Source organism: Microvirga calopogonii, from assembly GCF_003347665.1.
Lineage (GTDB): Bacteria > Pseudomonadota > Alphaproteobacteria > Rhizobiales > Beijerinckiaceae > Microvirga > Microvirga calopogonii.
Genome location: NZ_QDGA01000030.1, coordinates 1 through 55,980, shown reverse-complemented (window position 1 = coordinate 55,980; position 55,980 = coordinate 1). Strand labels below are relative to the sequence as shown.

Genomic DNA, 55,980 nt, shown 5'->3' with positions numbered 1-55,980 from the left:
GCAGCACGCCCACGTTGTCGCCCGCCTGGCCCTGGTCGAGCAGCTTGCGGAACATCTCCACGCCCGTGACCGTCGTCTTCTGCGTGTCGCGCAGACCCACGATCTCCACTTCCTCGCCGACCTTGATGATGCCGCGCTCGACGCGGCCCGTCACCACCGTGCCGCGGCCCGAGATCGAGAACACGTCCTCGATCGGCATCAGGAACGGCTGGTCCACCGGACGCTCCGGCTGCGGGATGTAGCGGTCGACCTCGGCCATCAGCTCGAGCACCCGGTCGCGGCCGATCTCAGGCTGACGGTCTTCCAGAGCGCACAGGGCCGAGCCCTTCACGATCGGGATGTCGTCGCCGGGGAAGTCGTACTTCGACAAAAGCTCGCGCACCTCGAGCTCGACCAGGTCGAGCAGCTCGGCGTCGTCGACCATGTCGACCTTGTTCATGAACACCACCAGGGCCGGCACGCCGACCTGACGCGCCAGCAGGATGTGCTCGCGCGTCTGCGGCATCGGGCCGTCGGCCGACGACACCACCAGGATCGCGCCGTCCATCTGCGCCGCGCCCGTGATCATGTTCTTCACGTAGTCGGCGTGGCCGGGGCAGTCCACGTGGGCATAGTGCCGGTTCGTGGTCTCGTACTCCACGTGCGCCGTCGAGATCGTGATGCCGCGCGCCTTCTCTTCCGGCGCCTTGTCGATCTGGTCGTACGCCGTGAACGTCGCTCCGCCCGACTCCGCCAGAACCTTCGTGATCGCTGCCGTCAGAGACGTCTTGCCATGGTCCACGTGACCAATCGTCCCAATGTTGCAGTGCGGCTTGGTCCGCTCAAACTTTTCCTTCGCCATTGATCTCTACCTTGCATAGGCCAGGAACAAAAAACCCAGGGGCGTCCGATATTGCGGTTATGCTCTTTGTGCAAGAGCGAATTTCGATATTGCAGAACGTAATGCCGGATAACCCGATCCTCGAACCTGCGGGAACCGGATTGTCAGGCACCTCCCCGCCGGGCAGGTTCGGCCTGTATAAAGGCGTTGCGGCCCCAAATTACAAGCTGAGCGGTTGGGATTGCGGAAGGTGGAGCGGGTGAAGGGAATCGAACCCTCGTATTCAGCTTGGAAGGCTGCTGCTCTACCATTGAGCTACACCCGCGTGCCCTTCTGATTGGGTGGTGGGGGAAGTAGGACTCGAACCTACGAAGGCATAGCCAGCGGATTTACAGTCCGCCCCCTTTGCCGCTCGGGACATTCCCCCTTGAGACCCAACCCGAACGCAAAACGCCGAGGCTGTTCTGCGAAGCGCCCGGCGTGGCCAAGCGCTCCGTGGCGCTCTTATGGTGACCTGCATGGCCGGTGTCAACTCCAAAGCGCAACGAATTCTGACGGTCGTGAACGGGCGCTCCCTGTGCTATGGCGCTACCTTCACCAAGCGAGATCCATACAGCATGAGCGACCGTCCCTTCCAATCCCGCAAGCCCAGATTCCAGCGCCCCCACGGGAAACCCGGTCGCCGCGATGCTCACGCCCGACGTCCGAATTTCGAGATCGACACGACAATCCTCTATGGCTGGCACCCGGTCGTAGAAGCACTTCGCAACGGCAGGCGGACGATTCGCCGTCTGCTGGCGACGGAGAATTCCGCGCGCCGTCTCAGCGAGGAATTGGGCGCTCATCTCCCTGTCGAACCTGAGATCGTCCGGCCGGACGAGATCAATCGCCTCCTGGAGCCGGACGCGGTGCATCAGGGCCTCTATGCCGAGGCCGATCCCCTGCCCTCCCCGTCGGTGGATACCTTGAGCGGCAAGCGCGTCGTGCTCGCCCTCGACCAGATCACCGATCCACATAATGTGGGCGCCATCGTCCGCACGGCCGCCGCCTTCGATGTCGAGGCCATCATCACTACGGCCCGGCATAGCCCCGCCGCCACGGGCGTTCTGGCCAAATCGGCATCGGGCGGCCTCGAGCACGTTCCCTTCATGATCGTGCGCAACCTCGGCGACACGCTCAACGCCCTTGGCGAACGAGGCTTTCAGCGGATCGGGCTCGATTCGTCCGGCGACGCCAGTCTCGACGAGGTCGAGATCCAGCTCCCGGTCGTCCTCGTGCTGGGCTCGGAAGGCAAGGGATTACGTCAAAGGACGCGCGAATGCTGCGACGTGATCGGCCGGCTCGACATGCCCGGCGCCATCAAGAGCCTGAATGTCTCCAATGCCGCCGCCATCAGCCTTTACGCTGTGGTCAGAGGGGCTTCCAAAAGCACTCGCAAGTGACGGCCAAGGCGCTTGCTAAATAACTGCTGAGACTAAGGAATTGCTCTTCTTGAGCAGCTTCTTAGACGGAAGTCGCAAATACCAATTGTGAATTGTGGAAAGGTAAGTCGGCGATAGCCTTCCATTCGTTGGATTCTTGGTTGCGCAGCGCAGCCACGATGCCGCGGCCCAGGCCTGCACCGCATGGCTTGCGGCTCAGAACCCGGAAAACCGGGAATGAATGGAAGGGAACCCTATGGCAACAGCAGCTACCACGCCTCATGCGGCCGCCGCAGTGCGGCCGATGACGCGGGAGGAAAAGAAGGTCATTCTGGCCTCCTCCCTCGGCACCGTCTTCGAATGGTACGATTTCTATCTCTACGGCTCTCTCGCCACGATCATCGGCGCGCAGTTCTTCTCCGCCTTCGACGTGACGACCCGTAACGTCTTTGCCCTTCTGGCTTTCGCTGCCGGCTTCCTGGTGCGCCCGTTCGGCGCCATCGTGTTCGGCCGCATCGGCGATCTCGTCGGCCGGAAGTATACCTTCCTGGTCACCATCCTGATCATGGGCTGCTCGACCTTCCTGGTCGGCCTGCTGCCGAGCTACAACCAGATCGGCTGGGTCGCCCCCGTGGTGCTGATCGCCCTGCGCATGCTCCAGGGACTTGCACTCGGCGGCGAATACGGCGGCGCTGCGGTCTACGTGGCCGAGCACGCTCCCGTGGGCCGTCGCGGCTTCTACACAAGCTTCATCCAGATCACGGCCACCGTCGGCCTGCTCCTCTCGCTGGTCGTCATCCTCGTGCTTCGTACCTGGATGGGCGAGCAGGGCTTCCAGACCGGTGAGGGCTGGCCCATTGCCGGCTGGCGCATTCCGTTCCTGCTTTCCGTGCTTCTGCTTGCAATCTCGGTCTGGATTCGTCTCCAGATGCAGGAATCCCCGGCCTTCAAGAAGATGAAGGAAGAGGGAACGCAGTCGAAGGCTCCCCTGAAGGAGGCGTTCGGCCAGTGGAGCAATCTCAAGATGGTGCTCATCGCCCTGATCGGCCTTGCCATCGGCCAAGCGGTGGTGTGGTACACGGGCCAGTTCTACGCCCTGTTCTTCATCCAGAGCATCCTGAAGGTCGACCTGCTCTCCTCGAACGTGCTCATCGCCTGGTCGCTGCTCCTCGGCACCGCCGGCTTCGTCATCTTCGGTGCGCTGTCGGACAAGATCGGCCGCAAGCCGGTGATTCTCGGCGGCTGCCTGATCGCGGCGATCACTTACTTCCCGCTCTTCGGCGCCCTCACGAACGTCGTCAGCCCAAAGCTGGCCCAGGCGCTTGAAACCGCCAAGGTCCAGGTTGTGGCCGATCCCGCCACCTGCGGCTCGGTCTTCGATCCGGTCGGCATCCGCACCTTCACGGCGCCGTGCGACGTGGCTCGCGTGGCTCTCGCCCGCGCCGCCATCAAGTATGAACTCGTCCCGGCTGCGGCTGGTTCGCCCGTCAAGGTGACGTTCAACGGCACGGAAGCGCCGCTTGCCGCAGCGGTTCCGGCCAACATCACGGCCTTTACCGAGGCTGCTTCGGCTGCGGGCTATCCGAAGGCCGGTGACCCGAGCATTCTGAAGGTCAGCGGCTTCTTTGGGGCTCTCGGCAATACCCAGGCCCTGAAAGCCATCGGGATCCTGACGCTCTTCGTGATCTACGTCACGATGGTGTACGGTCCCATCGCGGCGGCCCTGGTGGAGTTCTTCCCCACCCGTATCCGCTATACTGCGATGTCCCTGCCCTACCACATCGCCAACGGCTGGTTCGGCGGTCTTCTGCCTCCGACGGCCTTTGCGATGGTCGCCGCCACCGGCGACATCTACTACGGCCTCTGGTACCCGATCGTGATCGCCCTGGTGACCTTCGTGGTCGGCCTGCTCTTCGTGCCGGAAACCAAGGACCGCGACATCATGACCTTCGAAGGCGTCAGTGCAAAGCGCTAGCCGTCAACGGAACTGATCTCAAGGGAAAGCCCCGCCTCGAGGCGGGGCTTTTCATTTCGGCTTCCGAAAGAGATGGATGAATCAGTAGCAAGTGGTCACGCGACGGACGATCCAGCCCTCGCCTTCCACGAAAAGGCGCTTGCGTGAAATGCTGCAGGCATTGTCGCTCGCGGAATTCGTATCGATGGAGGACGTCGTCTCCACATCCTTTGCGGCAACCGTCGCCGCTGCCTGCTTCTCCGGCTTGGCCGCCACGCCGTGACCCGCATGAGTAGCCTGAGCCTGCTCCGCGGCCATGCCGAAACCCAGCGAAATCGTCAGCACGGCGAGAACTTTGACGACAGCAAACGGCGAGCTCTTTTTCCCAACAGGAGCCCCTGAGACCTTCATAACACCAACTCCATGACCATGTTTTCCTGACAATTCCATAGTCCGGTCATAGTTTCGGTGCGCCAGGACACTAAATATTTACGTTTGTGTGGAACTTGCGTAGCGCATCACGGACTGCTACCTGAGCAACGTGACGTCGGCCGGTGTAGCACAGCGGTAGTGCAGCGGTTTTGTAAACCGAAGGTCGGGAGTTCGATCCTCTCCACCGGCACCACTCACTTCTCCTTGAGTGGCAACCTTTTCAGCGATAACAAGAACTTACGAAGCGTCCAACTCTCACACAGGACGCTCACATGGCGCTGTTAATGGCTCGACCTTGGAAAGACCCTAAGAGCGGTGTTTGGCACCTTCGGCAGCGAACACCGCAGGATCTGCTTCGCTTAAAGGGCCAGACCGTTACCCTCCCTGTGGATAACCGTTTCTAATCCGTCAGGGTCGGAGAGGTAGTCCAGGTATCACTAAGGACTAAAGACCAGCGGGAAGCCAAGGAACGCCATGCTGCGGCTGATGCTGCCTTGCGTCGTTATTGGGAGAGTCACCGCAGCAATGCCCCCACCCGCCTAAGCCATCAACAAGCAGCAGCACTAGCTGGCACCATCTACTCGGCGTTTGCGGAGACCTTTGAGCCCAATCCCGGTTCACCTGAGAGATGGGCATTCTTCCAGGACGCACATCAAAGAGCCAGAGACGGAAAGATTGGCTGGCGAGCGTCCCTCATGATTGGCAAAGAGGCCGCTCAGAACCGCTCTATGGAAGAAGTGTTTGGCCCTCTCGTCGACGGCCTCCTGGCTCGCGAGGGCTTGGTAATTGATGAGGACAGCCGAAGGCTCCTTATCAAGGCTGTTTCCCACGCCATGGACGCGGCCGCTCAGAAGCTAGAGCGTAATGCTGAATTCGATTACTCCCCTGACCCAGCAGCCTCCCGGTTCCCCAAGTGGGAACCTGCCCAGTCTAAACCCGAGCCTAAGAAATCTAGCCCTGCCCTCTCCGTCTCAGACCTATGGGAGCAATGGAAAACCTACCACGCTGATAAGAAAGCCCAGACGACCATAGAGCGGTACGAGGCAAGCCTCCGCTCCCTAGGTACGTTCACTAAGGGAAAACCAGCGGGGGATGTCACAAGCGATGATCTCTATGCTTGGGCTGTTCACAGGCGGGATGTGGAGAACATCAGCCCCAAGGTGGTCAATCAGGTTGACCTTGTGGCTGCCAGTTCGGTCTTCAAATGGGCCTCCAGCAGACAGGGCGGTAAGCTCATTCCTGCTAATCCTGTCACCAGAGACGTTCGACTGGACCTCCCCAAGATCCAGAAACAACGGGAATCCACCCTTAGGTCCCATGAGATCACGGCCATCCTCAAGGCTGCTCTCAATGTAAAGGATGACCCCAAGAACCCCACCTCGGCCTATGCAAGGCGCTGGTGTCCTTGGCTCGCTGCCTATTCAGGAGCTCGCATCCAGGAGCTTACAGGGCTGAAGGTGGAGGACATCCAAGAGGAAGGCGGCATTTGGGTTATGCACTTCCACAAAACGAAGACAGGACAACCCAGGACCGTCCCGGTCCATGAGCATCTAATCGAGATGGGCTTCATCGACTTCGTAAAGAGTCGTAAAACAGGTCCTCTCTTTTACGATCCCAAGAGAAGCACCGGGAAGGCTAAGACCCCTCAGTCAGAACAACGGGCTATTAAACTGGCGGATTGGGTCCGTACTCAGACGAAGCTGGATAAGGCCGTGGATCCCAACCATGGGTGGCGTCACACGTTCAAGACGAAGGCTCTGGCCGTTGGGATACCCGAGCGCATCAGCGATGCTATCACGGGCCACAGCACAGGGTCCGTTGCGAGGAGTTATGAGACTCCTACGGTAGATATGAAGGCACGAGCCCTCAACAGGTTTCCTCGTTATGAGACCAGCAAATACACACAGTAGTCTCAACTCTAGACCACCTACCGTATAACTAGATCTGTGTAGATCGATTCCGACAAGAGAGAGCATGTCTAGAGACCGCATTAAAGAAGAATTGGAGAACGCCCTTCGAGACCTGAGGAGTGCCTCTCATACCAACCCATCAGCACCTGAGCCCAACAGCATCCATCGGCCTCTAATTCGGCGTCATTTAAGAAGCCAACCTCTCGTCAGCTTGCTTGAAACGCTGCCAGGATATGCGCAACAAACAGATATTGTGCTCACCAGTGGCATGGGATGGACCGGTTTCTCACCTGCGATTGCAGCACCCAAGCTTTTGGAGGTCGCAGAAGAACGAGGTCCAGAAGGTGCGCTAGAATGGATTGAGCGGGTGCTGCGAACGGAGACAGCCGAGGCACTCTGGGTTGCTGCACTATCAGGTGTAACCGTCGAAGACACGTTCACATTGTGGGATGGCGTTGAAATTACGCCATTCGAGAACGTCCCTAATTCTTCATACAAAGAAGCGGTGCTACAGGAGGCCTCTATGTCGCCTTGGCATTGGGGTTTCGGGCAAGGTCTCACGGCTGCCTTAATTAAGCGCGTGACGGTGAGCCCAGTGTTACGTTTAGCATCGGAAACAGGAGATAATAAGACAAGCGCAAAATCTGAGCCCGGAGATGCCGCAACAAGAACGTGGATGCAGACCTACAGTTCTCTTACTTCAATTTGTCGTGCATTGACCCTCATAGGACCGAGCAGCCCCGCTATTGATTCCATTTGGCTTCAGTTCATAGATCCAGATCTGCAGAAAGCAACTTTGGGGGCGCGTAGTATCCCTGGCCAAGAACTGCGTCGAATGGCAGGAGACGCCTCAAGGCTTGTCACACCAGCAGACAGTAGAACTATCGAGGCTTACTTCAGCCTACAGGCTGAGGTGCGAGAGAAGGTTGACGTTTCTTTAGATCGTCTAAATCAGGCGATCCGACGCCGTACCGTAGGTGACAAGGCGATCGACACCGCTATCGCGCTCGAGGCCCTCTTAGCTAAAGAAGGAGAGAAGAGCGAAATTCTGTACCGTCTTGGTCTCAGAGCCGCCCTCATTCTAGGTGGGGATCTATCGACCCGCAGAACTAATCGCAATCTTATTAAGGCCTTTTATACTCTCCGAAGCCGAGTAGCTCACGGTGAAGCCGCACCAGCAACGATAAAGGTACCCGGTCAAGGTGCTGTTCCATCGATCGAGTTGGCTGAATCTGCCGTGAAGCTTTGTGGCGAGCTTCTAAATACTCTTATCCGACACGGCGAGTTACCCGACTTGGAAGATCTTGAGTTGCAAGGGGGCTTCGCTTGAGACCGAGCGAGGCGGGTTTGTCGTGTTATACCTACGCCCACAACCTATGAAGGGCCCACTGCCTCAAGCAGGCCCTTCACCACCTCTTTCCCCTTAGGGGTCAGCCAAGCAACCATCCTTCTGGGCTCCCTCGGGTCTCGATCCTTGGCCACTAGGCCCATCCCTGGAGTTCCCTTCCGATGTTCGTCTCCCAAAGCATCAAGGTTCCTTGAGATGCTTGAGAGGGCCACATCAGTAGCGTCAGCGAGTTCCTTCATGGTGGAGAGGGGCTTTCGCGCGATCTCCAGAAGGATCTGAACTTGCTGGATCTCGATGAACGGGTGAATTTCCCGCGCAGCAGTGAGGAACCTGCTGAACACCACAATTGCTGATTTCTGCTCCGTCATGTGATCACCCTTAGGAAGCTTGGGCATACGCCCCAGAGACTCAACTAAGTCCAGATTCGGGCGACTTCAAGATATACCTGTGGACAACTCAGATAAAATTCTCAGTATTGCAGAACACACTAAGTCGTTTGATCCTCACTGGTGGAATTTAGCAGAAATAACTCAATCTCATTTCACGACACTGACTTCGATTTATCCACCTATGAGTTTAAACTCATGGATGAGTACGTCCGTTAACCTAATTTGCAACTAATAATGACTTCATAAATCGTCTTGTTTGGCTGAGTGCAATGTGGCTGAATCTAGGCATCGCAAGAACGCGATGAGCAGCAACACACGCGGGGGCACCCACATGACCAAGCTCTATAACTTCCAAGTCCGTCTTCCCTTCGTCTTTGACGCCGACATCCAGTTGACCCGTCAGGTTCGCAAAGGGGTTCCGTTCATGGAGGCGTGGCGCTCCAATCACGACAGCGTTGAGGTTGGTTTGGGTTCCGTGTGGGCTGTCATTTCGGCCGATAAGACGCCGATGATCTCCGCTGTGGCTGCCCTAGGATGGATCACCCTTGGTGGGCTATCGGTCCAGTCCGTGGCGACGCTTCTCGCCTAGTTCCCTTTAGCCTACACAGCAGCCCTGCTCTGCGGTGGGGCTTCCTCGCTTCAGGATGCCTCTTTCCTGTCGCTCCCTGATTTCACTGGCGGCAATTTCAGGCTGGTAGGCACTCACACCCCATTCGACCAACAAGGCCCGTCAGTGACAGTCACCTCCCCAAAAGGAAAGAACCCCAAGTGGGGGAACTTGAGGCTCTCTCAGAGGACCATGAATAAGCTTGTCAGTCTGCCTGGGCTGGTGTGCGGGGAGGAAGAGCCCAGGCACAGAAACAACTCTGGGTCTCTGCATTTGGTCCCTCCCACTTCCAATAAATTTCGCCTTAGGCACAGGTGGAAACATTCACTCCTCATGCTGTTACCGACAGGATGGGGGCTGCCATGTCTGAAACCGCCAGAGCTTCGTACTATCGGGAATTGAAGCGCGAGTTGGATTTACGTGAAAGCGAGGCTCAGCTTCTTGCGGCTGCGGCGGAAAAGCTTGAGCGAGAAGGTCAAACAGCCCTAGCTGAAGCGGTCCATGACATATGGCGGCATAATGAGGTTGCGAGGCTTAGGCTTCAGTCCCAGTTAGGTGCTCTCTTCTTCTGCTGAATCATGACTGCGCCTTGGCACCTCACAAGCGGCTTTCAGATGACAAAGAGATGGTTCAGGCGACCGGCTTAGATCACCGATAGGGTGACCGCGGACAGCACCCCGAGGAGCGTGAGACCAGCGGCCATTGACACAGCCAACACGGTCGTCCTGAGGTCATCCTCTTCTTGGTCGTTCATGAGGTCTCTCCCGAAAGTTGTCTTCGTTTGGCGGATAACGCTTGCGGGAGCTAGATGATCCTTTCCGGCTTCAACCGAGACGGACCAGTATCAGCACAAAAGAAAGCGCCCTCCCGTCTCAAGGGGGCGCTCTAAGGTCCGACCCGTAGGGGCAAAGTTAGGTCGGTCTTTAAGACTTGCACAGGCAACCTGTATTGTCTGTCGGGTTTCGGACAGTTCTAAGACGGACGTGCTGGCTTGCGGCGCAATCGTCAGGCCTGACCGCTCCAGCCACACATCAAAGACCTCATTCGAAGCCTGTTGGGCCTCCTCTGCCGAATCCGCAAAGCCGAGAAGAGGCACTTTGGCGTTGTGGGGCATACCGTTCATGGTCCAGACCCACCGACCATCTCCGAAGCCGCCTGTCTTATGCTGGTAGACGAGGCAGAAGGAATGAGAGCCAAGTCCGCCTTCAAAGCTGCCGTCTCCGCGCCACGCACAGGGTCTCCACTTCAGGGGCATTAATACCTCCTCTTGGGTGGCATCGGCAGGTCTTTGAACGTGAGGCCCATAGCAGCAGCCTTGACTGCCTCTCGGCTCACCCCGAACCTCTTTGCCAGCTTTGCCCACTCCCGGTCTCCGACCATGTAGCACAGGCGAGCCTCAAGAACTTGTTCGACCGTAAGCTTTCGACTGCTGTTGCTCATACCTCGACTCACCAAGAACAAAATGAGAACATCTCATCCGATAAACTGGGATGTCGAGGGAATGATCCTGAGGCGCAAGGGAGGCTGTGGAGAGCGGGGATAGGACAGTGCACTGGATGGCGTGGCCACTGGTGGTGCACCTGGAAAAGCAAGGATGGGTGATCTTCGACCGGACCAAGAGCGCCCCTGAGGTCGCCTGATCGTATTTCCCTCCCACTAGCCAACCACCGGGGGCTGCCATGTGCGGCCCCTGCTCGTTTCTAGGTTGCCATTTGCAGCGTCACCGTCTGATCACTGGCGGCGTTTCTGGGCTGGCAGGTAGTCAGACCGCATCCGATCAACAATGCCCGTCAGTGATAGTTACTTCCTAACAGGAAATCCCATGACCGAAGAACAGTTCGAGGGCCTAGCCCAACACACCGCTGAGAGGTTCCTCCGGGACACTCAATCCTTGATCGACCAACACGGACCTGAGGAGGGGCAGCTTATCGCCAGGACAGCGCTTACCTCACTGGCTGAGATGGCTCTCAATGGCGCTTCCCTGTCGCTCCCCTCCAGCGTCCGCATGTCTGACATGGACATGAGGGCAATTGCCTATGCGGCGATGCTGGCCGTGGTCACAATGAGGGCCGAGACAGTCAGAAGGAATTGATACGGAATCCAGAAACCCCGTGTACTAGGAAAAATACAAAACTCCTCCCACTAGGAAGACCCAACCCAATTCCCCGACTAATAGGATTACAAATTAACCCCTGTACTAGGAGACCACCGATCCTCCCCCTTGATACCCCAAGGGTAAGACCACCAGGATTTAAGGGGATATAGGGGTTATATATAATATATATTTATATAATATATCTCTTATAGGATTCTCTCTGGATTCCCTAATGATGAACCTGAAGGTTCTCTCTTCAGGAGACCATTAGGTAAGACTAGAGGATGTTCTCTTAGGATGTTTCTCTAAGATGATAATCATCATTGGTCTTATCCTCTAAGAGGAACCCATAGGGTTTCCTTGAGGTGGTCTATAGGTGAGCCTGAGGGTGAGCCTGAAGAGACCCCAAAATATCTGGGAAAAATTTATGAGAGGGTATCAATAAGTACAGGGCGGAGAATTCCCCCCATGCCGCCCTCGCGTTACCCGCACGGTCCATAGGCGCACGACGACACACGCCCGATACCACACACCCAGGCCAGCACGTCCACGGAATAGCTCCCACGCAGGAAGCACACCTCAGGCGTATGGCCCTTGGTCGTGTCACCTCAGGGTGTACGCTGATGCTACTCCCCAATGTTACGCTTAGACACGTAACATCAGGGTTGACATGGGCCATATGTTACGTCAGGTTACTCAGGTCTAAAACCCTGAGGTTACACCTAATGGCTCGCATCGGTTACGCCCGTGTCTCTTCCACCTCCCAGGATCTCCAGACCCAGACAGAACGTCTCAAGGCTGAAGGCTGTGAGATAGTCCGGTCAGAGAAGGTATCCGGTGCTTCCCGTGAAGGTCGGAGTGAACTCGCCACTGTGCTTGAGTTCCTTCGTCCTAGTGATGAATTGGTCGTGGTTCGTCTCGATAGGCTTGGTCGCTCTACCCGTGACGTCCTCAACCTCGTTCATGAGTTGGACAGCAAGGGTGCGTTCCTCACGGTGCTTGAGCCTCATGTCACGACCAAAGGACCCACAGGCCGGATGGTCCTCACTGTCTTGGGAATGGTCGCTGAGATGGAGCTAGGCTTCATCAAGGATCGCCAGAAGACAGGAATCGAGAGGGCCAAGGCTGAAGGTGTTTACACTGGCGGTAAGCGTAGGATTGACCGTGAGACCGTCCTCGCCATGAAGGCAGAGGGTCAGGGACCGTCAGCCATCGCTAAGGCCCTAGGCGTCTCCCGGATGCAGATTCATCGAATCCTGACCCAGGCGTAAGCCTCTCCTCACAATCCACGAGTTTCCACGAGCGTCCTTAGGGGTGCTCTTTTCGTATTCCCTTCAGGCCCTTTGATGTTGACCGCATGAGGGACTACCTGCCGTGCCCCTGCATTGATTCATATCCCCCTAATCAACCCATGATGGCCGAGGCCACGGATGTTTCGTTCGTGATCGGCAATGGGCAGGGGCACGGTCCTTTCTCCTCAACCCAACCCAAACCCTGAAAGAACCCAAATGAAAATCACTCTCCGTCCTGTTGGACGTGGAGGGCGTTATGCTGCCCTCTTGAATGGTCGTGTCCTGGTGGAAAGCCGGACTCCCATCTTCTCTGCTGGTCGAGTCCTCTTGAGCGAGGGCGTCTCCCCGGACGAGTCCCTGATCGCCTCCCACGAGGGAAGTTCAGTCATCTCCACGACCACGACAGTGGGTAAGGCTGCTGCCCTGACGGTCGTCGAGAAGGATGGCGAGGGTCCACGCCTTGCGAAGTACCGTCCCCTATCGAACGAGACCGCTGTTTCCCTCCGCTCCCCTTCGTCACAGACGCCGTTTCTTGGCTGGGATGATGTCCCGGAAGAGGCGAGCCTCGAAAGCCTTCCTGACGCGTTCGCGGACAATCATTGCCGTGCCTCGGTCTGAGGTGGGGCGTACCTATTATTTTTAACGATTGTAGAAAACCAATGAAGCAGAAGCACTACCATGAAATCGTGAAGCGCCTTGACGAAGACGGAAAGCTCGTCGTCGGTGTTTTTCTCTCGAATGTCCAGAAAACTTGCTGGCTCTATGCCTCCGATTACGAGGCCATCACTGCGAAGTACGGCCTCTCTTCCTGGCTTCTGAACTCTGCCGGTGAAGGTAAGCCCTCATACGTCCGGTTCATGCACAATGGAAACCTCGTGATGGTCTCCCGGCTGATCCTTGATGCTCAGCCTAGGACTGCCGTGAAGTACCGGGACAAGAACCCCCTGAATCTCCGCTCGTCCAACCTCTTCCTTCATCACGGTGGAGGTGGCTGCAAGAAGCGTCCGAAGACCACCAAGGTAAAGCCCCTTGGCTCCGGTCTGCGGATTCCGGTGGTGGCCTCTGATGTGTGATCGGTCCCACCTCTCTGATCGGGCGGGGGGTCTTTTCCAGAAGCGTTCTGTGACCCGCATGGTGGACTACCGTCACTATGTCGAAGGAGAGGACGCAGAGAACTTCGTCGCCGATATCGAATCCATGTTGGCGAGACCTGACCTCCTCGAAGAGAGAGACCCCGAGAAGCTCACCTCACTGCTCCATAAGGGCATCGCTGAGGACGGGGCAGGGAACCCCTTCGTGTTCCTTTCTGGCAAGGATTGGGGTCGCTTCGTCGGCATCCGCAAACGCTTCCTCGCCAATCGCCGTGAGCGCCTCCTCGAAGATCTCCGCAGCCGTTCCAAGTCCACCAAATTCATTTTCCCGGATTTTTAAGCCATGAATGCCTTTTACAATGTCGCTACCGACAGTGAGACCACTGTAACTCCTGGCGATAACCTTCTGTCTCCTGAGGATCGATCCATCAACATTCGCCAAGGCGGCACGGTGACCTTCCAGGGAGGGGAAGCCGCATCACTGGAGACCCACAGTAGCCTCAACATGGCTGACCTCTCTGCTGGTGACCCCCTCAAGGCAAGGACCAGAACAGGGTCACTCCGCATGGGTGAACTCCAGGCCTCCGACATCATTCAGGTCGCTGGAACGGAGATGACACTCCAGAACGCTCAATCGCTTGGATTGGTCGAGCGAGACGCCCATGGACGTTGGATCGCCGTGCCCGATGGCGCTGCTAGGGTTCTTGCCAATGAGACCCCTCAGGATGCCCCTCAGGACGAGGCCCAGGCCCTGTCTAACCCTGCCATTGAGCAGGAATTGGGAAGCCTCTGCGCAGCCATCATGCCGTCAACTCAGGTAGCGATTGCACAACAGCTTATCACTGATGGGACGGTCAATCAGAACACCCTTGCTCGTGCTGCTGGTGAGGCTGCTATCGAACCCGGTGCTTTGGATGGACGCCTCTCTACGGTCATTGAAGGCTTCACGGCTCAAGCCGATAGCACCGTGAAGGGGTTGGGTGCTGATGACCCTCAGGCGTTCTATGAGTGGGCTAGAGAGAACGCCCCTGATGCCCTCCGTAAGGCCATGAACGACCACGTGATGGAGCGGACCACTCGTGGCTATGCGCCTCTCTTCAGCCGGTACGTTGAGAGCCTTGGCGATCACAGCCCGGAAGACATCCTGTCTGCTGAGTTTGGCTCAGGGATCACAGCAAGGATGGAAGGAAAGCAGGTCATCCTGAACATCCCCGGTCGTGGAACCATGAGCTACCGGGCCGCTGTCAAAGCCGGAATCATTAACGTGAAAGGGATTTAGCCGTGTGCGATCCAATGACCCTTGCGGTAGCCTCCTTCGCAGTAGGAACCGCCTCCACGGTGGCTGGATTTGCTGCCGAGAGCCAAGCCGCAGATGCTCAGAATAAGGTGGCCGAGCAGAACAGATTGAACGCTCTTGCAGCCTTCGAAGACACTCAACGGTCTATGAACGAACGTATCTCTCAGGAGCGTGAAAGTGCAGCCTTGGAGAAGTTCGACGTGGCCCTTGAGAGTCGGGCTGCTAGAGCGACGAATGACGTAGCAGCCGGTGAGGCTGGTATCTCTGGCGTGACTGTCGATGCTCTGGCTAAAGACTTCGCTAGTCGTGAAGCCCGATTTAACGACCGTGTTGATCGTCAGACAGAGTGGACCACTGCCCAACTCTCTGCCCAGAAGCGGGAACAGTCTGCACAGACTCTTGACCGGATTAACCGTGAACCACGGGCACAGAAGCCCTCGTTTATCGGTGCTGGTCTGAAGATCGCAGCCTCAGGCTTGAACGCCTATAGCCAGAGCAAGAAGCTGAATCCTTGAGACGAGGAGGCGGGGGCTTAGGCTCCCGTCTTCCCTTATGGTGCCTGACTACCACTCTTCGGGCAAACCACGTAATGCCATCCGGCCTTACAGCCAAAATCATTGAGAGCGATCCAGCCCTGAACGGCCCCTCCTAAGCCACCAGCAATGGCAAAGAGTGTGACGATGACGGCCCCTAGTTTCTGGAGGAACGAGAGTTTGAGCGTCGTGGCAAGGCGCTCCCCATCCCAGTAGAGGTTGCCCTTTGGGTCCATTGCAAGAAGACTGAGACCTTCTAGCGAGATTGTTCTGAGTGATTGATCCCAGTCAGAGGGGGGCTTCACGTTAGCCCATTTGATCCGCCTGACATGATCCCAGTCTAGTTCCTGTACTTTCGTAGTCACGGGCAGCCTTAAACCTTACTCAGCATTTGATGCTCTTGATCAGACCGAAGAACGGCATGATCACCGATAGGACCCAATCCCAACCGTCGAGACGCCGCGTGTTGCAGGTAGTTGCCATCAAGATTGTTCCGCCTGGAAACTGACCCAGGAAGAACAACACCATAAGTCCCAAGCTTCCAAGCGCCCCCAATGCGTCCGATATCCGCCCCATCATTGCCCCCTGAGATAGGAATAGGGGCGATACTATGGTCAAGCTTTCCTAGGCGCTAGTAGGTATTCACACGCATATTCAGGAAGCCAAGTCGCTTCCGCACATCCCCTAACCAGAGCCCGTTGAGGTCACCCCTCGGCGGGCTTTTTCCTTTTCTAATTCATGTTGGAGTTAGGCTTTGGCTAATTCTTATGTTCAATTTCAAGGTAACGGATCGAATAGAAACTTCTCGATCCCATTTCCTTACATCGATAAATCCCACATCGCAGTCTCCGTAGATGGAGTACCCGCGAGCTTCTCCTGGCTTTCCTCCAGTTCCATCCAGCTTTCCACGGCTCCTGCCAACGGGGCTGTCGTTGATGTTCGCCGCAAGTCCAGCCAAAACGCCCGCCTCACAGACTTCGTTGATGGCTCAACCCTGACGGAGAGCGATCTGGACCTAGCGGCTGATCAGGGATTCATGCTCAGCCAGGAAGCGCTTGATATCGCCAGTGAGGCTGTTGGCCTGGATTCCGATGGTCACAACACGGCCCGTGGACGCCGCATCAAGAACCTAGCCGACCCTGTGACTGGTCAAGATGCGGTTACGAAGAACCATCTGGAGGGGGCCATCTCGGCTATCGTCTTGGGTGGTGTCGAGGTTGTTGGGGTTAGTCTGGCAGCCTTGGGAGCGGATATCACCGGAGTCCTAGACGCCACCGAAATTATCAAGGGGGCTCTGAACTATACGCGGGTAATCAAGATCCCGACTGGGGCGACCGTGCTCATCAAAGAGTTGGATATCCCTGAGGACCGGATGATCATTGGCGAGGGCGAAACGTCCGTCCTCAAGATCAAGGGGGGCACGAGCAAGTACGGCTTGAAGATCGGCAGCAAGGTCCGCCTCCATAACTTCACCATTAATGGCAATGCGTCCAACGTGACGGATCGCAACTGCGATGGAATCTGGGCGAATGGGTTCCGAGGTGCGGACATAGACCGGGTATTCATCACGAACTGTAAGCGGAATGGCGTGCTCTTGGTGGGCAGCACTGATGATGGCTACTATACCCAGAGCCGCGTCAGGAACTGCCATATCAGCTTCTGCGGTCAGAACGGCATCCAGTATAACACCTGCAAGAACCTGAGCCTGACCGACAACGTACTGGCAGGTAATGGCGGATCGGGGATCACCGATTTCGTCTATCACGTTGTCGAATATACTGGAGACGGGGTGACCAAGATATTCGCCTATCCGTTCCACATCAAAGCCGCAACTGAGCTTCGGGTGGTGGAGCAGGACACATCAACCTATGTTGAGACGGTTCGGATACTCGATAACCAATACGTCGTGACTGGGGTGGACAATGACCAAGGCGGTACGGTGGGCTTCGTCAACGCCCCTCCAGTCGGTTATAACCTGCGTATCCAGTATCGGCCTCCGGCGTCTGGCATCGTCAATGGGCGCACGATCCTGAGCATGGCGGCGTTCCAATCGAGCAACATCACAATCGACCGGAACTTCCTCTGGTCGAATGCAGGTGCCTCGATTTATCTCCAGAACAGACCGGACTGGGATCTCGGGCAGACCTACCCTAATCCTCTGATGGGATATGAGCAGCAGATGAACCAGCCGTTCACGATGACGGCGAGCATCGTTGACAACAAGATCGTCAACGCATCCATCGGCATGATCGCTCGCGGCTGGCACCTGACCATCGGCGGCAACGTGGTCAAGAATGCCTCAAACTCTGGCTACGTCCCTCAGGGTAGGTTTCTCACCCTTTACGGGAACCGGGCATTCGATTGCGGTTCAGTAGGGTTTGATCTCGGGTTGTGCTGGAACATGACCTTTACGGGTAACACGGCTGTGAGTTGCCACCATCACGGCATCGAAATTCACGGTACGAACATAGCCAGCATCGTGGGCAACGAGGTCGTGGATTGCTGCCGTGACGAAACACTGCCAGCCAGCAGTTCGGCGGGTATCATCGTCACCAACTCACATTACTTCTCGCCCTTCTCGGCTGTGGGTGACATCGTGATCTCGGGGAACACTGTCGGGCCTAGCGCCAATCAGAAGTACGGCATCCTCGTGAATCAACCCTCGCCGGGTTACTCAGTCACGGGCGTACAGATTACGGGAAACAACTGCCACGGAGCAGGTACGATCAAGGATATCGACAGCATGGTAGTTGGTGTCACCATGGCGGGGAACAAAACCTCGGAGATGGGACGTTCTGGACAGGAGCTTACCGGAACGGATGTCAGGCTTGGTGGCTATACCCCCTCCACGGCAACAATCCGTCTCAAGTCCTCGCTGAACCCAGTCAACCACCTTGAGGTGGCGTCATCGGATACAGGAGGGCCTCTGGTGATGAGGGCGGCCGGTACTGACAGCAACATCGATATGGCATTCCTGGCCAAGAACGGCGGCGTCAACTGGCTGTTTCCAGAGGTGACGATTGGGGCAGTGACAGCCAAGGGCTTTACCTATGCCAAGGACTTCAGCGGCAACCTCATCAAAGTCATGATCGCTAACTGAAGACACTGACGCCGCTCACCATCGCAACGACCTACTGACCACCTTCAGGCGGTTGGGACGGTAGCTTCCTTATGGTGGTTGCCGTCCCGGTCACTAACTGACGTCTTTCCTGATCCAACGTCTTAGTCAGTGGATCTTAAGTGCTCCCCTGCTTTAAGCGTCTCTCTTTAAGACTGGGTATCCGGCTAAGACTTTGGCCTCAAACTATTGGATATTATGTGGTGTAATCCTACCAGCTGGGGTGCAAGAGCGAACGGCGATGAGAACCAAAGAGCTTTATGAAGAGGAGATGGAGGAGGTAGCTGACACACTCCACTTATTCATCGATACGAACGTCCTCCTCAGCTTTTATGCCACCGCGAAGGACGATCTGGAGGAGCTGAACAAAATCATCGGGCTGATCGAGGCTAAAGCCATCACGCTATACCTACCAGATCAAGTAAAGGACGAATGGCTAAGAAACCGAGAGGTTAAGCTCGCTAAATCAATCGATGATATGCAGAAAGCACCGTTGAATATACCTATTCCACGTTTCATGGTTTCTTACGAGGAGACTGCGGAGCTTCGGAAGGCACTTGCACAAGCTGAAAAGGCTCGTGCCGCAGCGATAAATAAAGCCAAAACTGAAGCAATTCATCTTGAAATCAACGCGGACTGGCTTGTTCAAGGGATCTTTGCTGTCGCTGAAATTCTCAAGACAACGCCTGAAATTCTCTCATCAGCTCAGATAAGGGAAGCAGTCGGCAATCCTCCTGGCAAGCCTGGATCGTTAGGGGACCGATTGAATTGGGAACACTTGCTAGCCAAGGTTCCTCCTGGCGTCCCGTTGCACATTGTTTCCAAGGACGGCGATTTTGGCTCTCCGTTTAGCAAGGAATCGCCGCATCAATTTCTTAAGACTGAGTGGGACGAGCGCAAAAAGGCCGCGCTATACCTCCACCCCGAGTTGCGACCCTTCCTCCAAGCTCACTTTCCTCAGTTCAAGTTCGCTAAGGACATTGCGAAGCAATATGCAGTTGATCGCCTTGTTTCGAGCAAAAGCTACAGCCAAACTCGCAAGGCAATTGCAAACCTCCTAACGTATTTGGACGTATTTACAGAGAGCGATATCAGTAGGATTATTGAAGCAGGATACAGTAACCCGCAAATCTTCGGCATTGGATACGACTTGAGAGTTCAAGATTTTTACTCCCGCCTCATATTACCAAGATTTACGAGCTTATCGGAAGAGCAGAAATTCAATTATCAGTATCATTTTGATATTGATACTCACGATGAAGATTATCAAGAAAAAGAAGATTCGTTAGAGCCTGACTATGTACAACTATACATTGACCAGATCGAGGATGAATATCTTGATGAGGCACACAATCACCGATCCCGTAGGGATGAAGAGGATGATACGCCATTTTGATTTCCTCCCTCCGATGGCAAGGAAACCGAGGGATTGTTCAACGGTCCAAGCTCTTGACAAACCCCACACGGAAGTCTCACACAAGAGCAGTCACGACGCTCCTTAAGCTCTTGTTTTGCAAAGGCTATAGCTGTCGAGAGGAGTTTTCGATCCTCTCCACCGGCACCACTCTCGCCTTTTGAGTGGCACAAACCCTTCAGCAGCAACAAACAATCGAAGTTGCCCGTCTCGGTGCGGGAGGCTCGTAGAGCATTGTCGCCGGACTGACTTGCGAAGTTTAGGAAGCCGCCAAAGTGCTTCAGTTAAAGGCGAAGCTCAGATAAACGGCGACAAGCAGGGCGAGGAAGCTCAGTCCAAGGGCAGCAATCAACGCAAGCCAAAGAGATCTCGTGTCGTCGGCATCCATAACGCGCCCCCATCGCAGCTTTCTCGGTAAACGATGTGTGGCCCCGGCTTATTCCCGCCGGGAATGAACTAAATCTCCGCCATTTGAAGTTTCACGAGCAGATCCCGGTGGGCGCGCCAGTCCCCGAGCATCTCCTGCATAGCGTGCAGTTCCGCTTTGGCGCTCGCAGTCGCCTGAGCCTCCCAGGCAAGTTCCTGAATCAACGTAACCTGATCGCGGATTCGCCGTTTCAGGTCGTTGATGTCCGTCGTAAGCCTTCCCAGTTCGTCCTGCAGATCGGGTGAAGAGCCGTATCCCCTGAGCGCCTGACCGGAAAGATCTTCTTCAAGCTTGAGCATATCCCCGGCATAGCGCGTCCGCCGCTTAGTGCCAAGTTGCCGGCTTCAGCCCACGCTAGGTGCCCACTCGAAGGCGGTTGCGCCTGAGCGGTCTAGCGCCCCCGACCTCCACCGCTTCCGCCATTGCCCGAGCCGTTGCTGCCCTTCCCGCCGGAACTTTGACCTCCCTCCGCGCCGCCGCCCGTGCTCCCGGTGCTGCCTGGATTACCGGTATCCGGACCGCCGCTCCTCGACCGACCAGGTGACCGGGTCAGCGGCTGGCAGGTTCCGCGATCTCCTGCTCGCCCTGCATGCAGTGCCGTGTCGCCGGATCCGCCTGCGCCATTGCGACATCCTGCGTCATAGCGAGCAGCGATGCAGCAAGCATCGATACGTTCAGCGCTTTCATCATTCCATTTCTCTCGTTCGCCCTTCCTACCGACGCCTGAGCGGCACGAGGGTTTTCACGCCGTCAGCGGTCATCGGTCACATTGGACGTGCATCCCTTCACACGATCGAGAGCATCGGAAACGTGAGCGGCCGGTCAGGCCAGCAATTCGTGGATTGTCCGCCGGGGTAGCCCGCCTGCCCAGGCAGAGCTTCCTGTAACGAGGCTTAAGCTGCACGCTCCATGTGGTGATGGAGGCGCGTATGAATGTGCTCTTGTTGAACGTGATGGGTTCGGCGGCTGTGGCCTCCGCCATCGTCGTGGCCATCATGGCGAACCGGCTGTCGAAGGAACTCGCCGGCTTGTAACCTGGAGATCGCCTCTCCGGTAAGGCCGAGACAAGAGAGGCTTCGTCGCCGGCGGGCATAATGCCTACCTCATGATCCAACGTACAGGCGGCGAGGATCTTACCGAATTTGCTCCTTGCCCCAGTTCTCGTGAGCAACCCGATCGGACACTTCCTGCTCGACTCGGCTCAGCCTGCGGCGTCGGCTGCTGTATACGGCCATGAAGATGCCGATCAGCAAAGGCCCGCCGATGATGACCAGGGCCCACACCCAACCGTCCGCGATATCCCAATCCATATGTCATCTCCCTGCTTAGGACCGCATACGGCAGTCCAAGCTCTCTCACGGGGGCTAACAGGAATGCCAAGTCGTTGTTCCCCGTGCGGTTGCGCATAGGCAAAGCCGCCCACGGGGATTAGACAGGCAGGGAAAACGTGAGCCTTCCCAAGTCAAAGAGATCCATGCCGATTCCTGTTTCAGACCCCGACGACCCACGGATCGAGGCCTATCGTGCCGTGCGGGAGCGCGATCTCGCCGGACGGGAGCACCGCTTCGTGGCGGAAGGAGAAGTGGTCCTAAGGGTTCTTCTGAAGCAGTCCCGCTTCAAGATCGAATCGCTCCTGCTGGCAGAAGGCCGGTTCGAAGCTCTGGGCGATGCCCTGGACCTGCTTTCTCCGGAAACTCCGGTCTACACGGCGAACCGGGTCGTGATGGATACCATCGTGGGTTTTCCGATTCACAGGGGCATCCTGGCTATCGCTCACAGGACTGCCCTGCCGCCAGTCGAGGAAATGCTCTCACGCATGCCCGAGAACGCTCTGGTGGTCGGGCTGATCGGCCTGGCGAACCATGACAATGTGGGCGGTATTTTCCGCAATGCCGCGGCCTTCGGCGCTGGAGCGGTACTGCTGGACCGGGAGACCTGCGATCCGCTTTACCGCAAGGCCATCCGCGTGTCCGTCGGTGGAGCGCTGGTGGTACCCTACACGAGGGCATTGTCCGCCGAGGCCATGGTGCAGGCCCTGCAGGCAGCCTCCTTCGACGTGATGGCTCTTTCCCCATCCGGCAAGGAGATCCTCTCGCACGTCCAGCCCTCGCGACGGACGGCCCTGCTCCTCGGGGCGGAAGGGCCTGGATTGCCGCCCGCGCTTCTTGCCCGGACCCGCACCGTCTCCATCCCCATGAGCGGTGGGTTCGATTCACTGAATGTCGCGACCACGAGCGGGATTGCCCTGCATCACCTGGCCAGCGCCGCGTCGCGCTCTGCTCTCTGACTTGTGAGAGGCGCCTCCCTTGTCTCCAACCGTAGCCGTTCTAGGCTTCCGCTCCCATGCCTGGAGACGTCCATGACACTGACACGCCGTACCGTCCTCGCCAGCACCGCCCTTGCCGCTGCTCCCCTCGCAGGTCCCACCCTAGCCCAGTCCACCTCACCGGCGCCCAACCCCGCACAGGGGTCCGGCACCCGCCAGGCGCCCGGTTTCTATCGCTACAAGGTCGGCGACATCGAGGTGACAGCCATCAATGACGGCTCTGCGCCGCGCCCTCTCGAAGGGTTCATCCGCAATGCTGAACTCCCGGCCGTTCAGCAGGCGGCCCGTGAGGCGTTTCTGCCCCAGGACACCATCCAGAACACCTTCAACGGCCTCGTTCTCAACAATGGCGGTCGGTTGACCGTCATCGATACCGGCAACGGCGACTCGGGCGCCCCGACGACAGGCCGCTGGATGGCGAACTTCCGCGCGGCCGGATTCGACCCTGCGCAGGTGAACACGGTCGTCATCAGCCATTTCCATGGCGATCATATCAACGGCTTGCGCCTGAAGGACGGCACGGCGGTCTTCCCGAATGCCGAGATCATGGTGCCGGCTGCCGAATGGGCCTTCTGGATGGACGATGCCCGCATGAACCAGGCTCCGGAAGGGGCAAGAGGCGGGTTCCAGGGCGCACGCCGCGTCTTCGGCCCCATCGCCAAAGACGTGAAGCAGTACGAAATGGACAAGGAGGTCGTGCCCGGTCTGACGAGCATCGCCGCTCCCGGTCACACTCCCGGTCATACGGCCTACATGCTGTCCTCGGGATCCGGCCGGCTGCTGATCCTGTCGGACACGGCGAACCACCCCGCGCTCTTCGTCCGCAATCCGGACTGGTCGGCCATTTTCGACATGGATGCGGACCAGGCGCGCGCCACCCGCCGCAGGATGCTCGATCTGGCGGCCACCGAGCGGGCCCAGGTCGCCTTCTATCACGCTCCCTTCCCGGCTACCGGCCATATCGCGAAGGATGGCAACGGCTTCCGGTTCGTGCCGGTGCAATGGAGTCCCGCCATTTAAGGCGCCTCTCCGGCCGTTCCCCCGACGAGCCACTCCAGGGTCGCCGCATCGGCCCCGGTCGGCTCGATGAAGAGAATGACCGGCGTCTCATAGGGGTGTCTCTCCTTGAGCGCCCGATGTACCTGATCCTTAAGACCCTTGACGGTCTTCAGGATGGCAACCGCCTCCTGTCCCCGCTCAATGCCGCCCTTCCAGGCATAGACGGATTGCATCCCCGGAAGAACGTTGATGCATGCGATTAGCCTGTCGCGGACGAGGGCTTCGCCGGCTGCGAGGGCGATGTCCACATCGGGAAAGGTCGTATAGACGAGAAGTGGGCGATCCATGCTATGCCTGTCCTCCGATCCGATGGGACGCCACGAGGGTAACTGGGCATGGCCCGCCGTTTCAACAATATCGCATTTGTCGCCAGCGACGCGCCCGACGCCCAAAGTGCGCTGAAGACCCTGCAGGGCCTCTATGCCAACGTCACGCCCGAAGAGGCCGATGTCATCGTGGCCCTCGGCGGCGACGGGTTGATGCTGCAAAGCCTTCACAGGTTCATGGGCACGTCCAAGCCCATCTATGGCATGAACAAGGGCACGGTCGGCTTCCTGATGAACGATTACCGGGAAGAAGACCTGTTCGAGCGATTGGAAGAAGCCGAGCGCAGCGTCGTGCACCCTCTCCTGATGGTGGCCTGGGACGTGCATGGGGTGGCCCATACGGCGCGGGCCATCAACGAAGTTGCCATGTTCCGGCAGACCTACCAGGCGGGCAAGCTTCGCATCAGCGTCGATTCCCACGTCCGGATCGCCGAACTCATCGCCGATGGAATCCTGGTTGCGACACCGGCCGGATCGACCGCCTACAATCTCTCCGTCGGCGGGACGATCCTGCCGCTCAATGCGCCGCTGCTGGCCTTGACGCCGATTTCCGCCTTCCGCCCCCGACGCTGGCGCGGAGCGCTCCTGCCCGACTACGCCAAGATTCAGATCGAGGTTCTGGAATCCGGAAACCGTCCTGTCAGCGCAGTGGCCGACCACACGGAATTTCGCAACGTCTCCCATGTGCATGTTTCGATGGATCGCAGCGTCGATCTGGTGATGCTTCACGATCCCGGCCACAGCCTGGATGAACGCATCCTGCGGGAACAATTCGGCTATTGATGCAGCAAAGGCATGGGCTCCAACATGCCGTTCAAAACGTTGAGGTCATGTCATGAGCGATGAGAGCAGACACCCGAGAGGCGGCCTTTACTTCGAAGATTTCGTCGTCGGCACGACCATCAGGCACCGCCTTACGCGAACGGTGACGCAGATGGACAACATGCTGTTCTCAAACATGACGCTGAACCCACAGCCGCTCCACATCGATGCGCATTTCTGTGCCACCGAGACGGAATGGGGCAAGCCGCTCATGAACTCGCTGTTCACCCTCGGCCTCCTCATCGGCATCTCGGTCAACGACACCACGGTTGGCACGACCATCGCCAATCTCGGCATGACGGACGTGAAGTTTCCCGCCCCTCTGTTCGAAGGCGACACAATCAACGCGACGACGGAGATAGTCGCCAAGCGCGAGTCGAAATCGCGCTCCGACGCGGGCATCGTCGATTTCATCCACCGGGCCTACAAGCAGGACGGCACACTCGTGGCCGAATGCCGCCGGCAGGCCTTCATGCGCAAGAGGAGCGCGTGATGCGTTCACTGCTTTTCGTGCCGGGCGACAGCCAGAAGAAGCTCGATAAAGGAATGAGTTCAGGAGCTGATGTGCTCCTGATCGACCTGGAGGATTCGGTTGCTCTTGATGCCAAGGAGGAAGCGCGGCGCATCACCGCGGCCTTTCTTGCCGAGAGGAGCAAGGAGGCCCGACGTCCCCGCCTCTTTGTACGCGTCAACGGGCTTACGACGGGCCTCATCGATGCGGATCTCGACGGTGTCATGCGGTCAGCCCCCGACGGGATCGTTCTGCCCAAGACGGTCGGCGGAGCGGACGTTGCGCATCTCGGCGCCAAGTTGGCGGTGCGGGAGGCGGAGTTCGGCTTGGAGGATGGCGCCACCCGCATCCTCGCCATCGCTACGGAGAACGCCGCCGGGGTGTTCGCCCTCGGCACCTTCGCAGGAGCGAGCCATCGTCTCATGGGCCTGACCTGGGGCGGCGAGGACCTGTCGGCCGATCTTGGCGCGGAGGTCAATCGCGGAGAGGACGGCGCCTACACCGATCCGTACCGCCTCGCCCGCTCCCTCACTCTGTTCGGTGCCGCAGCGGCGGGAATCGACGCGATCGATTCGGTCTTCACCAATTTCCGCGACATGACCGGGCTCGAAGCCGAATGCCGAACCGCCCGACGGGATGGGTTCGTCGCCAAGATGGCGATCCATCCCGCCCAGGTGCCGGTGATCAACGAGGCCTTCACGCCCTCTCCTGAAGCTGTCGCGCGGGCCGAGGCGGTCATCGAGGCCTTCAAGGCGCATCCGGGAGCGGGAGTCGTCGGCGTGAATGGCGAGATGCTCGACCGACCGCACCTCCTGCGTGCCGAGCGGCTGCTGAAGCGGGCTGGCCGGTTTGCGTAGGTCTTGCAGGGCTCACCGAGGGTTGATGACGGCAGCTGCAAGGCCGATCATGGTGACGAAAGAAGAGTCGGACGACGCGGCACCATTTTCGCCATCGGATGTGCGCCCATACATTGTGGTCCACCAACGACTCGAATTCATGATTCCAAGCAATTGGCGAGGCGTCGTCAAGTCGGTGCCTGCTCCCTGGAAGGCATCTGCGACTGGCTGCTGACGTCGCCAGGCTCCTCCCGCCGGGGCAGATGGCTTCTGCTCACCCAGCGCACGATGTCGAGCATGACGACCGATAGTGCCTCGTCGAGCGCGCGCGCGGCGTTCGGGGCGTCCACGGCGCTGGCCGGGACACTGGCGCGGAAGATGCGTCCATTGACGATGCGGCCGTTCTGATCGGCGACGATCTTCACGGAGATCTCGGCCACGGCCTCATTCTCGGGTGTCGCGATCTCGAACCGGCGCAACTCGGAGATGAGTTGGACATCGGCCACGGCGCCGCTGCTCGGGCGGGACACGCCGCGGAGCTGAGAGGCGTTCTCGAAGGTATTGATCAGGCGTGTCTGAATCAGACGCGGCAGGTTGTCGGCCCACTGCCCTCCCCCGATGAATGACACGGAGCCACTCGCATCCTTCACCAGGATCTGCTGCGTCGAGAGCGCCTGCAGAGCCGCCGGTTCATTGACCAGAAGCTGAACGCCGGCCGCTCCCCGGATCCGGGACGTCGGAGCCGAGAGATCGAAAGTCGCCGGCGCGGAACCTGACGAGCAGGCGCCGGTCAAGGCAGCCAGAACCAGCGCCGGGGCAAGGCCCCGAAGCAGGCCGGCTCGTTCAGTCTGGGGGAGTGACACTGAGGATCCACGCATGAAGGTTACTTAACGGCGTCCATTGTATTGGGGGAGATTGGGACTGCCACCGAAAATAAACTGCTGTGGATTACGTTCGATGCTACGAACCGCCCGGCTGATGTCGCCCAGCGTCTTTCGCCCTTCCACGGCGAGAGCCTCGTATTCCCTCAATCCCGACTCCGTGAACCGGTTGACGCCACCGAGGATGCCCTGAATGCCCTCGGTTCGGGTGTTGAGGTCGTTGGCGAGTTCGCGCACCGCCACGGCCGCCGAGCGGATCTCGTCGAAGGCCCCCTTGCCGGCTTCGCCGGAAGCCGAACCGAGGAACTTTTCGGCACCGGCCAGGACGCTGTCGATCTTGTCGGCTGACTTGTTGAGCTTCTCGGTGATCGAGCGCGCTTCCTGGATGGCCTTGTCGATGTCCGGGCTGCGACGGCTGAGCGTCTGGGTGAAGGTGTCCACATTGTCGACCGTACGGCCGATTTTCGCCGGATCGACAGCCTTGGTGATCGCCGCGATCTCGGCGACCGCCGAATCGAGCTTCGGCGCGGTTTCGTTCAACCGGTCGACCAGGCTCGCCGCGTCCTTGAGGGCTTCGCTCACCACCTGACGGTTTTCGCCCAGTGCGGCGGTGAAGTTGTCGACATTTTCGACGATGCGGGCAACCCGCTGGCGGTCGACGGAGCGCACCACTTCATCCACATTCGTCGCCAACGTCTCCAGCTTCTCGGCCAAAGGACCCACCTTCTCGGCCGCTTGGCCGATCTGGGCCAGGAAGCGGTCGATGCCCTCGGCATTCTCGCCCAGGGCCTGCGAGAAGCGTTCCACGTTCTGAACCGTGCGGTTGATGGAACCCTCGTTGTCGGCAATGACCCGGCCGACCCGCTCGAGCACGTCGTCGGCCCGGCGGGCGATGTTGCGCGCGGTTTCGATGAGATCCTGGAAGTCGGAACGGTCGGCGAAGATCGTCGGCATGGGCTGGCCCGGGCCGGCCACGAGCGGCGGGGCGCCCGCTTCACCGCCCGACAGGCCCACATTCGCCACGCCGGTCAGCCCCTGATACTCCAGGCGGGCGCGGGTGTCGGAACGAATCGGCGTATTGCTGTTGACCGTGGCGATGGCCACCACGCGGCGAGGATCTTCCGGCAGGAGGTCGAGGCTCGTCACCTCGCCCACCCGCAGGCCGTTGAATGATACGCTCGATCCCTGGGACAGTCCCGAGACCGAGCCGGAGAAGACGATGCGGATGTTCTGGCGCACCTGTCCCCGCTCTCCGCCGGAGAACCAGTAGACGAAGCCGAAGGCGGCTGCGATCACCGCCAGGGTGAAGAGGCCGATCAAGGCGTAGTTTGCGCGCGTTTCCATCGTTACCCTTACGCGCCGCCGGCCATGACCGCGCGTGCCCGTTTTCCATGAAAATAAGAGCGGAGCCACGGGTGATTCGATTCGAGCATCACCTCGATGGGACCCTCCGCGAGAATTTTTCCCTCTCCCAGAGCCGCTATGCGGTCGCAGACCGAATAGAGGCTGTCCAGGTCATGGGTTACCATGAATACGGTCAGGCCTAAAGTCCGCTGTAACGTCGCAATAAGGTCGTCGAACTCGCCGGCACCGATGGGATCGAGGCCCGAAGTCGGCTCATCGAGGAAAACGATCTCAGGGTCGAGGGCCAGAGCCCTTGCCAGGGCCGCGCGCTTGATCATGCCCCCGGACAGCTCCGAGGGCAGCTTGTCCGCCGCATCGGGATTGAGGCCCACCATTTCGATCTTGAGCATGGCCAGTTCGTCGAGCAGCCGGTCCGACAGGTGGAGATATTCCCGCATCGGGACCTGAATGTTCTGCTTCACGGTCAGGGCCGAGAACAACGCCCCCTGCTGGAACAGCACGCCCCAATGCCGCTCGAGCTGGCGGCGCCCCTCGGGGGACAGATCGTCGAGGTTCTGGCCCAGCACCTCGATGGTGCCGGCCCGCTTGTGCACAAGCCCCAGGATTGCCCGGGTCAGGACGGACTTGCCCTGGCCCGAACCGCCGACGAATCCTAGGATCTCCCCGCGATACACGTCGAGATCGAGGCCCTTCAGGATCGTCCTGTCTCCAAAGCCGACTTCGACCCCGCGGACGCGGATGATCACGTCGCGGTTTTCAAGGGATTCGGGGTGGCGCCGTTCGAGCATCATCTCAGTAATTTATCGCTGCGAAGAACATGGCAAAGAGACCATCGAGCACGATGACCATGAAGATGGCCTTCACCACCGAGGACGTGACGTGGCGTCCCAGGGATTCGGCGGACCCCTCAACGGCCAAGCCTTCCAGGGTGGCGATGATGCCGATGACGAGCGCCATGAACGGGGCCTTGATCATGCCGACCAGGAAGGTGTTCATCCCCACGGCGGCCCGGAGGCGGTTGAGAAAGATGTCCGGGCTGATATCGCCATAGACCCAGGTCGTGAGGCCGCCACCGACGAGCGCCGCGATGGACGCGATGAATGTCAGGAGCGGCAGGCCGATCACCAGCGCCATGATGCGCGGGACGATGAGAACTTCGATGGGATCGAGGCCCATGACTCTCAGGGCGTCGATCTCCTCCCGCATCTTCATGGAGCCGATCTCGGCCGTGAAGGCCGAACCCGAGCGGCCCGCCACCATGATGGAGGTCAACAGCACTCCCAACTCGCGCAGGACCAGAATGCCGATCAGGTCGATGACGAAGGGCGTCGCGCCGAACTTCACGAGCTGGAAGATGCCCTGCTGCGACACGATGCAACCGACGAGGAACGAGATCAGGACGATGATCGGCACGCCGCGATAGGCGATCTGCTCCAGCTGGTTGATCACCGCCGTGCCCCGGAAACGGCGGGGATGAAGGATCACGCGGATCATCGCCGAGACGAGTTCGCCCAGGAAGCCGACGCCGCCGACCATGTCCCTGCCGGCCCCGGCCACGCTTTGGCCCACATCGACGAGGAAATCGACGAACCGCGAGTGCCGCGGCTTCGGCTCCCCCTGAAAGTCACGGTAGGCGGTCTCGTCCAGGAGAATCTTCTGCTCGGGCGAGGCATTGACGAAATCCACCTCTCCCTTGGCGGAGAGTTCATGCCGGGTCCGATTGAGCGTCCAGGCGCCAAGGGTGTCGAGACGCTCGACGCCGCTCAGATCGAGAACGAGGGGAAAGCTCTCGGCCTCGGCCTCGATTTCACCGGCCAGTGCTTCGACCTTCTGGGCGTGCGGCGCCGTCCAGGGACCGGCGAGCCGGACCGTCATGGGCCTCGCGGCACGGTCGATTATGACTTCCGGCTCTCGAGCCAGGGTGCTCTGCGCCACGATCATCCCTTCGGCGTTGATTCCGCTTGGTGATAGCGTGTCATTGCGCCACAAGTCGAGACGAAGTTAAGAAGAGAAGCCAAGAGAATGAGCAAGCTCACCGTTTCCATCGACCGCTTCCCCATTGCCGGTAAATTCACGATCGCCCGCGGCTCCCGCACCGAGGCTGTCGTCGTGACGGCGACGATTTCCGAGGACGGCGCAACCGGGCATGGAGAATGCGTGCCCTACCCTCGCTACGGCGAGACGGTCGAAGGCGTGGCGGCGGCCATCGAAGCCATCCGCCCCCAGATCGAGGCAGGGCTGACCCGGGAGGCGCTTCAAACGCTTATGCCGGCGGGCGCGGCCCGCAATGCAGTCGATTGCGCCCTTTGGGATCTCGATGCCAAACGTTCCGGCATCCGCGCCCACCTGACCGCCGGGCTGACCCGCTGGCCACCTGCAACCACAGCCTACACGATCAGCCTCGATACGCCCGACGGGATGGCGCAGGCTGCGGCCAAGGCGGCGGAGCGGCCGATCCTCAAAGTGAAGTTCGGTGCCCCCGATGGGGATATCGACCGGATCAGGGCGGTACGCCGGGCCGCGCCCCAGGCGACCCTGATCGCCGATGCCAACGAGGGCTGGAACGAGGAGAACGTGGAACGGCACCTCGCCGCCTGCGCGGACGAGGGCTTCGCACTCGTGGAACAGCCCCTGCCCGCCAAGGCCGATGGATATCTGAGTCGTATCCCCCACCCTGTCCCGATCCTGGCCGACGAGAGTGTGCACGACCGCGCAAGCCTCGACAGGCTGATCGGCCTCTACGAGGTCATTAACATCAAGCTCGACAAGACCGGCGGCCTGACGGAGGCGCTGGCCTTGGCCGATGCGGCGGAGGCCAAGGGCTTCTCGCTCATGATCGGCTGCATGGTCGGCACCTCGCTTGCCATGGCGCCTGCCCTTGTGCTCGCCCCCCGCGCCCGCTTCGTGGACCTCGACGGTCCGCTCCTCCTCGCCCGGGATCGGGAGCCCGGCCTTCGCTACGAGGGCAGCATCGTCTATCCACCGGAGCCCGCCCTCTGGGGCTGAGCTTTCTGCATGTGGACGACCACCAGCATCAGCACGAACCCGATGGCTCCCAAGGGAGCCATCGCGGCAAAGACGCCCGCGCCTGTAGATCATGCCGCTGACGACGGTCGATGCTGCGGTCGTCAGGGCGGCCAGGGAGCCGTAGATCCCTTGCGCACGCCCCCTCGCACTCATGGGAGCGAGCGCCGCCAGCGCCGCCATGGTGCCGATATGGGTTGCCGCGAAGGACAAGCTGTGCATGGTCTGCAGCACGAACATGACCTCCACCCCCGGCTGCAGGGACATGATGGTGAAGCGGATGGCCGCTGCGGCCGCTCCGATCAGGATCAGGCCGACACCCGAACTCCGGCCCACATGGCGTCCGAGATAGATGAAGACCAGGATCTCGGCGATGACCCCGGCCGCCCAGAAATAGCCGATGACCGCATCGGAAAACCCGATGGAACGCCAGTAGATGCTGGCGAAGGCGTTGAGTGCCCCATGGCTCCCTTGAACCACTGCTCCCGCGATCAGCACCAGCCACAGGATTCTGGACAGTTTGGCAGAGACCTCCGCGTGCCGAGCCTCATCCTGATTTGAGCGCTCAGGACTCTCGCGCGGAACAGCGACTAGGGTCGCCGTGAGCCCGAGAAGCGGAATCAGCGTCAGGGCGACGATGACGGCATTCGGCCCGAAGGCGCCGACCAGATATCCGCCCACGATGTTGGTGATGAAGAACGCCACGGATCCAGCCCCCCTGATCCGGCCGTAGTTCAGGCCCGGATGCTTCTGAACCGCATTGGTGGAGACGAGATCGTTGCCGGGGATGACGCAGGATTGCGCGACGGCGACGAGGGCCACCAGGGCGATGATGGCCCAGGTGGAATCGACAAGCAGGAACAGGGGGAAGCCGATCAGCTGGCCGAAATGGCTTGCCAGCAGCAGCCGCCTTGCGCCGAACGATCGGTCTGCAAGGCTCAGGAGCGGCGCGGTCGCCAGGATCCGCACGATGATGGGAATGGCGACCACGAACCCGATCACGGTCGGCGACAGGGCCTTGCTTTGCAGCCAGAGCGGGAAGTACGGCAGATACATCCCATGGCTGGTGAAGCTTGCGGCCTGCAACGCACCCAGGCGGAATTCGATAGCTTTGAGCGGATGCATCGGGACTATGGTCTTCTGGACTCGAAAATCGGAACTGCACGAGCAAGAACGCGGTGCAAGACTCATCCTGAAAGCCTTACAGGGGTTGAGCTTGCAGGCACTTTGCACACATCTGTTGGAGACAGGAATCAAACCCGGCAACGATGGATCGCGACACCATGCCCGATGAAGACACCCACGTCACGTTCGGCGAGCTGGATTTCGACACCATCGAGGCCGCCGTGATGGAGACGGCCCGCGGCCGCTGGTTCCTGAAGGAATACACGAGGCGCAACCGCAATGCGGATACTCAGGCCGTGCTCGAGGCTCTTGAGCAGCTGAAGGTCCTGCCGCCGGATGCCAGAGCGGTCGAGCCCTTCAGGGCTTGCCTTGAGAAGATGGCCGCGTCGATCCGGCAGACCAAGGAAGAGGTCCGCTCCTTCCCGGCTCTGGACGCCGGCGATCCCCTGAACTCCCTTTCGGAGGCGGAGTTCCAGGAGGCAGCGGAGCAGCGCATCCGGCGCATGGTATCGACGCTCCATGACCTGGAACGCGAGATCCAGGGCATGATCGATCACACCAGGGTCGAGATCGACCGGGCGGAGGTCTCTGTGGTGTCCGGCCCTTTCGAGGGTGAGAAGGCCCAGCATCTCCACCCGCGTTCCGCCTTCCTGATGTAGGGTCGGCTATCCCCCGGAATGAGCTTTCTCGATATTGGAGAAGAATTGCCGGGCGCTTTCCTGCCAGGTGAAGGTTTCGCCATAGGCCCGGCAGCGATCCCTGGGCACGTCGAGAGCAGCAAGGGCTGCCTCCCTCAAGTCGTCCTTGAGGACGCCGCAGCCCGAGGGACCGATCACGTCGAGCGGACCCGTGACCGGAAAAGCCGCGATCGGCAGGCCGGAGGCGAGCGCCTCGATCAGCACGATCCCGAAGGTGTCGGTGAGGCTCGGAAAGACGAAGACGTCCGAGGACGCATAGACCCGGGCCAGATCCTCGCCTGTGAGGGAGCCGAGGAAACGGGCTTCCGGATATCGGCGCTCGAGCTCGGCGCGTGACGGCCCGTCGCCGACGATCACCTTTGTGCCAGGCAGATCAAGGCTTAGGAAAGCGTCCAGGTTCTTCTCGACGGCGACCCGTCCGACATAGAGGAAGACGGGAGCGGCGGCATCGAGGATCCGCTCGCCTCTCGGCCGGAACAGGACCGTGTCGACACCCCGGGTCCAGCGCATGATGTTCCGGAAGCCGCGCGCCGTCAGCTCCCGCTCCAGGGAAGGCGTGCTCACCATCATGGCGCGGGCCGCCCGGTGGAACCGCCTGAGCGCCGCATAGGACCACGTGTCGGGTATCCCGGTCCGCGCCGCCACGTATTCCGGGAAGCGCGTGTGGTAGCTCGTGGTGAAGGCGCGCATCTGGCGTAAGCAGGCGAGCCGCGTCGCCAGGCCGATGGGCCCTTCCGTGGCGATGTGGACATGGGTCGGCCGGACCTCATCGAGGATTTCGGCGAGCGCTCCGGGGCCGACCAGGGACAGGCGGATTTCCGGATAGGTCGGCATGGGGAGGGAGCGGAAGCGCTCGGGTGTGAGGAACACGACCTCCGCGCCGAAGCGCGGTGCTTCGGCGGCCATGTATTCCAGCGAACGCACCACCCCGTTGATCTGGGGACGCCACGCATCGGTTGCGATCAGCAGGCGCATCAGGCGGCCTTCTCGCTGAGCTTCACCTCGGAGAGGCTTTGATCGCGGGATGCCTCGCGTTGGACGTCCGTCCACCGGATCAGCTCGAAGGTTCCGTCGTAGTGCTCGACCACCGCGGTGCAGGACTCGACCCAGTCGCCGGTGTTCACGTAGGCCACGCCGAACTGGTCGTGCATGATCGCATGGTGGATATGGCCGCAGATCACGCCGTCGGCTTCCTGGCGCTGGGCCTCCGCGGCGAGAAGCTCCTCGAAGCGACTGATGTAGTTCACCGCGTTCTTGACCTTCAGCTTGGCCCAGGACGAAAGCGACCAGTAGGTCAGGCCGAGCCGCCGTCGCACGATGTTGAGATGGGTATTGACGAACAGGGCCGCCGCATAGGCCCCGTCCCCGAGCAGGGCGAGCCAGCGGGCGTGCCGGACCACCAGGTCGAACTGATCGCCATGGATCACGAGGTAGCGCTTGCCGTCGGCGGTTTCGTGGATTGCGTAATCCGCCAGCTCGATGCCTCCGAGGTTCACCCCGATGTAATCGCGCAGGAACTCGTCATGGTTGCCGGGAAGGTAGACGAGGCGAGCTCCTTTTCGGACCTTGCGCATGAGCTTCTGCACGACATCGTTGTGGGTCTGGGGCCAGTACCAGCCGGATTTCAGCCGCCAGCCGTCGACAATGTCGCCGACGAGATAGATCGTGTCTGCGTCGTAGGCCTTGAGGAATTCGAGCAGGGCCCCTGCCTGGCACCCTTTCGTGCCCAGGTGGAGATCGGACAGGAACAGCGTCCGTACGCGCAGAGTATCGACATCCTGAGCCATGGGCTCCTCCGGCGGGCTGGCTATCGAGAGCCAACCGGATTCGCATCTCGTCCCCATGACGGTTTTCCTGCAGTTTTATGACGCCGAGCCGCAGCCTGTCGTCGACAGTCGGTCAAAAGGTCGCTTCCAAGGTCGACCGATCTGTCATAGAGGCTCTGCTTCAGATCGAACGGAGATCATCGATGAACGGACCTGACTTCGTCGGGCTGATCGGCGTTGTCGCCTATCTGTCGGCTTATGGGCTGCTGCAGCTGGGCACCCTGAAGGTTGAGGACAGCCGCTATGCGCTCCTCAATGCCCTGGGCGCCCTCCTCATCCTCTATTCACTCCTGTTCGACTTCAATCTGGCATCCTTCGTGACCCAGTCCGCCTGGCTGATCCTGACGGCGATCGGCTACATCCGTTCCCACCTCAAGCGCTCACGGGCCGCTCAATCCTAAACCCCTGCGTCCGACGCATGGGTTGAGGCGTCGATTAGGGGTTCACGAAGGGTCTCGTCCGTGGTTGGTTGCAACCTTCAAGCGACGCCATCCGTGAAAACCCTCCTCCCGTGAAACCTCTCCTGGGGATCTCCCTCAAAGTCATCTCCGCCGTCGTCTTCACGATGATGTCGGCGACCCTCAAGACCCTGGCCGCCCGCTATCCTGTCGGAGAGATCGTCTTCTTCCGCTCGGCTTTCGCGCTGCTGCCGCTGCTCCTCTGGCTGAGATGGCAGGGCGATCTCATCAATGCGGTGAGGACGAAGAACATCGTCGGGCATTTCAAGCGCGGCTTCATCGGCACGGGCGCAATGTATCTCGGATTTGCCGCCCTCTCCTACCTGCCCCTGCATGACGCCATCGCCATCGGCTACGCCTCGCCCCTGATCGCCGTGATCCTGGCGGCGCTTCTCCTCAAGGAGACGGTGCGGGCCTATCGGTGGACCGCCGTCGGAATCGGCTTCGTCGGCGTGCTGATCATGCTGTCGCCCTATCTGAATGTCGGCACCTTCGGCGGAGACCTGAACGCGGGGCCGACGCTTGGAGCGATGCTCGCCTTCACCGGAGCCTTCTGCTCGGCCGGCGCCATGATCCAGGTCCGTCGCCTGACCGAGACGGAGAAGACCGGCGCGATCGTCTTCTATTTCTTCATCATGGCATCGGGCCTTTCGCTCTGCACCATGGTCCTGGGCTGGCGCATGCCGGATGTCCCGGACCTTGCACTGTTCATTCTTATCGGCATCCTGGGCGGGGTCGGGCAGATTCTGGTCACCCAATCCTACCGCTACGCGGATACGTCCGTGATCGCACCGTTCGAATATACGACCATGATCTGGGCGCTCCTGTTCGGCTGGTTCCTGTTCGGCGACCTGCCGACGCTCACCGTGCTGACCGGGGCGGCCATCGTGGCCGCGACGGGCCTGTTCATCGTCTGGCGCGAGCATCGGCTCGGGCTCCTGCGGACGAAAGAGCTGCAGGCTACTCCTCAGAGGCCCGGCGTCTGAGCTGAAAAGAAGCGCCGCACCCGTTCGAGCGCTTGACCCGTCCCGGCGATTACCCCACAACCGTTTTGAGGAACGAACGTTCTCTTTTACGGAACAGAGGCAGTCATGGGCGTCGAGGGCAAAGAACGGAACCGGGACCTGGAAACAGGCGCACAGGTTCTGTCCGGCAACATGGGCAAGACCATCCAGCGGTTGCGCAAGGCCTACAACCTGTCCCTGTCGGAACTGGCCGAGCAGTCCGGCGTCGCGAAGTCGATCATCAGCCAGATCGAACGCAACGAGACCAACCCCACCCTCGCCACCATCTGGCGGCTGAGCCAGGCCCTGGACGTCTCGATCGAGCGGGTTCTCGCCTCGGGCGACGAAGAGCCCTTCATCGAGAAATCCTCCAAGGCCGACACCCCGATCCTCGTCTCCGAGGACGGCAAGATGCGCCTGGCGATCATCGGCTGGCTCAAGACCATCGAGTGGCTGCAATGGTACGACGTGCAGTCCGAGCCCGGCGGCGTTCTCGATTCCGACAGCCACCAGCGCGGCTCGGTGGAATGCCTGTCCGTCCTTGAGGGAGAGTTCGAGGTCGAAGTCGGCGGCGTGACCCAGCAGGCGAAGGCCGGCGAAAGCCTGCGTTACCGCTGCGACCGTCCCCATTCGGTACGCTGCATCGGCGATGCACCCGGCCGTGCCACCATGGTGTGCATCCTCAAGGCCGCCGTGATGGATTGAAGTCCGCGCTGCGACCGGCCCTGACACGGATATGCTGTCCAGTTAAGTCAAAGAGCCAGCACCTTGGGGCCCGCAGCTTGCGCTGCGAGCCTTGTCGGTGGTCGAGGGTGGCGCGAGTGGCAGCCCGGCTCGCTACTGTGTTGGATGGAAGAGCCGGACGGCCGCTTCGCGCACGGTTCTTTTAGGCGTTTAGACTTGGCAGCCCGCAGGCACCAAGGGCCTCCGGCCACAAGCTTGCGAGGCCTGCGACCGGACCGTTCCCCACCCCACACTGGCTGACGCCTCGCGAGCGCGCCCCTCGTCAGGTGAGGATGCGTAACGATATAGCCAAGGTTGCGCCACCTGTCAAGAACAAAGTAAGAACATAACGTTCGCTTGGCCGCCTGCTCCACGTCATCACCGGCCTCGTGCCGGTGATCCCGNCAAGGTTGCGCCACCTGTCAAGAACAAAGTAAGAACATAACGTTCGCTTGGCCGCCTGCTCCACGTCATCACCGGCCTCGTGCCGGTGATCCCGATGGGTTGAGGCGCCGCGCTTCACCGTATCGGGATGGCCGGGACAAGCCCGGCCATGACAGTGAAGGTATCGAAACCGTCACAGAGCAGTTCCCTAAAAGGATGCGGAATCCGTCGCGATTGCCCCAGGTTTTCTATTCGGGCTTCTTGAACCCCTGCTTCGGCGGCAGGGACAGGAGGTATTCCGCCATGGCCCGACGGTCTGCGTCGGACAGGTGAGCCGTGTTGCCCACGACGGCGCCCATCGGGCCGCCGACCGTGTCGAAATTCGGCGTCTCGCCCGTCTTTAACAACGTCGTCAGGTCGTCCGTCGTCCATCCTCCGATGCCGGTCGGATGCGGGGTGATGTTGGGAACGATGCCCCTGCCCTCCGGGTCGGGCCCGCCGGCAAAGCGCCGATCCTCGATGATGGCACCCGCGAGGTTGCGCTGGCTGTGGCATTCAGCGCAATGCCCCGGCCCGTTCACCAGAAAGGCTCCCCGGTTCCAGCTCGCGGGCTTCGACGGATCAGGCCGGAAGACCTGACCGTCCAGGAAGGCGAGCTTCCACAGGCCGACGCCGCGGCGGATGTTGTAGGGGAAAGGCAATTCATGATCGGGCGCGCGCCCTTCGACGGGCGCGAGCGTCATGATGAAGGAGAAGAGGTCACGCAGATCCTCTCGGCTCATCCGCTGATAGCTCGTATAGGGGAAGGCCGGGTAATAGTTGCGTCCGTCGGGAGACGTGCCCTCGCGCATGGCGCGAATGAAGTCCGTGACGCTCCATGAGCCGATGCCATCCTGCTTGTGCGGCGAGATATTCGGCACATGGAACGTACCGAAGGGCGACTTCAGAGCATAGCCGCCGCCGAGCCGCAGCTTGTCGTCCTGGTTGGGCACGGCATGGCAGGAGGTGCAGCCTCCGGCATAGAACAGCGTACGGCCGTTCTCAAGGTTCACGTCCCGATCGAACGCGGCAGGTGTGACGAAATTGGCTTGGCCGTTGCCCCTGATCAGATTGTAGGCCATCGGCGAAGTCAGCCCCCAGAAGCCCAGCGCTCCGACGAGTGCCAGAACCAAAAGACCCACGAGCGCTCTACGCATCGACGCATCTCCAAATGAAACGGGCGGCCCTAGCGCATCGTGCGGACGATGCGCCAGCCAAAAGGAAGAGCATCGGATTGATCCAAAAGTGCAAATCCACTTTTGGGTCCGATGCTCTGAGGCCGCCCATTGTCAGGCTCTCGGTCTTAAGAGCTCTTCTTCCGGAACTCGTTGTGGCAGGTGCCGCAGTTCTGGAGCACCTTCGGCATCTCCGTCTTGAACGAGGCTTCATCCTTGATCGAGGCCATCGCCGTCTGGGCGTCCTGGCTTGCCTTCGCTCCCAACGATTCGAACTTGGCCTTGTTCTCCCAAACAGCCGGCAGAGCCTCGGTCTTGGGCGCATCCTTCGAGTTCTCGGGGAACAGGGCCACGAACTTCACGGGATTTTCCGCAAGCACCTTCAGGCTGGCCTGGACCTTGGCGAGGTCGAACGGCTCCTGGCCGCGCATCATGGCACCGATGGGCCGGGTCTGAGCCCCCATCTGCTTCATGAGACCCTGGCGCTGCTCGACCACATCGCTCTGTGCGATGGCGGCAGTCATCCCGAGGGCCGCGAGGCCGGCGACAAAAATCGTACGCTTCATATCTTATTTCCCTTATGGGCGCGACCGATGGCGTCCCTACGAACCACCGTCAGCGGGCCGGCATTAGCGCATATCTCGTCAAGCTTGAGCACTCTACTTTGGAACACATCTATGTGAGCGACCCGTGCTCTCCGTTCACTCCACGGGCTCGCCCGACACGACCCAATCCTTGAAGCCGCCCTTGTAGTGCTCGCGGATGTCGCGGCCGGCGGCCTGAGCGAATTCGATGGCCCGGACCGAGCGGACGCCCGCCGCACAGGAAAACACGATCCGCTTGCCTTCGGGCAAAGCGGACGGGTCGAAGGCCGAGAGTGGATGGGACACGGCGCCGGGAATGTGCCCGGCGGCGAATTCGTGCGGCTCGCGGACATCGACCAGAACGAGAGAACCTTCCCGAAGCCCCTGCTTGATGGTCTCACGGTCCAGATCGATGATTCTAGGCGCTTCACTCATGGAAATTCTCCCTGCGATGGGTCACTCATACCGGCTTCGCAGGGAGGTGTGCAATCTGGTTGCGGCTTGAAGCATCTCTGTATGCAGAACCGGCTCCAGCCTTTGCGTTCGCCGCTCAGGCGAGAGGCGGAATCCGCAGCACCCAGCCCGGCTGGATCATGTCAGGATCCTTCACCGGCGGGGAGTTAGCCTTGACGATTTCAGTATACTTCGCGCCTTTTCCCTTGCCGTAATGCTTCTCGGCGATCTCCCAGAGGGTATCTCCCTTCTGGACCGTATACATGGTCGAGGCCTGCGACGGCTGCTGGACCTGAAGGTCGCTGGTATCGACTTCGGCCACGCCGTAGGTGTTCCCGAGGGACAGGATGATCTTCTCGGCCTCCTCCTGGTTGGCGGCCTGGCCCGACAGCTTCACCTTGTCGCCTTCGACCTGGATCCCGAGCTTGCTCGCATCGAACCCGTGCCCCTGGACCTCCTGCTGCAGCTTCTCGGGAGTAGCTGCGGCGGCGCTTCCTCCGAAGATCTTGGCGCCTGCCTCCTTGATGAACTTGAACAGACCCATGTCGTCCTCCTCTTGCTCCTGCCCGGCTCACGATGGCCAAGCTGGGGGGAAGACGCGCATTTGCCGCCAGGGTTCCGGTCAGGCCAGATTCGAGAAGACATCGGCCAGCGACGGCAGCCGGTCCTTCAGCCTGAGCAGCGCGATCAGTTCGATTTGCACGATGGCCGTGTCGAATTCCTGCTCGGGATCATGCTGCAAGCGCTCCTCGAAGGCGGCGAGGATCTCGTCCTTCGAGCGGCCCTTCACGGCCATGATGAAGGGGAAGCCGAATGTCTGCCGGTAGGCATCGTTCAGTTTCAGGAAGCGATTGCGCTCCTCCTCGGTCAGGCTGTCGAGACCGGCGGAGGATTGCTCGTTGCGGGAATCGGCCGTGAGATCGGCGAGCTTCAGCCGTCCGGCGAGATCCGGGTGGGCGTTGATCAGCGCCAGCTTCTGCTCGCGCGTTCCCTCCGAGAGCGCTTGGACCATGGCGGCATGGAGCCCCTCGGCCGTATCCTGCCCGGTGGTCAGCCCGGCATCGTAGGTGCGCTCCGCGATCCAGGGCGAATGCTCGAAGATGTCGCCGAAAAGCTCGACGAACAGCACGCGGTTCATGCGGCTCGGCCTGAGGTCGGCCGGACGGTGATGCCTGATCCAGTGACGGGCGATGTCGATGCGGCGCGCCACCCAGACATGCTCATGAGACGCAACGTAATCCAGGAAGCGGGCGAGGGCCGCGGCCCGACCGGGACGGCCGACGAGACGGCAATGGAGGCCGACCGACAGCATCTTCGGCGCCGTGTCGCCTTCCGCGTAGAGCGTATCGAAACTGTCCTTCAGGTAGGCGAAGAACTGGTCGCCCGCATTGAACCCCTGCGGGGTGGCGAAGCGCATGTCGTTGGCATCGAGCGTGTAGGGCACGATCAGCTGTTGCCGGTCGCCGTGCCGTTCCCAATAGGGCAGCTCGTCCGCGTAGGAATCGGCGCTGTAGAGGAACCCGCCCTCCTCCGCCACGAGGCGGTTGGTGTGCTCCGACGTGCGGCCCGTGTACCAGCCGAGGGGCCGCTCCCCGGTGACCTCGGTATGAATGCGGATCGCCTCCTTCATGTGGGCCCGCTCCTCCTCCGCCGAGAAGTCCCGGTAGTCGATCCATTTCAGGCCATGGCTCGCGATCTCCCAATCGGCCTCCTTCATGGCCGCGACCGCCTCCGGATTGCGCATGAGGGCCGTGGCGACGCCATAGACGGTCACTGGCATGTTGCGCTGGGTGAACATCCGCCACAGGCGCCAGAAGCCCGCACGGGAGCCGTATTCGTAGATCGACTCCATGCTCATGTGCCGCTGGCCGAGCCATGCTTGAGCGCCGACGATCTCGGAGAGGAACGCCTCGGAGGCGCGGTCGCCGTGGAGGATGTTGTTCTCGCCGCCCTCTTCGTAATTGATCACGAACTGGACGCAGATCCGCGCCTGGTCCGGCCAGCGCGGATGCGGCGGGTTGCGGCCGTAGCCGACGAGGTCGCGGGGGTAGGTTGTTTCGGGCAAGATCAGCTTCCTCGATAGGTGGAGTAGCTCCAGGGCGAAACGAGGAGCGGAACGTGATAATGCCCGTCGGGCTCTGCGATGGTGAAGCGGATCGGGACGACTTCCAGGAATGGCGGATCGGCGGTCGCCGTGCCGAGCGACCTGAAATAGGCTCCGATCGAGAAGACGAGCTCGTAGGTGCCCGTGCGGAACGCGTCGCCGATCATCAAGGGCGCATCCGTGCGTCCGTCGGCATTGGTCGCGGTTCGCACGATTGAGCGGCGTTGCTCGCCCTCGATGGCGAAAAGCTCGATGGCGACGCCGCGCGCGGGCCGGCCATTGGCGGTATCCAGTACGTGGGTGGACAGGCGTCCCATGAAACCTCGCGGGTGAGAACAGCTTCCGTCGATCCTGGACATTTTTCGGCCCTGTGCCCCGGCGTCAAGCGCATCCATAAGTCTAGTTGCACAACTCATGGGCTTTCGCGACACGGATGCTGTTGAAAAGGCGATAGATCGGGCCTTTCGCAAACGGGAGCCTAGCCCTAGGCTGCGACTTCCTTATCGTTTGAAGGGACTGCATGATCGACCCGCAGATTTCCGAATGGATCAGCCAGCTCATTCGCTGGATTCATGTGATTACCGCGATCGCCTGGATCGGCTCGTCCTTCTATTTCATCCATCTGGACCTCAGCCTCAAGAAGCGCGAGGGGCTGCCGGAAGGCGTCGGCGGCGAGGCATGGCAGGTTCACGGCGGCGGGTTCTACAACATGCGCAAGTATCTCGTTGCGCCCCCCGAGCTGCCGAAGGAGCTGACCTGGTTCAAGTGGGAGAGCTATTCCACTTGGATCAGCGGCTTCTTCCTCATCGTCTGGGTTTATTATCTCCACGCCGACCTCTACACCATCGACCCGAGCGTCCGGGCCCTTGCGCCCTGGCAGGCGCCTGCCATCGGCATCGGCGGCCTCGTGGTGAGCTGGTTCGTCTATGAGGGCCTCTGCCGGTCGCCGCTGGGCAAGAACGGCAACGTCCTCGGAGTTGCGCTCTTCGTCTATATCCTGCTGGCCGCCTTCGCCTTCACCCAGGTGTTCAACGGGCGCGCGGCCTTTCTCCATACGGGCGCGATGATCGCCACCTGGATGTCGGCGAGCGTGTTCTTCATCATCATCCCGAACCAGAAGAAGGTCGTGGCCGAACTCCTGGCGGGCCGGTCGCCCGACCCGAAACTCGGCAAGGAAGCCAAGCTGCGCTCGACGCACAACAACTACCTGACGCTTCCCGTCATCTTCCTGATGCTGTCGAACCATTACCCGCTCGCATGGTCGTCGCGCTATTCGGTCGCCATCATCGGGTTGATCGTGATCGCGGGCGCCGTGATCCGGCACTTCTTCAATTCGCAGCATGCCGGCAAGGGATCGCCCTGGTGGACCTGGGCCCTGGCGGCGCTTTGCATCTGGGCGGCGATCTGGCTCTCGATCCTCGGCAAGCCGGGGAACGCCAATCTGGCGGCGGCTCCCGCGAATGCGACGCCCGCTTCCGTGACGGCCTCCTTCGATGAGGCCGTGCTCACCATCCAGTCCCGCTGCTCCATGTGCCATGCGGCCGAGCCCGTATGGGAGGGCATTACGATGCCCCCGAAGGGCGTTCGCCTCGACACGCCGGAGGAGATCGCCCGCCATGCGGAGATGATCCGCGTCCAGAGCGTGCTGACCCACGCCATGCCGCCCAACAACATCACCGAGATGACCCTCGACGAGCGCAAGGCCGTGGCAACCTGGCTTGCGGCCAAGGACACGGCCACGCGCTGAAGCATCGAGCGCAAAGTGGAAGCCGGTTTTGCGTGTAAAGATGCAAGAAAAACTTAGATCGTCCGGCACCAACAACGAAAACCATCGGAGAACCCAAGTGACCGAACTCACCCTGGAAACGGCCCAGAAGATTGCGACCGCCACCCTCAAGACCGCGCGGGAAAAAGCCTTCAAGCCGCTCTCCGTCGTCGTCTACGACGCCCGGGGCGCTCTCAAGGCGCTCCTCTCGGAAGACGGGACCAGCCTGAAGCGGGCCGAAATCGCCATGGGCAAGGCCTATGGCGCCCTGTCCCTCGGCGTCGGCTCCCGCGCCCTCCACAAGATGGCGACCGACCGCCCCTATTTCATCGCCTCCGCCACCCATGCGGTCGGCGGACAGCTCGTGCCGGTCCCGGGCGGCGTCCTGATCAAGGACGCCCAGGGCCAGATCCTCGGCTCCGTGGGTGTCTCGGGCGATACCTCGGACAACGACGAAATCGCCGCCGCCGGGGGCATCGAGGCGGCAGGACTGGTGTTCGACACCGGGGCCTGAGCCACCCGTCGAACTGCTAAACCTTTACTATCCTTGATGTTTTGCCGCTTTAAGGGATAGTACTGGACATAAACAGTTGATTGATCAACAAATAGGGCAAGGTTACTGCCCTACCGGCTCTGACCGAGATATTCAGAACACTGAAATAAACCAGAAAGGGAACCCCACCGATGTCATCATGGATCAAACGCACGGCTCTCGCCGCCGTCGCCACGGCTGCCCTCATGGGCGCCGCGTCGGCTGAAGTCGTCTACAACCGTGCCAATTCGGGCGAGCCGGAAACGCTCGACACCCACAAGACCTCGACGGTCCAGGAATCGCACATCCTGCGCGACATGCTCGAAGGACTCGTGACCTACAACGCCAAGGGCGAAGCCGTTCCCGGCCAGGCCTCGAAGTGGGAAGTCAGCGACGACGGCAAGACCTATCGCTTCACCCTTCGCGACGGCCTGAAGTGGTCGAACGGCGATCCGGTCACGGCCGAGGACTTCGTCTATTCCTATCGCCGCATCATGGATCCGGCGACCGGCGCGAAATACGCCAACATCCTTTATCCCATCAAGAATGCCGAGAAGATCAACAAGGGCCAGGGCAAGCCCGAAGAGCTGGGCGTGAAGGCGGTCGATCCCAAGACGGTCGAGATCACCCTGGAAGCCGCGACCCCCTACTTCATCGAGCTGCTGACCCATCAAACCAGCCTGCCCGTGCACAGGGCCTCCGTCGAGAAGTTCGGCAAGGACTTCGTCAAGCCGGGCAACATGGTGACGAACGGCGCCTACAAGCTGGTCGAGTTCGTGCCGAACTCCCACATCAAGCTCGCCAAGAACGAGAACTACTACGACGCCAAGAACGTCCAGATCGACACGGTCAACTACTTCCCGACCCCTGACTTCGCCGCCATGGTGCGCCGTTACGAGGCCGGCGAGCTCGACACCACCGACGACGTGCCGGCCGACCAGATGAAGTCGCTCAAGGAGCGCTTCAAGGATCAGGTGAAGCTCGGCCCGTATCTCGGCACCTGGTACATGGTCGTGAACTCCTCCAAGGCTCCGTTCAACGACGTGAAGGTGCGCCAGGCCCTGTCCATGCTGATCGACCGCGAGTTCATCGCCGAGCAGATCTGGGGACAGACCATGCAGCCGGGCTACTCGTTCATGCCCCCGGGCGTCGGCAATTACGGCGAGCCGGCCTACATGAGCTACAAGGACCAGTCCCCGATCGACCGCGAGGACGCCGCCAAGAAGCTCCTCACGGAAGCGGGCTTCGGTCCCGGCAAGCCGCTGAAGGTCGAGATCCGTTACAACACCACGGACAACAACCGGAACACGGTCATCGCCATTTCCGAGCAGTGGAAGCAGGCCGGCATCGAGACCTCCTTCATCAACACGGACGGCAAGACCCACTTCGCCCATCTGCGTGACGGCGGCGACTTCGACGTGGCCCGCTACGGCTGGATCGCCGACTACTCGGATCCGAACAACTTCCTGTTCCTGCTCAAGAGCGACAACAAGGGCTTCAACTACGGCAAGTATAACAATCCGGAGTTCGACAAGCTGCTCGACGACGCGGCCAAGGAGCTCGACCTGACGAAGCGCGCCGACATGATGAAGAAGGCCGAGGCGATCCTCATGAGGGACATGCCCTGGATCCCGATCATGTACTACGGCAAGAGCAACCTGATCTCGCCGAAGATCAAAGGCTTCGTGCAGAACACGCGTGGCGTCTATCCGTCGCGGTTCCTGTCGAAGACGCAGTAAAAATAAATCTGATAAGGGGGGCGGTCTGCGCGTCAGGCCGCCCTATTCTTTTATTGTTATGCTGTAGCATCGGGAGGAGCTTTCCATGCTCTCCTTCATCTTTCGCCGTTTCCTGTCGGCGATTCCGACCCTTTTCATCATCGTCACCATCTCGTTCTTCCTGATCCGGCTCGCCCCCGGCGGACCGTTCGATCTGGAGCGGCCTCTCGAGGCCAAGGTGATGGAAAACCTCAACCGGATCTATCAGCTCGATAAGCCGCTCTTTCAGCAATACCTGCTGTATCTGGGCGCGGTCATGCGAGGCGATTTCGGCCCTTCCTTCATCCTGCGCGACTTCTCCGTAGGTGAACTTTTCGCACGCGGCCTGCCGATCTCGATGACGCTGGGGGCCCTGGCCCTCTCCTTCGCCATCATCGTCGGCGGCACTCTCGGGTCCATCGCGGCCCTGCGCCAGAACAGCACCATCGACTATCTGGTGACGGGCATGGGGGCGCTGGGCCTCACCATCCCGAACTTCGTGGTGGCGCCGATCTTCCAGATCGTCTTCGGTCTAGCCCTTGCCTGGCTTCCGGTCGCCGGGTGGGCGAACGGGAACATCCGCAACCTCATCATGCCGGTGCTCGTCCTGTCCCTGCCGCAGATCGCGGTGGTTTCACGCATGACCCGCGCCGCGATGATCGAGAACCTGCGCTCGAACCACATCCGTACCCTGCGTTCCCTGGGCCTGCCCACCCGGGTGATCGTCGCCCATGCCCTGCGCGGCGCCGCCCTGCCGGTGGTCTCCTATCTCGGCCCGGCCGCGGCCGCCCTGCTCACCGGTTCCGTGGTGGTGGAAACCATCTTCGGCCTGCCGGGCATCGGACGCTACTTCGTCGAAGGAGCGCTCAACCGCGACTACACGCTCGTCATGGGCACGGTCGTGGTGGTCGCCGTCTTCGTTCTGCTCTTCAATCTCGTGGTCGATATTCTCTACGCCCTTATCGATCCGCGCATTCGCTACGAGTGAGATCTCCCATGGCTGAAGGCGCCGTTCTTCCCGTCGAAACCATGACGGGCCCCATCGCCGGACGATCCCTCTGGGCAGAGGCCCGTGGACGTCTCATCCGCAACCGCGCTGCGCTGACCAGCATCATCGTGCTGGGCCTGATTGCGATCGCCTGCATCTTCGGGCCGTTCTTCACGGGCCACCCCTTCGACCGGGTCTATCCCGATTACGTGAAGGTGCCGGCGAGCCTCGAGGCGTACCCGAAGGCCGACCAGATCGAGCCGAACATCGAGCGCATCGGCGCGCGCGTCCGCGCGAAGGCAGAGAACATCGCCATCGACAACGACGTCGTCCACATGACGCTGGTGAGCTCCAGCAGCCGGCCGATCGACGAGCGGCTGCTCGCCTATTTCGAGCGCTCCGACCTGTTCGGCCCCGCCCGCGTCGTGGAGAAGCAGCAGGACGGCCAGCGTCTCGTCGTCGACGTTCCCTTGAAGCGGCAGTACTTCTTCTTCGGCACCGATACGAACGGACGCGATCTTCTCACCCGCACCATGAAGGCGGGCCAGGTTTCGCTCGCCATCGGCCTGCTCGCCACCTTCGTGGCGATCCTCATCGGCGTGATCTACGGCGCGACATCCGGCTATCTCGGCGGACGGGTGGACCTCGTGATGATGCGCATCGTCGACGTTCTCTACTCGCTGCCCTTCATCTTCTTCGTGATCATGCTGGTCGTGTTCTTCGGCCGCAATTTCGTGCTGATGTTCATCGCGGTGGGCGCCGTGGAATGGCTCGACATGGCCCGTATCGTCCGGGGCCAGACCCTTTCCATCAAGCGGCAGGAATACGTGCAGGCCGCCGAGGCCCTGGGCGTCGAAACCAAGGGCATCATCCGCCGTCACGTGATCCCCAATACGCTGGGACCCGTCGTGGTCTACATGACGCTTCTCGTGCCGAAGGTGATCCTTTTGGAGAGCTTTCTTTCCTTCCTCGGCCTCGGTGTCCAGGAGCCCAACACCAGCCTGGGCGTTCTGATCTCGGAAGGCGCCAAGAACATCCAGGGCGCCACCTGGATGCTGCTCTATCCCTCCATCACGCTTGTCGCGATCCTCTTCTGCCTGAACTTCATCGGCGACGGCTTGCGCGATGCTCTCGACCCGAAGGATCGCTGAGATGAAGGACGCAACTATGGCTGAACCCGTTCTCTCCGTCCGGAACCTTCACGTCCGCTTCCGCACCGGCGACGGTATCCTCCATGCGGTGAAGGGCATCGACCTCGACATCAATCCCGGCGAAACCGTCGCCATCGTGGGCGAGTCCGGATCGGGCAAGAGCCAGACCATGATGTCCGTCATGGGACTTCTCGCCTCGAACGGCTGGGCCGAAGGCTCGGTCAAGTATCGCGGCGAGGAGCTGGTGGGCCTGTCTCCCGGCAGGCTCAACAACTACCGCGGCTCCAAGCTCACCATGATCTTCCAGGAGCCGATGACCTCTCTCGATCCGCTCTACCGGATCGGAGATCAGCTTGCTTTGCCGCTCACCACCCATGGCGGATTGAGCAAGGCAGAGGCCCGCAAGCGCGCCATCGAGCTTCTGGAGCTCGTGCGCATCCCGGACCCGGCGCGGCGCATCGATGCCTATCCGCACGAGATGTCGGGCGGCCAGCGCCAGCGCGTCATGATTGCCATGGCGCTGGCCAACAATCCGGACGTGCTGATCGCCGACGAGCCGACGACCGCTCTCGACGTGACCGTCCAGGCCCGCATCCTGGAGCTTCTGGCGGACCTGCAGAAGCGGCTCGGCATGTCCATCGTGTTCATCACCCACGATCTCGGCGTGGTGCGCCGCTTCGCCGACCGCACCTATGTGATGAAGCGTGGCGAGGTGGTCGAAAGCGGCGACACCGACGCCATCTTCGCGGCCCCGAAGCACCCCTACACGCAGATGCTGATCGATGCCGAGCCGACCGGCCGCAAGGAGCCGGTGGCATCCACCGCACCCGTGGTGCTCGACGCGCGGAACATCGCGGTTCAGTTTGCGCTGGAAAAGAGCTTCTTCGGCAAGGCGACGCACGTGCTCCGGGCCGTCGACGATGTGAGCCTGAGGGTTCGCGCGGGTGAAACGGTGGGTGTGGTGGGTGAATCCGGCTCGGGCAAGTCGACCCTCGGCCGCGCCATCCTGCGCCTTCTGCCCGCTTCCGGTCTCGTGCGGTTCGAGGACCGCAACTTGATGCCTCTCGACCGGGGCGGCATGAGGCCCCTGCGGCGCCATCTCCAGCTCGTGTTCCAGGATCCCTTCGGCTCCCTCTCGCCGCGCATGACGGCGGGCGAGATCGTGACCGAAGGCCTGCTCGTCCACGAATCCAGCATCTCGCGCAAGGAGCGCGACCGGCGGGCGGCCCAGGCCTTCGAGGAAGTGCAGCTCGATCCGGCATGGCGCAACCGCTTCCCGCACGAGTTTTCCGGCGGCCAGCGTCAGCGCATCGCCATTGCCCGTGCCATGATCCTGCATCCGAAACTCGTCGTGCTCGACGAGCCGACCTCGGCGCTGGATCGCTCCGTCCAGAAGGAAATCGTCGAGCTGCTGCGCGGGCTGCAGAAGGCCCACGGCCTCGCCTACGTCTTCATCAGCCACGATCTCGCCGTCGTGCGCGCGCTCTCGGACGAGATCATGGTCATGAAGAGCGGCAAGGTGGTGGAGCGCGGCACGGCCGAGGAGATCTTCGAGAGGCCGCATGAGGAATATACCCGCGACCTGATCGCAGCCGCCTTCCTGACCGAGCGCGACAAAGCCGAAGCGGTAACCCAGCCACTGGCTTCCTAACGCTGCTCGATAAGTCTCCTCCCTCTTCGTCATGGCCGGGCTTGTCCCGGCCATCCCGATTGGATGAGCGCCACGCCTCAATCAATCGGGATCACCGGCACAAGGCCGGTGATGACGTGAGGGGGATGGCAGCGCATTTACCGACCAGCCCCTGAGCCTGGAACCAGAACCAATGGCGCGGATTTGACTCGGCGCCATGGCAAAGCTCGCAGCCTATCGCGCCAAGCGCGACTTCACGAAAACCTCCGAGCCGGCGGGCAAGACCTCCCGGCGCCGGGGAGCCTCCTTCGTCGTCCAGAAGCACGACGCCTCCCGCCTGCATTACGACTTCCGCCTCGAACTGGACGGAGTCCTCAAGAGTTGGGCGGTGGCGAAGGGGCCGAGCCTCGTCAAAGGCGAGAAGCGCCTCGCGGTCCATGTGGAGGACCACCCGCTCGATTACGGCGACTTCGAAGGCACGATCCCGGAGGGCCAATATGGCGGCGGCACCGTTCTGCTATGGGATCGCGGGACCTGGGAGCCGGAGGGCGATCCTCACGAAGGCTACGAGAACGGCCGCCTCACGTTCAGCCTCGATGGCGAGAAGCTGCATGGAACTTGGCATCTGGTCCGCATGGCGAAGCGTCCGCGCGAGCGGCAGGAATCCTGGCTCCTGATCAAGGCCGAGGACGGATATGCCCGCAGCGAGGACGACCCGGACATTCTCGACGAGGCGCCTCTGTCGGTGAAGACGGGCCGTTCGCTGGAAGAAATTGCGCCCGGTCGCGAGGCGAAAAGTCCTGCGAAGAAGAAAGCGCCGGCGAAGAAGGCGCTATCGAGACAGGAGGACAAGACCACGAAGCGAGCCTCGTCAAAGTCCAAGGCATCCGAGGATCGTTCGACCGAAGTGGCTGGCGTGCCCCTCACCCATCCGGACCGCGTGCTGTGGGAAGACCAGGGCCTCACGAAGCAGGAACTGGCCGAGTTCTATGTCGGTGTTGAGAAATGGCTGCTGCCACATCTGGTCAATCGTCCCCTCACGCTGATCCGCTGCCCTGGAGGCGCAGAGAAAAAGTGTTTCGTCCAGCGTCATTCCTGGGCCGGCATGAGCTCCTTCATTCATACGGACATGGTGAGCGACGGGACAAGCAAGCAGGAGGTTCTGACAATCCGCGACATTCGAGGCGTCGTTGCCCTCGTTCAGTCGGGCGTGCTGGAAATGCACGTCTGGGGTGCGACCCTGGCCGACCTGGAACAGCCCGACCGGCTCATCTTCGATTTCGATCCCGGCGACGGCGTCGCATGGCCGGCAGTGATCGAAGGCGCGTTCGCCGTCCGCGAACGCCTGAAAAGCTTAAGGCTGGAAAGCTTCGTGAAGACGACTGGCGGCAAGGGCCTGCACGTGGTCGTGCCGCTCAAGCCGGAAGCACCCTGGAAGGATGCTCTCGCGTTCACACGGGACATTGCCGAGGCCATGGCTGCCGACGAGCCGGACCGCTACACGACCACCTCCGTCAAGCAGGAGCGCGAAGGCAGGATCTTCATCGATTACCTGCGCAACAATCGCGAAGCCTCCGCGATTGCCCCCTACTCGACCCGCTCGCGACCGGGCGCCCCCGTGGCGACGCCGATCGCCTGGGAGGAGCTGTCGCCGGATCTCAAGCCCAACGGGTTCACCGTCAAGAACCTGGGCAACCGTCTCGCTTCGCTGAAGCGAGACCCGTGGGCGGAGATGAGCAAGATCGACCAGGTGCTGCCTGAACGCCGCTCATCCAAGCGGACATCGCGCAGGAAATAGGGTTCAGAAGACAGGCGCCTTGATCCCCTCCACCTCCAGTGCCTTCCGGACGGAGGGCCGGGCGAGCACCCGCTCGGCCAGGGCGTTCAGGTTCGGGATGCTGCGTGGCGGGCGCGGCATCCCCCGTCCCCAGCGGATCAGCATGAAAAGGAAGAGGTCGGCGGCGGAGAAGCGCTCGCCGAGGAGCCATGTTTTGTCGCCGAGCTGACCGGAAATCACGTCGAACATGCGGTCGAGGCGCTCTCCGGCCGCCTGCTTGACGGTCGGGGCCGCAGCCTCGTCGATGACGTGCTCGTGCGGATAGAACCAGGCACGGAACTCAACCTGCGGCGTGTTCGTGAGATGGATCATCCACCGGTAGAACGCCGCCCGCTCGGCCGTTCCGACGGCCGGCGCAAGGCCCGCCTCCGGGAACTTGTCGGCAAGGTGGAGGGCGATGGCGGCCGTCTCGAACAGGACCAGGTCGCCGTCGACGAGAACGGGGATGCGTCCGCTGGGATTGAGCTTGAGATACTCGGCGCTCTTCTGGGCGTTCTGCCCGCGATCCACGAGACGCAGCTCGAACTCCGCCCCGATTTCCCGCAGCATCATGTGCGGCAGCAGGCTGGCATTGCCGGGATAGTAGTAGAGTGACAGCATCGTGGCGGCTTCTTCCATGGTGATGGGAAGATCATTGGTAGGCACTGCCGGAATGCCCGTAAAGACCACGCCGGTCACCATCCCAGCCTTCCTTTCCGGCCATTGTGCCCTATCGTCCTGGAGACGTGGAGGATCGGTCATGGCGGATCAGGAACGGACCTTGATGAACAAGCTCCGGATCGAACCCGGCGGGAAGGTTCGGCTGAAGGACTGGAACCCGCGGGACAAGTCGCTCTTCAACGACGAGGAAGAGACGAAGGCAGCGACGGCGGCTCTCGCCAAGGACATCGACATCCTGCAGGACCGGCTCTACGCGGAAGGGTCGCGCGCCCTGCTCGTGATCCTGCAAGGGACCGATACGTCGGGCAAGGACGGTACGATTCGCGGCGTGTTCAATGCGACCGGGCCGTTGGGCGTCTCGGTCCATGCCTTCGGCCCGCCCACCAGGAGCGAGCTGGAGCACGATTATCTGTGGCGCGTCCATGAGGCTGTCCCCAGGCGCGGCACCATCGGCATCTTCAACCGCTCGCATTACGAGGACGTCCTGATCGGCAAGGTCAGGAAGCTCGCGCCGGAAAAGACCATCGAGCAGCGCTACGATCAGATCAACGCGTTCGAGAAGATGCTCGCGGAGAACGGCACGACCATCCTCAAGTTCATGCTGCACATCTCGAAGGACGAGCAGAAAGAGCGGCTTCAGGAGCGTCTCGACGATCCGACGAAGCACTGGAAGTTCAACCCAGGCGACCTGGAGGACCGGCAGCACTGGGACGCGTACCAGGAAGCCTACGAGGTCATGCTTGATCGCTGTTCGACCAAGTGGGCGCCTTGGTACGTCATTCCCGCCGACCGGAAATGGGTGCGCAACGCGGCTATCGCGACCATCGTCAAGGCGACCCTCGAGGAGATGGATCCGCAATATCCGAAAGTCTCCTGGAAACCAGGAGACTTCAAGATCGAATGAGCGCAACGCGCTATTGCTGGATGCCCGGATAGGCCCAGAGGCCCGAGACGCGCATGAGATCGCGGTAGATCACCATCCGCTCGTCCTTGGAGACCTTCGCGGCCTCCTCGAGCGACGGTGCGTCGAGAGCCACGACGGGAAGGATCGGGGCGCTGAGGCCGTACTGCCGGAAAGCATCTTCGAGCAGCGTGCGAGCGCGGCGCATATGGCTGGAGCTCGTCACGAGAATGACCGCATCGGCCGTGTGGCGCTTCAGCAGGTTGGCGACGTTCAACACGTTGCCGACCGTATCCTTCGACTTGTCCTCGATCAGGATACGATCCCGGTCGATGCCCTTCTCCACGAGCCATTTGGTCATCACGTCCCCCTCGGTGACGCCGGCCTGAGGCTGACCGCCCGTGACCATGATCTGGGCCGTCGGGTTGGCGTTCGCGGCCTTCAGCGCCACGTCCAAGCGATCGAGGAGCGGCTTTTCAGCCGTGCCGTCCTTGGCGAGCGCATAGCCGAGGGCGACGATCATCACGCGGCCGGGCACGGTCGGCACGTCCACGTTCGGACGCTCGGCCATGATGGCCTCGGCCCGGGCGAAACGCTGGCGATAGGCCTCCGCCCGCTCGCGGTCGAGAGCGGCCAGAGCCTGATCCGTCAGGGCCGCCTCATCGGCCTGCCCCTCGATCCGCGCGAGCGCCGCGAGCCAGGCCTGCGCATCGAAGGAGGCCGGATTCTTCGCGAGAATGTCCTCATAGGTCGCCCGTGCGCCGGAAAGGTTCTTCTGCAGGATCTGGGACGACGCGACCGCGAAGCGGAAATCGAGACGCTCGGGCGCAAGGGTCGAGGCCTCCGCGAACGCCTTCTCCACCACGTCGTAGCGCCCGTGCAGGGTAATGCCCTTGAAGATTTCGGCTTCCGCCTTCTTCACGTCCCCGCCGGACCAGTAATACTGCATGCCCGTATCGACCAATGTCTTGATCCGGCTCGTATTGCCTTGATCGAACGCATGGGCGGTCACGGGAATGGACAATGCGAGGAGAGCGGCTGCGCCGATGGTCGTGAACTTACGCATCTTGAAGGGCTCCTTGATGTGGCGGCGCATTCAAGCTGGAGCCGACGACAAGCGGATGTCAAACCCTAGAGTTGTTTCCACTGAGGTGGAATCACCTCTCTTCTCTGCTTTGCCGCATTTTTGATGGTGAACCGGACCCACTTCCCCGAAAATGCTCCAGCCCGTCCACAGCCCATGGTGAACTTTCGGATGGTCTTGCCGAGCGAGGGTTTAAGCGCGACAATAATCCTTATGAAAAGCATTCTCGTCCCGATTGAAGACCACGGAATCGTCGAGCCCCAGCTGCGGACTGCCCTGCAGGTCGGCCGGATCTTCGACAGCTATATCGAGGGGATTGCCATCACCCCCGATTATCCGGTCGTCCTGCCGGTGGACATCGCCATCGGCGTTCCCTCCCCCATCACCCCGGAGAACCGGCTCGAAATGGCCCGCGCGTGCCGCGAGCGGTTCGAGGCTTTCATGACCGTGCAGCAGATCGAGCGCGCCTCCGCGGGCCTGCCCGGCCTGGGCTTCGGCTGGCGGCAGGACGGGCTGACGGAAGACGCGTTCCTCGGCGCCTATGGCCGGGTGTTCGACCTCATCGTGGTCGGACGGCCGGACGGCTCGAACGGTCAGACACGCCTCTCCACGGTGGAGGCCGCACTGTTCGAGACCGGGCGTCCCGTCCTCATCGCACCGCCTCAGGCTCCCCGGACCTTCGCCGAGACCGTCGTGATCGCGTGGAACCGGAGCACCGAGACGGCCCGGGCGGTGCTCGGATCGATGCCCCTTCTCAAGAAGGCCCGGCGCATCGTCGTTCTCGAACTCGAAGACTGGGGCGTGCCCGGTCCCTCGGGCGCGGAACTCGCAAAGCATCTGCGAATGCACGATATGCCGGCCGAGGCGATCACGTCGCCCGATCCTTCGAACAGGCCTGGAGAGACCATCCTGTCCGAAGCCGCTGCCATAGGCTGCGATCTTCTCGTGAAAGGTGCCTACACCCAAAGCCGCCTGAGGCAGATGTTCTTCGGCGGCGCGACCAGCCATATCCTCAGCAACACGTCCATTCCCGTTCTGATGGCTCACTGACAGGACAGAGGGCTCCCATGTTCCGAGATGTTGCCGTTGTTCTCGACGAACGCTTCCAGCACCTGTTCAAGGGATCGGCGCGTCTGGAGAAACTGGCGGAAGGCTGCCGTTGGTCGGAGGGTCCGGCCTACTTTCCGGCGGGCCGCTATGTGGTCTGGAGCGACATTCCCAACGACCGCATGATGCGCTTCGACGAGACCTCCGGCACGGTCAGCGTTTTTCGCCATCCGGCCGGGTATTCCAACGGTAATACGGTCGACCGTCAGGGCCGTCTCGTCACCTGCGAGCACGGCAACCGGCGTGTGACGCGCACCGAGCATGACGGCTCCATCACCGTGCTGGCGAGCCAGTATCAGGGCAAGCGCCTCAACTCTCCGAACGATGTGGTGGTGAAGTCGGACGGCTCGATCTGGTTCACCGATCCGGCCTACGGCATCGACTCCGATTACGAGGGTCACAAGGCCGAGAGCGAAATCGGTGCCTGCCACGTCTACCGCATCGATCCCCAGACGGGCGATGTCCGCATCGTCGGCGACGATTTCGTCCGTCCGAACGGCATCGCCTTCTCGCCCGACGAGACGCGTCTCTACGTGGCCGATACCGGCGCGACCCACGTCAAGGACGGCCCGCGCCATATCCGCGTCTTCGACGTGAGTGCAGACGGGAGCCTCTCGGGCGGCAAGGTCTTCGCCACCTGCACGGCAGGCCTGTTCGACGGCTTCCGCCTGGACGACGCGGGACGGATCTGGACCAG

At 60.9% G+C, this 55,980-nt stretch carries 56 protein-coding genes, 3 tRNA genes and 1 pseudogene (1 of these 60 only partly in view); 36 read left to right on the top strand and 24 right to left on the bottom strand.

All coding sequences use genetic code 11. The features are described from left to right. From tuf to DDF70_RS20195, 3 genes are all read right to left on the bottom strand, one after another. The coding region annotated (gene tuf / locus DDF70_RS20205; protein ID WP_114946637.1) for an elongation factor Tu crosses the window boundary (this coding region is incomplete at its 3' end): on the bottom strand, positions 1-841 show 841 of its 1,187 nt. 346 nt of the annotated region lie to the left of the window's left edge. 230 nt (positions 842-1,071) lie between these two features. Continuing rightward, positions 1,072-1,145 (bottom strand) — tRNA-Gly (locus tag DDF70_RS20200). Positions 1,146-1,162: 17 nt separating this feature from the next. Further along, a tRNA-Tyr gene (locus DDF70_RS20195) sits at positions 1,163-1,247 on the bottom strand. Between the two features lie 190 nt (positions 1,248-1,437). Here DDF70_RS20195 and DDF70_RS20190 point away from each other — a divergent pair. Further along, a complete protein-coding gene (locus tag DDF70_RS20190) occupies positions 1,438-2,262 on the top strand; it encodes a TrmH family RNA methyltransferase (RefSeq protein ID WP_114946643.1) in 825 nt (274 codons plus the stop codon). A 235-nt stretch (positions 2,263-2,497) separates the two neighbouring features. After that, positions 2,498-4,216 carry an MFS transporter gene (locus tag DDF70_RS20185; protein ID WP_114946636.1) on the top strand — a complete coding sequence of 573 codons (1,719 nt, stop codon included), beginning with the start codon at positions 2,498-2,500 and terminating at the stop codon, positions 4,214-4,216. An 81-nt stretch (positions 4,217-4,297) separates the two neighbouring features. Here the strand turns inward: DDF70_RS20185 and DDF70_RS20180 are convergent, their stop codons facing one another. Beyond that, the gene (locus DDF70_RS20180; protein WP_114946635.1) at positions 4,298-4,606 is read right to left on the bottom strand and encodes a hypothetical protein; all 309 of its coding nucleotides are present in this window, start codon (positions 4,604-4,606) and stop codon (positions 4,298-4,300) included. A 139-nt stretch (positions 4,607-4,745) separates the two neighbouring features. Between DDF70_RS20180 and DDF70_RS20175 the strand changes: the two genes are divergently transcribed. The 3 genes from DDF70_RS20175 to DDF70_RS36720 all read left to right on the top strand — a co-directional run bounded on the left by DDF70_RS20175 (position 4,746) and on the right by DDF70_RS36720 (position 7,867). Next, a tRNA-Thr gene (locus DDF70_RS20175) sits at positions 4,746-4,820 on the top strand. A 502-nt stretch (positions 4,821-5,322) separates the two neighbouring features. Continuing rightward, on the top strand, positions 5,323-6,537 hold the full coding sequence (locus DDF70_RS20170) for a tyrosine-type recombinase/integrase (RefSeq protein ID WP_114946634.1): 1,215 nt from the start codon (positions 5,323-5,325) through the stop codon (positions 6,535-6,537). 64 nt (positions 6,538-6,601) lie between these two features. Then, positions 6,602-7,867, top strand: coding sequence for a HEPN domain-containing protein (locus DDF70_RS36720; RefSeq protein WP_162820527.1), 1,266 nt, complete (start codon positions 6,602-6,604; stop codon positions 7,865-7,867). 44 nt (positions 7,868-7,911) lie between these two features. Here DDF70_RS36720 and DDF70_RS20160 read toward each other — a convergent pair whose 3' ends face one another. Further along, entirely contained in the window at positions 7,912-8,253 is a 342-nt protein-coding gene (locus DDF70_RS20160; RefSeq protein ID WP_162820526.1) for a MarR family winged helix-turn-helix transcriptional regulator, read from the bottom strand. A 322-nt stretch (positions 8,254-8,575) separates the two neighbouring features. On the opposite strand from DDF70_RS20160, the gene DDF70_RS20155 reads away from it, so the two are divergent. From DDF70_RS20155 to DDF70_RS20090, 11 genes are all read left to right on the top strand, one after another. Next, positions 8,576-8,863: a hypothetical protein gene (locus DDF70_RS20155; protein WP_162820525.1), complete on the top strand. Its 288-nt coding sequence runs from the start codon at positions 8,576-8,578 to the stop codon at positions 8,861-8,863. Between the two features lie 380 nt (positions 8,864-9,243). After that, complete coding sequence (locus DDF70_RS20150) at positions 9,244-9,456, top strand: hypothetical protein (protein ID WP_162820524.1); 213 nt, start codon at positions 9,244-9,246, stop codon at positions 9,454-9,456. 1,247 nt (positions 9,457-10,703) lie between these two features. Further along, complete coding sequence (locus DDF70_RS20135) at positions 10,704-10,973, top strand: hypothetical protein (RefSeq protein ID WP_114946627.1); 270 nt, start codon at positions 10,704-10,706, stop codon at positions 10,971-10,973. A 728-nt stretch (positions 10,974-11,701) separates the two neighbouring features. Beyond that, positions 11,702-12,247, top strand: a complete 546-nt coding sequence (locus tag DDF70_RS20130; protein WP_114946626.1) for a recombinase family protein — start codon at positions 11,702-11,704, stop codon at positions 12,245-12,247. 348 nt (positions 12,248-12,595) lie between these two features. After that, positions 12,596-12,886: a hypothetical protein gene (locus tag DDF70_RS20125; RefSeq protein WP_114946625.1), complete on the top strand. Its 291-nt coding sequence runs from the start codon at positions 12,596-12,598 to the stop codon at positions 12,884-12,886. Between the two features lie 41 nt (positions 12,887-12,927). Continuing rightward, positions 12,928-13,341, top strand: coding sequence for a hypothetical protein (locus DDF70_RS20120; protein WP_114946624.1), 414 nt, complete (start codon positions 12,928-12,930; stop codon positions 13,339-13,341). Positions 13,342-13,390: 49 nt separating this feature from the next. Further along, on the top strand, positions 13,391-13,699 hold the full coding sequence (locus DDF70_RS20115) for a hypothetical protein (protein ID WP_162820523.1): 309 nt from the start codon (positions 13,391-13,393) through the stop codon (positions 13,697-13,699). 3 nt (positions 13,700-13,702) lie between these two features. Continuing rightward, positions 13,703-14,638: a hypothetical protein gene (locus DDF70_RS20110; protein ID WP_114946622.1), complete on the top strand. Its 936-nt coding sequence runs from the start codon at positions 13,703-13,705 to the stop codon at positions 14,636-14,638. A 14-nt stretch (positions 14,639-14,652) separates the two neighbouring features. Further along, the gene (locus tag DDF70_RS20105; protein ID WP_114946621.1) at positions 14,653-15,171 is read left to right on the top strand and encodes a virion core protein, T7 gp14 family; all 519 of its coding nucleotides are present in this window, start codon (positions 14,653-14,655) and stop codon (positions 15,169-15,171) included. A 772-nt stretch (positions 15,172-15,943) separates the two neighbouring features. Continuing rightward, positions 15,944-18,289 carry a phage tail fiber domain-containing protein gene (locus tag DDF70_RS20095; protein ID WP_114946619.1) on the top strand — a complete coding sequence of 782 codons (2,346 nt, stop codon included), beginning with the start codon at positions 15,944-15,946 and terminating at the stop codon, positions 18,287-18,289. A 259-nt stretch (positions 18,290-18,548) separates the two neighbouring features. Then, the gene (locus DDF70_RS20090; RefSeq protein WP_114946618.1) at positions 18,549-19,703 is read left to right on the top strand and encodes a PIN domain-containing protein; all 1,155 of its coding nucleotides are present in this window, start codon (positions 18,549-18,551) and stop codon (positions 19,701-19,703) included. 474 nt (positions 19,704-20,177) lie between these two features. Here the strand turns inward: DDF70_RS20090 and DDF70_RS20085 are convergent, their stop codons facing one another. From DDF70_RS20085 to DDF70_RS36710, 3 genes are all read right to left on the bottom strand, one after another. After that, positions 20,178-20,447: a hypothetical protein gene (locus DDF70_RS20085; RefSeq protein WP_114946617.1), complete on the bottom strand. Its 270-nt coding sequence runs from the start codon at positions 20,445-20,447 to the stop codon at positions 20,178-20,180. 250 nt (positions 20,448-20,697) lie between these two features. Next, positions 20,698-20,838 (bottom strand): hypothetical protein, encoded by a 141-nt coding sequence (locus tag DDF70_RS36715; RefSeq protein WP_162820522.1) that lies wholly within the window; start codon positions 20,836-20,838, stop codon positions 20,698-20,700. Positions 20,839-21,281: 443 nt separating this feature from the next. Further along, positions 21,282-21,458, bottom strand: a complete 177-nt coding sequence (locus DDF70_RS36710; protein WP_162820521.1) for a hypothetical protein — start codon at positions 21,456-21,458, stop codon at positions 21,282-21,284. Between the two features lie 164 nt (positions 21,459-21,622). Here DDF70_RS36710 and DDF70_RS20080 point away from each other — a divergent pair, with 164 nt between their 5' ends. Both DDF70_RS20080 and DDF70_RS20075 read left to right on the top strand, forming a co-directional pair. After that, complete coding sequence (locus DDF70_RS20080; protein ID WP_114946616.1) at positions 21,623-22,435, top strand: TrmH family RNA methyltransferase; 813 nt, start codon at positions 21,623-21,625, stop codon at positions 22,433-22,435. Between the two features lie 72 nt (positions 22,436-22,507). Further along, on the top strand, positions 22,508-23,494 hold the full coding sequence (locus DDF70_RS20075) for an MBL fold metallo-hydrolase (protein ID WP_114946615.1): 987 nt from the start codon (positions 22,508-22,510) through the stop codon (positions 23,492-23,494). On the opposite strand, the gene cutA is transcribed toward DDF70_RS20075, so the two are convergent. Beyond that, positions 23,491-23,820, bottom strand: a complete 330-nt coding sequence (gene cutA / locus DDF70_RS20070; RefSeq protein ID WP_114946614.1) for a divalent-cation tolerance protein CutA — start codon at positions 23,818-23,820, stop codon at positions 23,491-23,493. The two genes, DDF70_RS20075 and cutA, sit on opposite strands and share 4 nt — an antisense overlap. Before the next feature lie 48 nt (positions 23,821-23,868). Here cutA and DDF70_RS20065 point away from each other — a divergent pair, with 48 nt between their 5' ends. From DDF70_RS20065 to DDF70_RS20055, 3 genes are read left to right on the top strand one after another with little or no spacing between them, the layout of a single operon-like run. Beyond that, entirely contained in the window at positions 23,869-24,642 is a 774-nt protein-coding gene (locus tag DDF70_RS20065) for an NAD kinase (RefSeq protein WP_114946613.1), read from the top strand. 52 nt (positions 24,643-24,694) lie between these two features. After that, positions 24,695-25,174, top strand: a complete 480-nt coding sequence (locus DDF70_RS20060) for a MaoC family dehydratase (protein WP_114946612.1) — start codon at positions 24,695-24,697, stop codon at positions 25,172-25,174. Beyond that, positions 25,174-26,049: an HpcH/HpaI aldolase/citrate lyase family protein gene (locus DDF70_RS20055; protein WP_114946611.1), complete on the top strand. Its 876-nt coding sequence runs from the start codon at positions 25,174-25,176 to the stop codon at positions 26,047-26,049. The genes DDF70_RS20060 and DDF70_RS20055 overlap by 1 nt, the downstream gene beginning before the upstream one ends. A 167-nt stretch (positions 26,050-26,216) precedes the next feature. On the opposite strand, the gene DDF70_RS20050 is transcribed toward DDF70_RS20055, so the two are convergent. Genes DDF70_RS20050 through DDF70_RS20035 form a run of 4 tightly spaced genes read right to left on the bottom strand, consistent with a single transcriptional unit; the run spans position 26,217 to position 30,149 of the window. Continuing rightward, a complete protein-coding gene (locus DDF70_RS20050; protein WP_342633935.1) occupies positions 26,217-26,891 on the bottom strand; it encodes an ABC-type transport auxiliary lipoprotein family protein in 675 nt (224 codons plus the stop codon). A gap of 24 nt (positions 26,892-26,915) precedes the next feature. After that, a complete protein-coding gene (locus tag DDF70_RS20045; RefSeq protein ID WP_114946609.1) occupies positions 26,916-28,253 on the bottom strand; it encodes an MlaD family protein in 1,338 nt (445 codons plus the stop codon). An 8-nt stretch (positions 28,254-28,261) separates the two neighbouring features. Continuing rightward, positions 28,262-29,062, bottom strand: coding sequence for an ABC transporter ATP-binding protein (locus tag DDF70_RS20040; protein WP_170316099.1), 801 nt, complete (start codon positions 29,060-29,062; stop codon positions 28,262-28,264). Between the two features lie 4 nt (positions 29,063-29,066). Continuing rightward, the gene (locus tag DDF70_RS20035; RefSeq protein ID WP_114946641.1) at positions 29,067-30,149 is read right to left on the bottom strand and encodes an ABC transporter permease; all 1,083 of its coding nucleotides are present in this window, start codon (positions 30,147-30,149) and stop codon (positions 29,067-29,069) included. Positions 30,150-30,296: 147 nt separating this feature from the next. Here DDF70_RS20035 and dgcA point away from each other — a divergent pair, with 147 nt between their 5' ends. Continuing rightward, positions 30,297-31,280, top strand: coding sequence for an N-acetyl-D-Glu racemase DgcA (dgcA, locus tag DDF70_RS36705; protein ID WP_162820528.1), 984 nt, complete (start codon positions 30,297-30,299; stop codon positions 31,278-31,280). A gap of 87 nt (positions 31,281-31,367) precedes the next feature. Here dgcA and DDF70_RS38150 read toward each other — a convergent pair. Continuing rightward, positions 31,368-32,423: pseudogene (locus DDF70_RS38150) on the bottom strand (MFS transporter); the annotation flags it as partial. 158 nt (positions 32,424-32,581) lie between these two features. Here DDF70_RS38150 and DDF70_RS20025 point away from each other — a divergent pair. Then, on the top strand, positions 32,582-33,082 hold the full coding sequence (locus DDF70_RS20025; RefSeq protein ID WP_162820520.1) for a hypothetical protein: 501 nt from the start codon (positions 32,582-32,584) through the stop codon (positions 33,080-33,082). Positions 33,083-33,088: 6 nt separating this feature from the next. On the opposite strand, the gene DDF70_RS20020 is transcribed toward DDF70_RS20025, so the two are convergent. Both DDF70_RS20020 and DDF70_RS20015 read right to left on the bottom strand, forming a co-directional pair. Next, the gene (locus tag DDF70_RS20020; RefSeq protein ID WP_114946606.1) at positions 33,089-34,096 is read right to left on the bottom strand and encodes a glycosyltransferase family 4 protein; all 1,008 of its coding nucleotides are present in this window, start codon (positions 34,094-34,096) and stop codon (positions 33,089-33,091) included. Beyond that, the gene (locus DDF70_RS20015) at positions 34,096-34,908 is read right to left on the bottom strand and encodes a UDP-2,3-diacylglucosamine diphosphatase (RefSeq protein WP_114946605.1); all 813 of its coding nucleotides are present in this window, start codon (positions 34,906-34,908) and stop codon (positions 34,096-34,098) included. Before DDF70_RS20015 ends, DDF70_RS20020 begins: the two co-directional genes overlap by 1 nt. Before the next feature lie 182 nt (positions 34,909-35,090). On the opposite strand from DDF70_RS20015, the gene DDF70_RS20010 reads away from it, so the two are divergent. The 3 genes from DDF70_RS20010 to DDF70_RS20000 all read left to right on the top strand — a co-directional run bounded on the left by DDF70_RS20010 (position 35,091) and on the right by DDF70_RS20000 (position 37,114). Next, entirely contained in the window at positions 35,091-35,348 is a 258-nt protein-coding gene (locus tag DDF70_RS20010; protein WP_114946604.1) for a CBU_0592 family membrane protein, read from the top strand. Between the two features lie 110 nt (positions 35,349-35,458). Then, positions 35,459-36,391: a DMT family transporter gene (locus DDF70_RS20005; RefSeq protein WP_114946603.1), complete on the top strand. Its 933-nt coding sequence runs from the start codon at positions 35,459-35,461 to the stop codon at positions 36,389-36,391. A gap of 105 nt (positions 36,392-36,496) precedes the next feature. Continuing rightward, positions 36,497-37,114, top strand: a complete 618-nt coding sequence (locus DDF70_RS20000) for a helix-turn-helix domain-containing protein (protein WP_114946602.1) — start codon at positions 36,497-36,499, stop codon at positions 37,112-37,114. A gap of 650 nt (positions 37,115-37,764) precedes the next feature. Here DDF70_RS20000 and DDF70_RS19995 read toward each other — a convergent pair. The 6 genes from DDF70_RS19995 to uraH form a co-directional block, all read right to left on the bottom strand. Next, entirely contained in the window at positions 37,765-38,712 is a 948-nt protein-coding gene (locus DDF70_RS19995; RefSeq protein ID WP_114946601.1) for a c-type cytochrome, read from the bottom strand. Positions 38,713-38,858: 146 nt separating this feature from the next. Then, positions 38,859-39,296: a c-type cytochrome gene (locus tag DDF70_RS19990; RefSeq protein ID WP_114946600.1), complete on the bottom strand. Its 438-nt coding sequence runs from the start codon at positions 39,294-39,296 to the stop codon at positions 38,859-38,861. A 135-nt stretch (positions 39,297-39,431) separates the two neighbouring features. Beyond that, complete coding sequence (locus DDF70_RS19985; protein ID WP_114946599.1) at positions 39,432-39,749, bottom strand: rhodanese-like domain-containing protein; 318 nt, start codon at positions 39,747-39,749, stop codon at positions 39,432-39,434. 115 nt (positions 39,750-39,864) lie between these two features. Next, on the bottom strand, positions 39,865-40,311 hold the full coding sequence (gene lysM, locus DDF70_RS19980; RefSeq protein ID WP_114946598.1) for a peptidoglycan-binding protein LysM: 447 nt from the start codon (positions 40,309-40,311) through the stop codon (positions 39,865-39,867). 78 nt (positions 40,312-40,389) lie between these two features. Continuing rightward, positions 40,390-41,832, bottom strand: a complete 1,443-nt coding sequence (gene puuE, locus DDF70_RS19975) for an allantoinase PuuE (RefSeq protein ID WP_114946597.1) — start codon at positions 41,830-41,832, stop codon at positions 40,390-40,392. Between the two features lie 2 nt (positions 41,833-41,834). Continuing rightward, the gene (uraH, locus tag DDF70_RS19970; protein ID WP_114946596.1) at positions 41,835-42,188 is read right to left on the bottom strand and encodes a hydroxyisourate hydrolase; all 354 of its coding nucleotides are present in this window, start codon (positions 42,186-42,188) and stop codon (positions 41,835-41,837) included. A gap of 203 nt (positions 42,189-42,391) precedes the next feature. Between uraH and DDF70_RS19965 the strand changes: the two genes are divergently transcribed. From DDF70_RS19965 to ligD, 7 genes are all read left to right on the top strand, one after another. Then, complete coding sequence (locus tag DDF70_RS19965; protein WP_114946595.1) at positions 42,392-43,618, top strand: urate hydroxylase PuuD; 1,227 nt, start codon at positions 42,392-42,394, stop codon at positions 43,616-43,618. A gap of 97 nt (positions 43,619-43,715) precedes the next feature. Next, positions 43,716-44,150, top strand: coding sequence for a GlcG/HbpS family heme-binding protein (locus tag DDF70_RS19960; RefSeq protein ID WP_114946594.1), 435 nt, complete (start codon positions 43,716-43,718; stop codon positions 44,148-44,150). 170 nt (positions 44,151-44,320) lie between these two features. Continuing rightward, positions 44,321-45,907, top strand: a complete 1,587-nt coding sequence (locus tag DDF70_RS19955; RefSeq protein ID WP_114946593.1) for a peptide ABC transporter substrate-binding protein — start codon at positions 44,321-44,323, stop codon at positions 45,905-45,907. Positions 45,908-45,992: 85 nt separating this feature from the next. Further along, complete coding sequence (locus DDF70_RS19950; RefSeq protein WP_114946592.1) at positions 45,993-46,913, top strand: ABC transporter permease subunit; 921 nt, start codon at positions 45,993-45,995, stop codon at positions 46,911-46,913. A gap of 8 nt (positions 46,914-46,921) precedes the next feature. Next, on the top strand, positions 46,922-48,064 hold the full coding sequence (locus tag DDF70_RS19945; RefSeq protein WP_114946591.1) for an ABC transporter permease subunit: 1,143 nt from the start codon (positions 46,922-46,924) through the stop codon (positions 48,062-48,064). A gap of 1 nt (position 48,065) precedes the next feature. After that, a complete protein-coding gene (locus tag DDF70_RS19940) occupies positions 48,066-49,715 on the top strand; it encodes an ABC transporter ATP-binding protein (RefSeq protein ID WP_245435573.1) in 1,650 nt (549 codons plus the stop codon). A gap of 196 nt (positions 49,716-49,911) precedes the next feature. Further along, positions 49,912-51,492, top strand: a complete 1,581-nt coding sequence (ligD, locus tag DDF70_RS19935; RefSeq protein ID WP_114946590.1) for a non-homologous end-joining DNA ligase — start codon at positions 49,912-49,914, stop codon at positions 51,490-51,492. A gap of 3 nt (positions 51,493-51,495) precedes the next feature. Here ligD and DDF70_RS19930 read toward each other — a convergent pair whose 3' ends face one another. After that, on the bottom strand, positions 51,496-52,212 hold the full coding sequence (locus tag DDF70_RS19930) for a glutathione S-transferase family protein (protein ID WP_245435572.1): 717 nt from the start codon (positions 52,210-52,212) through the stop codon (positions 51,496-51,498). A 58-nt stretch (positions 52,213-52,270) separates the two neighbouring features. On the opposite strand from DDF70_RS19930, the gene DDF70_RS19925 reads away from it, so the two are divergent. Continuing rightward, the gene (locus DDF70_RS19925) at positions 52,271-53,095 is read left to right on the top strand and encodes a polyphosphate kinase 2 family protein (protein ID WP_114946589.1); all 825 of its coding nucleotides are present in this window, start codon (positions 52,271-52,273) and stop codon (positions 53,093-53,095) included. Positions 53,096-53,105: 10 nt separating this feature from the next. Here the strand turns inward: DDF70_RS19925 and DDF70_RS19920 are convergent, their stop codons facing one another. Further along, complete coding sequence (locus DDF70_RS19920) at positions 53,106-54,158, bottom strand: YdcF family protein (protein ID WP_114946638.1); 1,053 nt, start codon at positions 54,156-54,158, stop codon at positions 53,106-53,108. Between the two features lie 231 nt (positions 54,159-54,389). Between DDF70_RS19920 and DDF70_RS19915 the strand changes: the two genes are divergently transcribed. Together DDF70_RS19915 and DDF70_RS19910 are read left to right on the top strand one after the other, a co-directional pair. Beyond that, positions 54,390-55,226, top strand: a complete 837-nt coding sequence (locus DDF70_RS19915) for a universal stress protein (protein WP_162820519.1) — start codon at positions 54,390-54,392, stop codon at positions 55,224-55,226. 17 nt (positions 55,227-55,243) lie between these two features. After that, positions 55,244-55,980, top strand: a 737-nt coding sequence (locus DDF70_RS19910) for an SMP-30/gluconolactonase/LRE family protein (RefSeq protein ID WP_162820518.1), incomplete at its 3' end; no start/stop codon positions are given.

Bases quoted from the DNA above. Each gene is read 5' to 3' on its own strand.
- DDF70_RS20190 (WP_114946643.1), top strand. From the start codon at position 1,438: ATGAGCGACCGTCCCTTCCAATCCCGCAAGCCCAGATTCCAGCGCCCC.
- DDF70_RS20185 (WP_114946636.1), top strand. From the start codon at position 2,498: ATGGCAACAGCAGCTACCACGCCTCATGCGGCCGCCGCAGTGCGGCCG.
- DDF70_RS20180 (WP_114946635.1), bottom strand. From the start codon at position 4,606: ATGAAGGTCTCAGGGGCTCCTGTTGGGAAAAAGAGCTCGCCGTTTGCT.
- DDF70_RS20170 (WP_114946634.1), top strand. From the start codon at position 5,323: ATGATTGGCAAAGAGGCCGCTCAGAACCGCTCTATGGAAGAAGTGTTT.
- DDF70_RS36720 (WP_162820527.1), top strand. From the start codon at position 6,602: ATGTCTAGAGACCGCATTAAAGAAGAATTGGAGAACGCCCTTCGAGAC.
- DDF70_RS20160 (WP_162820526.1), bottom strand. From the start codon at position 8,253: ATGACGGAGCAGAAATCAGCAATTGTGGTGTTCAGCAGGTTCCTCACT.
- DDF70_RS20155 (WP_162820525.1), top strand. From the start codon at position 8,576: ATGAGCAGCAACACACGCGGGGGCACCCACATGACCAAGCTCTATAAC.
- DDF70_RS20150 (WP_162820524.1), top strand. From the start codon at position 9,244: ATGTCTGAAACCGCCAGAGCTTCGTACTATCGGGAATTGAAGCGCGAG.
- DDF70_RS20135 (WP_114946627.1), top strand. From the start codon at position 10,704: ATGACCGAAGAACAGTTCGAGGGCCTAGCCCAACACACCGCTGAGAGG.
- DDF70_RS20130 (WP_114946626.1), top strand. From the start codon at position 11,702: ATGGCTCGCATCGGTTACGCCCGTGTCTCTTCCACCTCCCAGGATCTC.
- DDF70_RS20120 (WP_114946624.1), top strand. From the start codon at position 12,928: ATGAAGCAGAAGCACTACCATGAAATCGTGAAGCGCCTTGACGAAGAC.
- DDF70_RS20110 (WP_114946622.1), top strand. From the start codon at position 13,703: ATGAATGCCTTTTACAATGTCGCTACCGACAGTGAGACCACTGTAACT.
- DDF70_RS20105 (WP_114946621.1), top strand. From the start codon at position 14,653: ATGACCCTTGCGGTAGCCTCCTTCGCAGTAGGAACCGCCTCCACGGTG.
- DDF70_RS20090 (WP_114946618.1), top strand. From the start codon at position 18,549: ATGAGAACCAAAGAGCTTTATGAAGAGGAGATGGAGGAGGTAGCTGAC.
- DDF70_RS20085 (WP_114946617.1), bottom strand. From the start codon at position 20,447: ATGCTCAAGCTTGAAGAAGATCTTTCCGGTCAGGCGCTCAGGGGATAC.
- DDF70_RS36715 (WP_162820522.1), bottom strand. From the start codon at position 20,838: ATGATGAAAGCGCTGAACGTATCGATGCTTGCTGCATCGCTGCTCGCT.
- DDF70_RS36710 (WP_162820521.1), bottom strand. From the start codon at position 21,458: ATGGATTGGGATATCGCGGACGGTTGGGTGTGGGCCCTGGTCATCATC.
- DDF70_RS20080 (WP_114946616.1), top strand. From the start codon at position 21,623: ATGCCGATTCCTGTTTCAGACCCCGACGACCCACGGATCGAGGCCTAT.
- DDF70_RS20075 (WP_114946615.1), top strand. From the start codon at position 22,508: ATGACACTGACACGCCGTACCGTCCTCGCCAGCACCGCCCTTGCCGCT.
- cutA (WP_114946614.1), bottom strand. From the start codon at position 23,820: ATGGATCGCCCACTTCTCGTCTATACGACCTTTCCCGATGTGGACATC.
- DDF70_RS20065 (WP_114946613.1), top strand. From the start codon at position 23,869: ATGGCCCGCCGTTTCAACAATATCGCATTTGTCGCCAGCGACGCGCCC.
- DDF70_RS20060 (WP_114946612.1), top strand. From the start codon at position 24,695: ATGAGCGATGAGAGCAGACACCCGAGAGGCGGCCTTTACTTCGAAGAT.
- DDF70_RS20055 (WP_114946611.1), top strand. From the start codon at position 25,174: ATGCGTTCACTGCTTTTCGTGCCGGGCGACAGCCAGAAGAAGCTCGAT.
- DDF70_RS20045 (WP_114946609.1), bottom strand. From the start codon at position 28,253: ATGGAAACGCGCGCAAACTACGCCTTGATCGGCCTCTTCACCCTGGCG.
- DDF70_RS20040 (WP_170316099.1), bottom strand. From the start codon at position 29,062: ATGCTCGAACGGCGCCACCCCGAATCCCTTGAAAACCGCGACGTGATC.
- DDF70_RS20035 (WP_114946641.1), bottom strand. From the start codon at position 30,149: ATGACGGTCCGGCTCGCCGGTCCCTGGACGGCGCCGCACGCCCAGAAG.
- dgcA (WP_162820528.1), top strand. From the start codon at position 30,297: ATGAGCAAGCTCACCGTTTCCATCGACCGCTTCCCCATTGCCGGTAAA.
- DDF70_RS20025 (WP_162820520.1), top strand. From the start codon at position 32,582: ATGCCCGATGAAGACACCCACGTCACGTTCGGCGAGCTGGATTTCGAC.
- DDF70_RS20020 (WP_114946606.1), bottom strand. From the start codon at position 34,096: ATGCGCCTGCTGATCGCAACCGATGCGTGGCGTCCCCAGATCAACGGG.
- DDF70_RS20015 (WP_114946605.1), bottom strand. From the start codon at position 34,908: ATGGCTCAGGATGTCGATACTCTGCGCGTACGGACGCTGTTCCTGTCC.
- DDF70_RS20010 (WP_114946604.1), top strand. From the start codon at position 35,091: ATGAACGGACCTGACTTCGTCGGGCTGATCGGCGTTGTCGCCTATCTG.
- DDF70_RS20000 (WP_114946602.1), top strand. From the start codon at position 36,497: ATGGGCGTCGAGGGCAAAGAACGGAACCGGGACCTGGAAACAGGCGCA.
- DDF70_RS19995 (WP_114946601.1), bottom strand. From the start codon at position 38,712: ATGCGTAGAGCGCTCGTGGGTCTTTTGGTTCTGGCACTCGTCGGAGCG.
- DDF70_RS19990 (WP_114946600.1), bottom strand. From the start codon at position 39,296: ATGAAGCGTACGATTTTTGTCGCCGGCCTCGCGGCCCTCGGGATGACT.
- DDF70_RS19985 (WP_114946599.1), bottom strand. From the start codon at position 39,749: ATGAGTGAAGCGCCTAGAATCATCGATCTGGACCGTGAGACCATCAAG.
- lysM (WP_114946598.1), bottom strand. From the start codon at position 40,311: ATGGGTCTGTTCAAGTTCATCAAGGAGGCAGGCGCCAAGATCTTCGGA.
- uraH (WP_114946596.1), bottom strand. From the start codon at position 42,188: ATGGGACGCCTGTCCACCCACGTACTGGATACCGCCAATGGCCGGCCC.
- DDF70_RS19965 (WP_114946595.1), top strand. From the start codon at position 42,392: ATGATCGACCCGCAGATTTCCGAATGGATCAGCCAGCTCATTCGCTGG.
- DDF70_RS19955 (WP_114946593.1), top strand. From the start codon at position 44,321: ATGTCATCATGGATCAAACGCACGGCTCTCGCCGCCGTCGCCACGGCT.
- DDF70_RS19950 (WP_114946592.1), top strand. From the start codon at position 45,993: ATGCTCTCCTTCATCTTTCGCCGTTTCCTGTCGGCGATTCCGACCCTT.
- DDF70_RS19945 (WP_114946591.1), top strand. From the start codon at position 46,922: ATGGCTGAAGGCGCCGTTCTTCCCGTCGAAACCATGACGGGCCCCATC.
- DDF70_RS19940 (WP_245435573.1), top strand. From the start codon at position 48,066: ATGAAGGACGCAACTATGGCTGAACCCGTTCTCTCCGTCCGGAACCTT.
- ligD (WP_114946590.1), top strand. From the start codon at position 49,912: ATGGCAAAGCTCGCAGCCTATCGCGCCAAGCGCGACTTCACGAAAACC.
- DDF70_RS19930 (WP_245435572.1), bottom strand. From the start codon at position 52,212: ATGGTGACCGGCGTGGTCTTTACGGGCATTCCGGCAGTGCCTACCAAT.
- DDF70_RS19925 (WP_114946589.1), top strand. From the start codon at position 52,271: ATGGCGGATCAGGAACGGACCTTGATGAACAAGCTCCGGATCGAACCC.
- DDF70_RS19920 (WP_114946638.1), bottom strand. From the start codon at position 54,158: ATGCGTAAGTTCACGACCATCGGCGCAGCCGCTCTCCTCGCATTGTCC.
- DDF70_RS19915 (WP_162820519.1), top strand. From the start codon at position 54,390: ATGAAAAGCATTCTCGTCCCGATTGAAGACCACGGAATCGTCGAGCCC.